Source organism: Thioclava atlantica, from assembly GCF_000737065.1.
GTDB lineage: Bacteria > Pseudomonadota > Alphaproteobacteria > Rhodobacterales > Rhodobacteraceae > Thioclava > Thioclava atlantica.
The window spans coordinates 111,664-166,451 of the sequence record NZ_AQRC01000006.1; the positions used below are offsets into that span (position 1 = coordinate 111,664).

At 65.0% G+C, this 54,788-nt stretch carries 55 protein-coding genes and 1 tRNA gene (2 of these 56 only partly in view); 23 read left to right on the top strand and 33 right to left on the bottom strand.

Going from position 1 to position 54,788, the window contains the following annotated elements; all coding sequences use genetic code 11:
• The 4 genes in view from gpmI to DW2_RS09265 are tightly spaced (at most 32 nt apart) and all read left to right on the top strand, a layout consistent with a single transcriptional unit that may run on beyond the window.
• Window positions 1-775: the 3' portion of a 2,3-bisphosphoglycerate-independent phosphoglycerate mutase gene (gene gpmI / locus DW2_RS09250; protein WP_038145671.1), read on the top strand. Its footprint begins 749 nt before the window's first position; only the last 775 of its 1,524 coding nucleotides appear in the window; its start codon lies off the left edge, out of view; the stop codon is at window positions 773-775.
• Window positions 772-1,914: a murein hydrolase activator EnvC family protein gene (locus DW2_RS09255; RefSeq protein ID WP_038145673.1), complete on the top strand. Its 1,143-nt coding sequence runs from the start codon at window positions 772-774 to the stop codon at window positions 1,912-1,914. The genes gpmI and DW2_RS09255 overlap by 4 nt, the downstream gene beginning before the upstream one ends.
• A 2-nt stretch (window positions 1,915-1,916) precedes the next feature.
• Window positions 1,917-3,326, top strand: coding sequence for a S41 family peptidase (locus DW2_RS09260; RefSeq protein ID WP_051855770.1), 1,410 nt, complete (start codon window positions 1,917-1,919; stop codon window positions 3,324-3,326).
• 32 nt (window positions 3,327-3,358) lie between these two features.
• Window positions 3,359-3,844 (top strand): RNA pyrophosphohydrolase, encoded by a 486-nt coding sequence (locus tag DW2_RS09265; RefSeq protein WP_038145675.1) that lies wholly within the window; start codon window positions 3,359-3,361, stop codon window positions 3,842-3,844.
• 4 nt (window positions 3,845-3,848) lie between these two features.
• Here DW2_RS09265 and nadC read toward each other — a convergent pair whose 3' ends face one another.
• From nadC to DW2_RS09300, 7 genes are all read right to left on the bottom strand, one after another.
• Entirely contained in the window at window positions 3,849-4,685 is an 837-nt protein-coding gene (gene nadC, locus DW2_RS09270) for a carboxylating nicotinate-nucleotide diphosphorylase (RefSeq protein WP_038145678.1), read from the bottom strand.
• A 1-nt stretch (window position 4,686) separates the two neighbouring features.
• A complete protein-coding gene (locus DW2_RS09275) occupies window positions 4,687-6,240 on the bottom strand; it encodes an L-aspartate oxidase (protein WP_038145680.1) in 1,554 nt (517 codons plus the stop codon).
• Entirely contained in the window at window positions 6,237-7,289 is a 1,053-nt protein-coding gene (nadA, locus tag DW2_RS09280; protein WP_038145682.1) for a quinolinate synthase NadA, read from the bottom strand. Before nadA ends, DW2_RS09275 begins: the two co-directional genes overlap by 4 nt.
• Window positions 7,290-7,392: 103 nt before the next feature.
• Window positions 7,393-8,091: a DNA polymerase III subunit epsilon gene (gene dnaQ / locus DW2_RS09285; RefSeq protein WP_038145684.1), complete on the bottom strand. Its 699-nt coding sequence runs from the start codon at window positions 8,089-8,091 to the stop codon at window positions 7,393-7,395.
• A complete protein-coding gene (gene coaE / locus DW2_RS09290) occupies window positions 8,084-8,683 on the bottom strand; it encodes a dephospho-CoA kinase (RefSeq protein ID WP_038145685.1) in 600 nt (199 codons plus the stop codon). Before coaE ends, dnaQ begins: the two co-directional genes overlap by 8 nt.
• A complete protein-coding gene (locus DW2_RS09295) occupies window positions 8,680-9,519 on the bottom strand; it encodes a shikimate dehydrogenase (protein ID WP_038145686.1) in 840 nt (279 codons plus the stop codon). Before DW2_RS09295 ends, coaE begins: the two co-directional genes overlap by 4 nt.
• Window positions 9,516-10,109 (bottom strand): Maf family protein, encoded by a 594-nt coding sequence (locus DW2_RS09300; RefSeq protein ID WP_038145687.1) that lies wholly within the window; start codon window positions 10,107-10,109, stop codon window positions 9,516-9,518. Before DW2_RS09300 ends, DW2_RS09295 begins: the two co-directional genes overlap by 4 nt.
• A gap of 400 nt (window positions 10,110-10,509) precedes the next feature.
• On the opposite strand from DW2_RS09300, the gene DW2_RS09305 reads away from it, so the two are divergent.
• The 7 genes from DW2_RS09305 to DW2_RS09335 all read left to right on the top strand — a co-directional run bounded on the left by DW2_RS09305 (window position 10,510) and on the right by DW2_RS09335 (window position 17,899).
• A complete protein-coding gene (locus DW2_RS09305) occupies window positions 10,510-10,974 on the top strand; it encodes a CopD family protein (RefSeq protein WP_038145688.1) in 465 nt (154 codons plus the stop codon).
• Window positions 10,975-11,111: 137 nt separating this feature from the next.
• Window positions 11,112-12,383: a transcription termination factor Rho gene (rho, locus tag DW2_RS09310; protein ID WP_038145689.1), complete on the top strand. Its 1,272-nt coding sequence runs from the start codon at window positions 11,112-11,114 to the stop codon at window positions 12,381-12,383.
• 34 nt (window positions 12,384-12,417) lie between these two features.
• The gene (mnmE, locus tag DW2_RS09315; protein WP_038145692.1) at window positions 12,418-13,701 is read left to right on the top strand and encodes a tRNA uridine-5-carboxymethylaminomethyl(34) synthesis GTPase MnmE; all 1,284 of its coding nucleotides are present in this window, start codon (window positions 12,418-12,420) and stop codon (window positions 13,699-13,701) included.
• 12 nt (window positions 13,702-13,713) lie between these two features.
• A complete protein-coding gene (gene mnmG, locus DW2_RS09320; protein WP_038145694.1) occupies window positions 13,714-15,576 on the top strand; it encodes a tRNA uridine-5-carboxymethylaminomethyl(34) synthesis enzyme MnmG in 1,863 nt (620 codons plus the stop codon).
• Window positions 15,573-16,202: a 16S rRNA (guanine(527)-N(7))-methyltransferase RsmG gene (rsmG, locus tag DW2_RS09325; RefSeq protein ID WP_038145695.1), complete on the top strand. Its 630-nt coding sequence runs from the start codon at window positions 15,573-15,575 to the stop codon at window positions 16,200-16,202. Before mnmG ends, rsmG begins: the two co-directional genes overlap by 4 nt.
• Window positions 16,195-17,025 carry a ParA family protein gene (locus DW2_RS09330; protein ID WP_038145698.1) on the top strand — a complete coding sequence of 277 codons (831 nt, stop codon included), beginning with the start codon at window positions 16,195-16,197 and terminating at the stop codon, window positions 17,023-17,025. The genes rsmG and DW2_RS09330 overlap by 8 nt, the downstream gene beginning before the upstream one ends.
• Window positions 17,015-17,899, top strand: coding sequence for a ParB/RepB/Spo0J family partition protein (locus DW2_RS09335; RefSeq protein WP_038145700.1), 885 nt, complete (start codon window positions 17,015-17,017; stop codon window positions 17,897-17,899). Before DW2_RS09330 ends, DW2_RS09335 begins: the two co-directional genes overlap by 11 nt.
• Here the strand turns inward: DW2_RS09335 and DW2_RS09340 are convergent, their stop codons facing one another.
• From DW2_RS09340 to rph, 5 genes are read right to left on the bottom strand one after another with little or no spacing between them, the layout of a single operon-like run.
• On the bottom strand, window positions 17,900-18,253 hold the full coding sequence (locus DW2_RS09340) for a YbaN family protein (protein WP_038145702.1): 354 nt from the start codon (window positions 18,251-18,253) through the stop codon (window positions 17,900-17,902). It abuts the gene before it with no gap.
• Window positions 18,253-19,410, bottom strand: coding sequence for a radical SAM family heme chaperone HemW (hemW, locus tag DW2_RS09345; protein WP_156102934.1), 1,158 nt, complete (start codon window positions 19,408-19,410; stop codon window positions 18,253-18,255). The genes DW2_RS09340 and hemW overlap by 1 nt, the downstream gene beginning before the upstream one ends.
• Entirely contained in the window at window positions 19,407-19,790 is a 384-nt protein-coding gene (locus DW2_RS09350; RefSeq protein ID WP_038145703.1) for a RidA family protein, read from the bottom strand. Before DW2_RS09350 ends, hemW begins: the two co-directional genes overlap by 4 nt.
• A gap of 1 nt (window position 19,791) precedes the next feature.
• Window positions 19,792-20,400 carry an RdgB/HAM1 family non-canonical purine NTP pyrophosphatase gene (gene rdgB, locus DW2_RS09355; RefSeq protein ID WP_038145705.1) on the bottom strand — a complete coding sequence of 203 codons (609 nt, stop codon included), beginning with the start codon at window positions 20,398-20,400 and terminating at the stop codon, window positions 19,792-19,794.
• Window positions 20,397-21,110, bottom strand: coding sequence for a ribonuclease PH (gene rph, locus DW2_RS09360; protein ID WP_038145708.1), 714 nt, complete (start codon window positions 21,108-21,110; stop codon window positions 20,397-20,399). Before rph ends, rdgB begins: the two co-directional genes overlap by 4 nt.
• Before the next feature lie 119 nt (window positions 21,111-21,229).
• On the opposite strand from rph, the gene hrcA reads away from it, so the two are divergent.
• Entirely contained in the window at window positions 21,230-22,291 is a 1,062-nt protein-coding gene (gene hrcA, locus DW2_RS09365) for a heat-inducible transcriptional repressor HrcA (protein WP_038145710.1), read from the top strand.
• On the top strand, window positions 22,288-22,845 hold the full coding sequence (locus DW2_RS09370; RefSeq protein WP_156102935.1) for a nucleotide exchange factor GrpE: 558 nt from the start codon (window positions 22,288-22,290) through the stop codon (window positions 22,843-22,845). Before hrcA ends, DW2_RS09370 begins: the two co-directional genes overlap by 4 nt.
• 62 nt (window positions 22,846-22,907) lie before the next feature.
• Here DW2_RS09370 and mutS read toward each other — a convergent pair whose 3' ends face one another.
• On the bottom strand, window positions 22,908-25,553 hold the full coding sequence (gene mutS, locus DW2_RS09375) for a DNA mismatch repair protein MutS (protein WP_038145714.1): 2,646 nt from the start codon (window positions 25,551-25,553) through the stop codon (window positions 22,908-22,910).
• A gap of 117 nt (window positions 25,554-25,670) precedes the next feature.
• On the opposite strand from mutS, the gene DW2_RS09380 reads away from it, so the two are divergent.
• Window positions 25,671-27,938: an NADP-dependent malic enzyme gene (locus DW2_RS09380; RefSeq protein WP_038145715.1), complete on the top strand. Its 2,268-nt coding sequence runs from the start codon at window positions 25,671-25,673 to the stop codon at window positions 27,936-27,938.
• Between the two features lie 80 nt (window positions 27,939-28,018).
• A complete protein-coding gene (locus DW2_RS09385) occupies window positions 28,019-28,903 on the top strand; it encodes a ribokinase (RefSeq protein ID WP_038145717.1) in 885 nt (294 codons plus the stop codon).
• Here the strand turns inward: DW2_RS09385 and phoB are convergent.
• From phoB to tsaD, 11 genes are all read right to left on the bottom strand, one after another.
• The gene (phoB, locus tag DW2_RS09390; protein WP_038145719.1) at window positions 28,888-29,580 is read right to left on the bottom strand and encodes a phosphate regulon transcriptional regulator PhoB; all 693 of its coding nucleotides are present in this window, start codon (window positions 29,578-29,580) and stop codon (window positions 28,888-28,890) included. The two genes, DW2_RS09385 and phoB, sit on opposite strands and share 16 nt — an antisense overlap.
• Window positions 29,581-29,583: 3 nt before the next feature.
• Window positions 29,584-30,285 (bottom strand): phosphate signaling complex protein PhoU, encoded by a 702-nt coding sequence (gene phoU / locus DW2_RS09395; protein WP_038145721.1) that lies wholly within the window; start codon window positions 30,283-30,285, stop codon window positions 29,584-29,586.
• Between the two features lie 11 nt (window positions 30,286-30,296).
• Complete coding sequence (gene pstB, locus DW2_RS09400; RefSeq protein WP_038145723.1) at window positions 30,297-31,094, bottom strand: phosphate ABC transporter ATP-binding protein PstB; 798 nt, start codon at window positions 31,092-31,094, stop codon at window positions 30,297-30,299.
• Between the two features lie 12 nt (window positions 31,095-31,106).
• The gene (pstA, locus tag DW2_RS09405) at window positions 31,107-32,456 is read right to left on the bottom strand and encodes a phosphate ABC transporter permease PstA (protein WP_038145725.1); all 1,350 of its coding nucleotides are present in this window, start codon (window positions 32,454-32,456) and stop codon (window positions 31,107-31,109) included.
• Window positions 32,453-33,661: a phosphate ABC transporter permease subunit PstC gene (gene pstC, locus DW2_RS09410; protein WP_038145727.1), complete on the bottom strand. Its 1,209-nt coding sequence runs from the start codon at window positions 33,659-33,661 to the stop codon at window positions 32,453-32,455. The genes pstA and pstC overlap by 4 nt, the downstream gene beginning before the upstream one ends.
• A gap of 70 nt (window positions 33,662-33,731) precedes the next feature.
• A complete protein-coding gene (locus DW2_RS09415; protein ID WP_038145728.1) occupies window positions 33,732-34,772 on the bottom strand; it encodes a substrate-binding domain-containing protein in 1,041 nt (346 codons plus the stop codon).
• 130 nt (window positions 34,773-34,902) lie between these two features.
• The gene (locus DW2_RS09420; protein WP_038145730.1) at window positions 34,903-35,589 is read right to left on the bottom strand and encodes a CbiX/SirB N-terminal domain-containing protein; all 687 of its coding nucleotides are present in this window, start codon (window positions 35,587-35,589) and stop codon (window positions 34,903-34,905) included.
• 265 nt (window positions 35,590-35,854) lie between these two features.
• Window positions 35,855-36,274: an EVE domain-containing protein gene (locus DW2_RS09425; protein ID WP_038145732.1), complete on the bottom strand. Its 420-nt coding sequence runs from the start codon at window positions 36,272-36,274 to the stop codon at window positions 35,855-35,857.
• Window positions 36,274-36,543: a YciI family protein gene (locus DW2_RS09430; protein WP_038145734.1), complete on the bottom strand. Its 270-nt coding sequence runs from the start codon at window positions 36,541-36,543 to the stop codon at window positions 36,274-36,276. The genes DW2_RS09425 and DW2_RS09430 overlap by 1 nt, the downstream gene beginning before the upstream one ends.
• Window position 36,544: 1 nt before the next feature.
• A complete protein-coding gene (locus DW2_RS09435) occupies window positions 36,545-37,501 on the bottom strand; it encodes an NAD(P)H-dependent glycerol-3-phosphate dehydrogenase (RefSeq protein ID WP_038145736.1) in 957 nt (318 codons plus the stop codon).
• Window positions 37,498-38,592 (bottom strand): tRNA (adenosine(37)-N6)-threonylcarbamoyltransferase complex transferase subunit TsaD, encoded by a 1,095-nt coding sequence (gene tsaD, locus DW2_RS09440; RefSeq protein WP_038145738.1) that lies wholly within the window; start codon window positions 38,590-38,592, stop codon window positions 37,498-37,500. Before tsaD ends, DW2_RS09435 begins: the two co-directional genes overlap by 4 nt.
• Before the next feature lie 73 nt (window positions 38,593-38,665).
• Here tsaD and DW2_RS09445 point away from each other — a divergent pair, with 73 nt between their 5' ends.
• From DW2_RS09445 to DW2_RS09460, 4 genes are all read left to right on the top strand, one after another.
• Entirely contained in the window at window positions 38,666-39,388 is a 723-nt protein-coding gene (locus tag DW2_RS09445) for a uroporphyrinogen-III synthase (RefSeq protein ID WP_038145740.1), read from the top strand.
• Between the two features lie 69 nt (window positions 39,389-39,457).
• Entirely contained in the window at window positions 39,458-40,759 is a 1,302-nt protein-coding gene (locus DW2_RS09450; RefSeq protein WP_051855772.1) for a COG4223 family protein, read from the top strand.
• A 10-nt stretch (window positions 40,760-40,769) separates the two neighbouring features.
• Window positions 40,770-42,251 carry a heme biosynthesis protein HemY gene (locus DW2_RS09455; RefSeq protein ID WP_038145742.1) on the top strand — a complete coding sequence of 494 codons (1,482 nt, stop codon included), beginning with the start codon at window positions 40,770-40,772 and terminating at the stop codon, window positions 42,249-42,251.
• A gap of 52 nt (window positions 42,252-42,303) precedes the next feature.
• Window positions 42,304-42,379 (top strand) — tRNA-Thr (locus tag DW2_RS09460).
• A gap of 70 nt (window positions 42,380-42,449) precedes the next feature.
• Here the strand turns inward: DW2_RS09460 and DW2_RS09465 are convergent.
• The 5 genes from DW2_RS09465 to DW2_RS09485 all read right to left on the bottom strand — a co-directional run bounded on the left by DW2_RS09465 (window position 42,450) and on the right by DW2_RS09485 (window position 48,312).
• Window positions 42,450-43,547 carry a flagellar basal body P-ring protein FlgI gene (locus tag DW2_RS09465; protein WP_038145743.1) on the bottom strand — a complete coding sequence of 366 codons (1,098 nt, stop codon included), beginning with the start codon at window positions 43,545-43,547 and terminating at the stop codon, window positions 42,450-42,452.
• Window positions 43,544-44,548 carry a flagellin gene (locus tag DW2_RS09470; RefSeq protein WP_038145745.1) on the bottom strand — a complete coding sequence of 335 codons (1,005 nt, stop codon included), beginning with the start codon at window positions 44,546-44,548 and terminating at the stop codon, window positions 43,544-43,546. Before DW2_RS09470 ends, DW2_RS09465 begins: the two co-directional genes overlap by 4 nt.
• Window position 44,549: 1 nt before the next feature.
• The gene (gene flgK, locus DW2_RS09475) at window positions 44,550-46,004 is read right to left on the bottom strand and encodes a flagellar hook-associated protein FlgK (RefSeq protein ID WP_038145747.1); all 1,455 of its coding nucleotides are present in this window, start codon (window positions 46,002-46,004) and stop codon (window positions 44,550-44,552) included.
• 30 nt (window positions 46,005-46,034) lie between these two features.
• A complete protein-coding gene (locus DW2_RS09480) occupies window positions 46,035-47,369 on the bottom strand; it encodes a flagellar hook protein FlgE (protein ID WP_038145749.1) in 1,335 nt (444 codons plus the stop codon).
• 94 nt (window positions 47,370-47,463) lie between these two features.
• Window positions 47,464-48,312: a flagellar motor protein MotB gene (locus DW2_RS09485; protein WP_038145751.1), complete on the bottom strand. Its 849-nt coding sequence runs from the start codon at window positions 48,310-48,312 to the stop codon at window positions 47,464-47,466.
• A 123-nt stretch (window positions 48,313-48,435) separates the two neighbouring features.
• Between DW2_RS09485 and DW2_RS09490 the strand changes: the two genes are divergently transcribed.
• From DW2_RS09490 to DW2_RS09505, 4 genes are read left to right on the top strand one after another with little or no spacing between them, the layout of a single operon-like run.
• The gene (locus DW2_RS09490; RefSeq protein ID WP_038145753.1) at window positions 48,436-49,071 is read left to right on the top strand and encodes a paraquat-inducible protein A; all 636 of its coding nucleotides are present in this window, start codon (window positions 48,436-48,438) and stop codon (window positions 49,069-49,071) included.
• On the top strand, window positions 49,068-49,685 hold the full coding sequence (locus tag DW2_RS09495; protein WP_238321301.1) for a paraquat-inducible protein A: 618 nt from the start codon (window positions 49,068-49,070) through the stop codon (window positions 49,683-49,685). The genes DW2_RS09490 and DW2_RS09495 overlap by 4 nt, the downstream gene beginning before the upstream one ends.
• Window positions 49,682-51,706 carry an MlaD family protein gene (locus DW2_RS09500; protein ID WP_038145756.1) on the top strand — a complete coding sequence of 675 codons (2,025 nt, stop codon included), beginning with the start codon at window positions 49,682-49,684 and terminating at the stop codon, window positions 51,704-51,706. The genes DW2_RS09495 and DW2_RS09500 overlap by 4 nt, the downstream gene beginning before the upstream one ends.
• Window positions 51,707-51,718: 12 nt before the next feature.
• Window positions 51,719-52,282 (top strand): PqiC family protein, encoded by a 564-nt coding sequence (locus tag DW2_RS09505; protein WP_051855776.1) that lies wholly within the window; start codon window positions 51,719-51,721, stop codon window positions 52,280-52,282.
• Here DW2_RS09505 and DW2_RS09510 read toward each other — a convergent pair.
• The 4 genes from DW2_RS09510 to bufB all read right to left on the bottom strand — a co-directional run.
• Window positions 52,270-52,806, bottom strand: coding sequence for a flavin reductase family protein (locus DW2_RS09510; RefSeq protein WP_038145911.1), 537 nt, complete (start codon window positions 52,804-52,806; stop codon window positions 52,270-52,272). The two genes, DW2_RS09505 and DW2_RS09510, sit on opposite strands and share 13 nt — an antisense overlap.
• A gap of 81 nt (window positions 52,807-52,887) precedes the next feature.
• Complete coding sequence (locus DW2_RS09515) at window positions 52,888-53,355, bottom strand: DoxX family protein (RefSeq protein WP_038145759.1); 468 nt, start codon at window positions 53,353-53,355, stop codon at window positions 52,888-52,890.
• A complete protein-coding gene (locus DW2_RS09520; RefSeq protein WP_051855779.1) occupies window positions 53,352-54,122 on the bottom strand; it encodes an HvfC/BufC N-terminal domain-containing protein in 771 nt (256 codons plus the stop codon). The genes DW2_RS09515 and DW2_RS09520 overlap by 4 nt, the downstream gene beginning before the upstream one ends.
• On the bottom strand, window positions 54,106-54,788 hold the 3' portion of the coding sequence (bufB, locus tag DW2_RS09525) for an MNIO family bufferin maturase (RefSeq protein WP_038145760.1). Its footprint extends 160 nt past the window's final position; the window shows 683 of its 843 coding nt (coding positions 161-843); the start codon falls outside the window, past its right edge; its stop codon occupies window positions 54,106-54,108. The genes DW2_RS09520 and bufB overlap by 17 nt, the downstream gene beginning before the upstream one ends.

The following is a 54,788-nucleotide window of genomic DNA, read 5'->3' on the forward strand; positions in this document are numbered from 1 at the left end:
CTGCCTGAATTTCCGCGCCGACCGCGCCCGCGAGATCCTGCGCGCCATCGGCGAACCGGATTTCGCGGAATTCGACACCGGCCCGCGCCCCGACTGGGCCGCGCTTCTGGGCATGGTCGAGTATTCCAGCAGCCACAACGCTTATATTAAAACCGCCTATCCGAAGCGCGAACTGGTCAACACGCTGGGAGAATGGGTTTCGAAACAGGGACTTACCCAGTACCACCTCGCCGAGACCGAGAAATATCCCCATGTCACCTTCTTCCTCAACGGCGGCAAGGAGGAGCCCTGGGAGGGCGAGGATCGCTACATGCCGAAATCGCCCAAGGTGGCGACCTATGACATGCAGCCTGAGATGAGCGCCCCGGAGGTGACCGAGAAATTCGTCACGGCGATCGAGAACGGCTATGATCTGATCGTGGTGAATTACGCAAACCCCGACATGGTCGGCCATACCGGCTCGCTCGAGGCGGCGATCGCTGCCTGCGAAGAGATCGACCGGGACATGGCCAAGGTGATCGCGGCGCTCGAGACGGCGGGCGGAACGATGATCGTCACCGCCGATCACGGCAATTGCGAAACCATGATCGACCCGGAAACGGGCGGGCCGCATACCGCGCATACGACGAACCTCGTGCCGGTGGCGCTGGTGGGCGGGCCGAAGGGCGTGCATCTGCGCGAAGGCCGCCTGGCCGATCTTGCGCCGACGATCCTCGACCTCATGCAGCTTCCGATCCCGGAAGAGATGACCGGAAAGAGCCTGATCGTATCGTGATCCGTGCCGCGCTTGCAGCCCTCCTGATCTCCGCCGGCCCGCTCTGGGCGGAAAAGGCCCCGCAGACGGCGATGCAGGCGGCCGACGAGTTGCGCGCGTCGATCGACGCGCTCGATGCCGCGCGCTCGGAACAGGACCGGGTGAAGGCGCTGACCCGGACGATCTCGGCCTATGAGGTCGGTCTGACTGCGCTGCGCGACGGTCTGCGCCGGGCGGCGATCCGCGAGAACGAGATCAAGAAAGGCTTCGACGCCAAGCGCGAGGAGCTCGGGGGGCTGCTCGCGGTGATGTCGACGATGCAGCAATCGGACGGGCCGCTCCTGCTGCTGCATCCTTCGGGGCCGGAGGGCTCGGCGCGGTCCGGAATGGTTCTGTCCTCGGTCGCGCCGGCGCTTCAGGACGAGGCGCAATCGCTCGGCAAGCAGCTCGAGGAGATCGCCACGCTGCGCAAATTGCAGGAGAACGCGCGCGAAGTGCTCGAACGCGGAATGGTGTCGGTCACCAAGGCGCGCACCGCGCTCTCGGAGGCGATTTCGGAGCGTGACAAGCTTCCGCGCCGCTATATCAGCGAGCCCGAAGAGTTGCGGCAACTCGTGGAAAGCGCCGACACGCTCGAGGGTTTTGCCAGCGGATTGAGCGGGCTCGAAAACGACATCGGCCCGCCGATGCTCGATTTCGCGAGCGCGAAAGGCACGCTGAAACTCCCGGTGATCGGCTCTGTCCTGCGCGGCTATGACGAGACAGACGCGGCCGGCATCAAGCGCCCCGGCCTCGTGATCGCGACCGAACCGGGAGCCCTCGTGACCACGCCCTGGCCCGCGACGGTCCGCTATCGCGGCCCTCTGCTCGACTACGGAAATGTGATGGTGCTGGAACCGGCCGAAGGATATCTTCTGGTTCTTGCGGGGCTCGGGACCGTCTATGGTGAAGTGGGAGACGTCTTGCAGAAAGGCGCGCCGATCGGGCTGATGGGCGGAATTCAGCCGGGTGCGAAGGAATTCGGCAAGGAATTCGTGCAGGCTGCGGCAGATGGCGCTGGTGCAGATCGGAGCGAGACGCTTTATTTGGAACTGAGACAGGGCGGCACGCCCATGGACCCGACACCGTGGTTCACCCAGACAAAAGACGACAAGGGTTGAGTATGAAAAAGTTCATGATGGCAGCGCTGGGCGGCACGCTTGCGGGCGCGGTGCTCTCGACGCAAGTTGCGGCCCCGCTGATGGCCCAGGAGACGAAGCAGCCCGACACCGTTTATCAGCAGCTCGACCTTTTCGGCGACATCTTCGAGAAGATCCGTCAGGACTATGTCGAGCCGGTGGACAGCAAGAAACTGATCGAAGCCGCGATCAACGGGATGCTGAGCTCGCTCGACCCGCATTCGAGCTATCTCCCGCCCAAGGATTACGCCGATATGCGCGTGCAGACGCGCGGCTCCTTCGGTGGCCTCGGTATCGAGGTCACGCAGGAAGAGGGCATGGTCAAGGTCGTCTCGCCGATGGACGGGACGCCCGCCGCCGAGGCCGGCATCAAGTCGGGCGATTACATCACTGCGGTCGATGGCGAGTCCCTGATGGGCATGTCACTCGATCAGGCGGTCGAGAAGATGCGCGGCCCGGTCGGCTCGGACATCACGATCACCATCGTGCGCGAAGGCGAGAAAGAGCCCTTCGACGTCACGCTCACCCGCGATACGATCAAGCTGACCGCGGTGCGTGGCCGGCATGACGGCGACACGGTGATCCTGCGCATCACGACCTTCAACGACCAGACCTTCCCGAACCTCGAATCCTCGATCAAGGAGCAGGTCAAGGAAGTCGGCGGGATGGACAAGGTCGATGGCTTCATCATCGACCTGCGCAACAACCCCGGCGGGCTGCTGACGCAGGCGATCAAGACCGCCGACGCCTTCCTCGACAAGGGCGAGATCGTCTCGACCCGCGGCCGCAACGCGCAAGACAGCGAACGCTTCAACGCGACGCCGGGCGATCTGGCCGATGGCAAGCCGATCGTGGTGCTGATCAATGGCGGGTCGGCCTCGGCCTCCGAGATCGTGACCGGCGCGCTCCAGGATCACCACCGCGCGATCGTCGTGGGCACCAAGAGCTTCGGCAAGGGCTCGGTCCAGACGGTCATGCCGATCCAGGGCGAGGGCGCGATGCGTCTGACCACCGCGCGCTACTACACGCCCTCGGGCCGCTCGATCCAGTCGCTGGGCATCCAGCCCAACGTCGTGGTGCCGCAGCCGGAACCGAAGCCGGCCGATCAGAACGCCGAGGACAAGAACGGCAAGACCAGCCAGATGACCTCGGAAGCCGATCTGAAAGGCGCGATCTCGAACGACTCGATGAGCGCGGACGAGAAGAAGCAGGCCGAAGACGAGCGCGCGAAAGCCGAAGAGGCCGCGAAGCGTCGCCTCGACGACTTCCAGCTGTCCTACGCGATCGACCTGATCAAGGGCCTCGCGACGCTGGCGCCGGAACTGCAGGGCGAAAAGGCGGCCGCCGCTCCCGCTGCCGCCCCGGCCGAACCCGACGCGACCAAGAAGAACTAAGGGGGAGGGGGCCTGCGGGCCCCCTTTTGCTGATGACACCCGAAGCCATCGAGAAACTTCCCTACCGCCGCAATGTCGGCGTCGTCCTGATGAACCCGGCGGGGCTCGTCTTCGCCGGCCAGCGGATCGACAATCCCGGCCCCGCCTGGCAGATGCCGCAAGGCGGGATCGACAAGGGCGAAAAGCCGAAGGAGGCCGCGCTGCGCGAGCTCGAGGAAGAGACCGGCGTGACGCCGGATCTCGTCGAATTCGTCGCGAAGACGCCCGAATGGATCAGCTACGACCTGCCGCATGACCTGGTGCCCCGGATCTGGAATGGCCGCTGGCGCGGGCAGGAGCAGAAATGGTTTCTGTACCGGTTCCTCGGCTCGGACGATCAGGTTCGGATCGAGACCGACCATCCCGAATTCTCGGTCTGGCAGTGGATGGATTTCGACGAGCTGGTCGAGAAGATCGTGCCCTTCAAGCGTAGCGTCTACGAGGCCGTTCGCACCGAATTTCGAGACTATCTCGGCTGAAACCTCAGAAATCGAGGCCCAGATCGAGGGTGCGCGCCGAATGGGTGAGCGCCCCCGACGAGATGTAATCCACGCCGGTCGCCGCCACGTCGGCGATGCGCTCAAGCACCATGTTGCCCGAGGCCTCCAGCACCACGCGGCCCGCGTTCAGCGCAACTGCCGCGCGCAATTCTGACGTATCCATGTTGTCGAGAAGGATCACATCCGCGCCGCCGATCTTGAGCGCCTCTTCCATCTGGCGCAGCGTGTCGACCTCAAGCTCGATCCGCATCATGTGGCTGCGCGCGGCTTTCGCCGCCTCGAGCACCTGACGGATGCCGCCGGCCGCCGCGATGTGGTTGTCCTTGATCAGGATCGCATCCGACAGGCCATATCGGTGGTTCGACCCGCCGCCATGCACCACCGCCGCCTTTTCCAGAAGGCGCAGCCCCGGAGTGGTCTTGCGGGTGCAGGTGATCCGCGCCTTGGTGCCGGCGGTTTTCGAGACGAATCCGGCGGTTTTCGTGGCGATCCCGCAGAGACGGCCCGCGAAGTTCAGCGCCACGCGCTCGCCCATCAGGATCGAGGCAGCCGCGCCTTCGATGGTCATCAGCGTCTCGCCCTTGCGGCAGGGCTTCCCATCCGCGACGAGAACCGAGATCCGCAAGCCCGGATCGACCAGCCGGAACGCCATCGCCGCGACCTGCATTCCCGAGACGACCCCGTCTTCGCGCGCATTGAGCCGCGCCGAATAGGTCTTGCCGGCGGGGATCACCGCTTTCGTCGTCGCATCGCCCATCGGCGAGAGGTCCTCGACCAGCGCGGCGCGGACAATCGGTTCGATCAAGAGGTCGGGCAGCATCTCACTCCTCCAGGGCTTTGGCGCGGATTTTCAGCGCATCGTCGAGCGTCATCTTGGTCCTGTGGGCCATCTTAGGGTCGAGTTCCGGGAAATCCGACCGGTAATGACCACCACGGCTTTCCTCACGAGCGAGCGCCGCGGCCGCGATCAGCGTCGCCGTCGCGGTCATGTTGCGCATCGTCTCGGTGCGCGCATGTTCCTCGATCCCGGCGATCACCCTGAGTGCCGTTTTCAGCCCCTCCGCGTCGCGCACCACACCCACGCCATCGGTCATCGCATGGCGCAGGCGCTGCACCGCATCGTCTTTCACGGGAATCTCGCCCGTTTCGGGAAACTCCGGACGAACGTCGTCGGGCGCCGGGATCTCACCCAGTTCCGCCTCGATTCCGAGCGCGCAGATCCGGGCGAAAACCAGTGCCTCCAGAAGCCCGTTCGACGCCAGCCGGTTCGCCCCGTGAAGCCCGGTCGAAGAGGCCTCGCCGCAGACCCAGAGCCGCGCGAGCGAGCTGCGCCCCTGCGCGTCCGTATCGACGCCGCCCATATGGTAATGCGCGGCCGGAGCCACCGGAATTGGGTCGGAAACAGGGTCTATTCCAGCCCGTGTGCACGCCTCGGCCACGGCGGGAAAGCGCGTCATGACCTCTTCGCCCAGAATCGCGCGGGTATCGAGCGCGGGCTCCCGCCCGGCTTTGCGCTCGAGATAGACCGCACGCGCCACGATGTCGCGCGGCGCCAGTTCCGCATCGGGATGCACCTTGAGCATGAAACGCTCGCCACGAGTGTTGACGAGGGTCGCACCTTCGCCGCGCAGCGCCTCGGTGGCGAGCGGGGCAGGGTCCTCGCCGCTCGCGATCGCGGTGGGATGGAATTGCACGAATTCCGGATCGGCGATGCGCGCGCCCGCCCGCGCCGCCATTCCGATCACCTGGCCCCGGATGCGCGGCGGGTTCGTCGTCATCGCGAAAAGCCCGCCCGATCCGCCCCCCGCGAGAAGCACCGCCGGGCAGCGGATCAGCACCGCGCCCGAGGGCTCATAGGCGCGCTCGATCCAGACCCCGGTGACGCGCTCGTCCTCGACCTCGAGCCGGGTGGCGAGTACGCCCTCAAGCACCTGGACCGACGGGGTCTGGCGCACCGCGCCGACCAGGGTCTGCATGATCTCGCGCCCAGCCTGATCGCCCTTCACCCGGACGACGCGCGCCTGGCTGTGCGCCGCTTCGCGCGACATCACGTAATCGCCCTTCTCGTCACGATCGAAGGGCGTCCCGAGATCGGTCAGGGCAAGGATGTGTCGGCGCGCCTCGTCGGTCACGAGGCGCGCGATTTCGGGCGAAACAGTGCCTGCTCCGGCATTCAGCGTGTCGCGTGCATGGGCCGCGGGCGTATCGCCCTCCGCCATCGCCGCCGCGACGCCCCCCTGCGCCCAGGCCGAGGAGGCGCCTTCGCCGAGCGTTTCCGGCGATATCACCAGAACCGGACGCGGTGCGAGGCTCAGCGCGGCATAGAGCGCGCCCAGACCGGCGCCGACGATGACGATCCGCTGCGTCTCGATCACTTCGCGATCGCCTGCGATAGCTCGATCATCCGTTCGACCGCGACACGCGCCTTCTCGGCGATGGCAGGATCGACGATCACCTCCGCGGTGCCGGTATGCAGCGACCAGAGGATCTTCTCGAGCGTGATCTTCTTCATGTAGGGGCACATGTTGCACGGCCCGACGAAATCGACCTCGGGCAGGGCATCGGCGATGTTCGAGGCCATCGAGCATTCGGTGACGAGCATCGCCTCTTTCGGCTTTTCGCGCTCGACATAGGAGATGATCCCCGAGGTCGACCCCGAGAAATCGGACGCATTGACCACATCGGGCGGGCATTCGGGATGCGCGATGATCCGCGTGTCCGGGTGCAGTGCACGGAAGTCATTGATATCCTTAGCGGTATATTGCTCGTGCACGATGCACGAACCCGCCCACCAGACCACCTTCTTCTGCGGCACCTGCGCGGCGACGTTCTGCGCGAGATACTGGTCGGGCGTCATGATGATCATGTCTTCGGGCAGCGCCGCCACGATCTGCGCCGCATTCGACGAGGTGCAGCAGATATCGGAAGCCGCCTTCACCTCGGCGGTGGTGTTCACATAGCTGACCACCGGCGCGCCGGGATATTTCGCGCGCATCTCGGCGATGCCCTCCGCGGTGATCGACTCGGCGAGCGAGCAGCCCGCCTGCATGTCGGGGATCAGAACCGTTTTCGACGGGTTCAGGATCTTCGAGGTCTCGGCCATGAAATGCACGCCGCATTGCACGATCGTCTGCGCCTCGACCTTGGTCGCCTCGATCGCGAGTTGCAGGCTGTCGCCCACAACATCTGCCACGCCGTGATAGATTTCCGGCGTCATGTAGTTATGCGCGAGGATCACCGCGTTCTTCTCGCGCTTCAGCCGGTTGATCTCGCGGATATAGGGCGCATAGCGCGCGAAATCGGGCAGGGGCACGACGCGATCCATCGTCTGATGGATGTCGCGCATGTCCTCCGCCAGCGCCATCGACGGCGCGAGATCGTAGCTCTCGGCCAGTGTGGCGCGCATTGCGGTCAGGTCCAGCATGGGTCTTCCTCTCCCTCGTGCCCCGAACAGGCCTTGGATGTAATAAGAGTTTACGCCGGGTTAAATGGAAAAATGGCCAGAAATCGTGCAATCGTGCACTGATTCAGTCGTAGCGATGCCAGATCGCGGCCTCTCCCAGCTTGCCCACGAAGGCTGAATGCGCCTCGCTCTCTTCGGCCGTTAGGCGCGGCGGCAGCGGCTCCGGGCGCGGTTTCGGCCGCCAGGCCTCATTCACGCCTGCGGCATTTTTTTGCGCGGAGTCAACGGGATGCAAGCCAAATCCGGGCTGCCTGCCGCCGATGAGCTCCAGATAGACTTCGGCCAGGATCTCGCTGTCGAGCAACGCGCCATGCAGCGTCCGCGCCGAGTTGTCGATGCTGAACCGGCGACACAGCGCATCAAGCGTGGCGGGCGAGCCCGGAAAGCGGCGCCGCGCCATCGCGAGCGTGTCGAGCGCGCGGTCATCGGGGATCAGCGGCATTCCGGCCCAACGCAGTTCGGCATTGAGAAATTTCATGTCGAACTTGGCGTTGTGGATGACCAGAACCGAATCCGTGCCGATGAATTCAAGAAAATCCAATCCGACTTCGACGAATTTCGGCTTGTCGGCGAGGAATTCGTTGCCCAGCCCGTGCACCTCGAAGGCTTCCTTCGGCATCGGGCGTTCTGGGTTGATGTATTGGTGATAGGTATTGCCGGTCGGCATGTGGTTGAAGAGTTCGACCGCGCCGATCTCGACGATCCGGTGGCCCTCCTCGGGCTCGAAACCCGTGGTTTCGGTATCCAGAACGATTTCACGCATGCCGCTCACCCCTGATCTTCGCGATCAGGTTTCGCACATCTCGGCGCGTGTCCTCAAGGTTCAGCGTGTCGATGACGTAGAGGGCGCGGGCGCGTTTCTCGGCATCGGGCATCTGACGCGCGAGGATGAAATCGAATTGCGCCTCGGTCATGCCGGGCCGTTCGAGGACCCGTGCGCGCTGGCTCTCGGGCGGGGCGGAAACGACGAGCGTCGCATCGCAGACCGCATCGGCGCCGGTCTCGAACAGGAGCGGGATGTCGAGCAGGATCAGATCCGCACCGGCATGATCCGCGATGAAGGTTTCACGTGACGCCGTGGTCAGCGGATGCACGATCGCCTCGAGGCGCGACAGCGCGCCCGGGTCTGCGGCGAGTATCTTCTTGAGCGCGCCGCGATCGACCGCCCCCTCGACGATCGCCTCGGGAAACACCGCCGCGATCGGTGCGACCGCCGCGCCGCCTTTCGCGTAGAGCTCGTGGACGGTGCGGTCTGCATCCCAGACCGGCACGCCAGCCTCGGCGAACATCGCGGCCGTCGTGGATTTTCCCATGCCGACCGACCCGGTCAGCCCGAGAAGGAAGGGGCGGCTCATGCGTTCAGGACCGCGTCACGCAGATCGTCGGTGACCTCGGGGCGCTGGCCGAACCAGCGCTCGAAGCCGGGAACCGCCTGATGCAAGAGCATCCCGAGACCGTCCACCACGGTGCAACCGGCCTCCTCGGCTTCGGCGAGGAATTTCGTCTTGAGCGGCGTATAGACGAGATCGCAGCAGGTCGCGCCGGGTTGCAGCGCGTCGAGCGGCACGCGAAATTCCTGCTTTCCGGTCATCCCCAGCGAGGTGGTGTTCACCACGGTCGTAGCCCCTTCGAGCATGTTGCCCGCCTGCACCCAGTCATAGACGACAAGGCGGGCGCCGAATTCCGCGCGCAATGCATCGGCGCGCGCCCGGGTCCGGTTCGAGATCCGGATTTCGGGGGCGCCGCCTTCGAGAAGCGAGGCGACGATGGCGCGGGCCGCCCCGCCGGATCCGAGAACGGCGGCAGGGCCCGATGCGGCATCCCAACCCGGTGCGTTCTGTTTGAGATTGGCAATGAAGCCGTACCCGTCGGTATTGTCGGCATAGATCTTGCCGTCAGCGCGGAAGATCAGCGTGTTCGCCGCCCCGATCAACGCAGCCCGATCCGAAATCACATCGGCGATCTCGAGCGCGCGCAGCTTGTGCGGAATGGTGACGTTCGCACCGACGAAACCAGCCTTGGGCAGGGCGCGCAGAACGGTTTCGAAATCCTCAGCGGCAATGTCGATCGGGATGTAGTAGCCCGCGATTTCGTATTGCTCGAACCAGTGACGGAAGAGGGCGGGCGAGCGCGAATGCGCGACCGGGGAGCCGATCACGCCTGCCAGAGGAATTCGGGGATGCTCGCTCATGTCTTCAGGTCTCCTCGGGCATGCAGCCAGTTCAGGAATTCGATCAGGGGCAGGCCCAGGACGGCGAAGTAATCGCCCTGCACACGCGAGAAAAGCCGGACGCCTTCCTCCTCGAGCTTGTAGCTGCCCACCGACCAGCGGATGCTCTCCCAGTTGCGCGCGACGTAATCGTCGAGAAACGCATCGGAGAGGTCGTGCATCGTCAGCCCGACTTCGGCGACATGGCGCCAGAGCGGTTCGCCGTCGCGGATCGCGACCAGCGCCGAGAGCAGCTTGTGGGTCTGGCCCGACAGGGCCCGCAGCTGCGCCTTGGCCTCATCCGGCGTCTCGGGCTTGGAAAAGATGCGGCCTTTCAGCTCGAGCACCTGATCCGCGCCCAGGGTGAGCACACCCGGATTCCGCGCGGCGATCTTCGCGGCTTTCATCTCGGCCAGGAGATCGGCGACGTCGCGCGGTTTCGCCTCTTCGGCCTCCAGACTCATCCGGATCGCGTCCTCGTCGATGCGCGCGGGCGCGACTTCGACGGTCAGGCCGGCGTTGCGCAGCAGCTGGGCGCGGATCTCGGAGGCGGAGGCAAGACAGATGTTCATGGAATTGTGGATAAGCGGGCGCAGAACTCTAGGGGTGTTTTTGGGCATAACCGTCTTTCGCGGGTATCTCCACAAAATCCGGCGAGCTCAAGGCACGTTCGCGGAAGTTTTCCACCTGTGAATCTCGGCTGTCCCGAGATGGGGAGAATTTTTCTTCTCCCGAAGTCTATCCCAAGAGTTATCCACAGGATGACGTCAAGGCACTAACATAATTTCATTTTTTTTATCAAATATTTAGCTTGATTTCGTTCGAGAAATCTTGGATCTCGACCACAGCTTTTCCGCCTGTGGAGAAGTTCTTGATAAAGTGTTAATCCACACCATCAACAGGCCCTACATCATCATCATCTCTTTTCTATAAAAGTTTTGATTTAGTAGAGGTCGTGGTTTCGGAGGCGAAATGACCGACTTTCTGAGCAACTGGTATCCGTGGGTCAAAGCCCTTCACGTGATGTCGATCATCGCCTGGATGGCAGGGCTGTTCTATTTGCCGCGGCTCTTCGTCTATCACGTCGAGGGCCTGCAAAAGCGGGGCGTCGAGCGCGGCTCGGAGATGGAGCTGTTGTTCCGTCACCAGGAACGCCTGCTGCTGAAGGCGATCATGAACCCGGCGATGATCGCGAGCTGGCTCTTCGGTCTGATGCTGGTCTTCACGCCCGGCATCGTCGACTGGTCGAGCGTATGGCCCTGGACGAAGGCCGTCTCCGTACTCGGGATGACCTGGTTTCACATGTGGTGCGCGAAGGAACGCAAGGCGCTCGCAGAGGGCCGGAGCGCGCGCACGGGGCGCCATTACCGGATGATGAACGAGCTTCCGACGCTGTTCATGGTGGTGATCGTCGCCTCGGTGATCGTGAAATTCTGAGCTTTCGTTGACTCAGCGCGAGTTTGCGCCTATCTCCGCCAATAAGCCCCGGCCGTCCGGCCGATCGGTTTTTCTGACCCATGATGAAATTTCGCGCCCCCGGCCGGTCCGGCGAGGCGCCCGCTGCTGGTGATCCCATGTCCGAAGAACGCCTCAATCTCTCCGATCTCAAAGCCAAGAGCCCCAAGGAATTGCTGGCTCTCGCCGAGGAATGGGAAATCGAAAACGCCTCGACGATGCGCAAGGGCGAGATGATGTTCTCGATCCTCAAGGAACATGCCGAGGACGATTGGGTGATCGGCGGCGACGGCGTTCTCGAAGTGCTCCAGGACGGCTTCGGGTTCCTGCGCTCGACCGAGGCGAACTACCTGCCGGGCCCCGATGATATCTATGTCTCGCCCGACATGATCCGCCAGTACAGCCTGCGCACCGGCGATACCGTCGAGGGCGTGATCCGCGCACCGGGCGAGAACGAGCGTTACTTCGCGCTGACGACCGTCGAGCGGATCAACTTCGAGGAACCGGAGCGGGCGCGCCACAAGGTGGCATTCGACAACCTCACTCCGCTTTATCCGGACGAGCGGCTGAAGATGGAAATCGAGGATCCGACGATCAAGGACCGCTCCGCGCGGATCATCGATCTCGTGGCACCGATAGGGAAGGGGCAGCGCTCGCTGATCGTGGCACCGCCGCGGACCGGTAAGACGGTTCTGCTGCAGAATATCGCCTCCTCGATCGAGAAGAACCACCCCGAATGCTACCTGATCGTGCTGCTGATCGACGAACGGCCCGAAGAGGTGACCGACATGCAGCGCTCGGTGAAGGGCGAGGTGATTTCCTCGACTTTCGACGAACCGGCGACGCGTCACGTCGCGGTCTCGGAGATGGTGATCGAGAAGGCCAAGCGCCTGGTCGAGCACAAGCGCGACGTGGTGATCCTGCTCGACTCGATCACCCGTCTGGGTCGCGCCTTCAACACCGTGGTGCCGAGCTCGGGCAAGGTGCTGACCGGTGGTGTCGACGCGAACGCCCTGCAACGCCCGAAGCGGTTCTTCGGCGCCGCACGGAATATCGAGGAAGGCGGCTCGCTGACCATCATCGCCACCGCGCTGGTCGATACCGGCTCGCGGATGGACGAGGTGATCTTCGAGGAATTCAAGGGGACCGGTAACTCGGAAATCGTGCTCGACCGCAAGGTCGCGGACAAGCGCGTCTTCCCGGCGATGGACATCCTCAAATCGGGCACCCGGAAAGAGGAACTTCTGGTCGATCAGAAGGATCTGCAGAAGACCTATCTGCTGCGCCGCATCCTGAACCCGATGGGCACGACCGACGCGATCGAGTTCCTGATCTCGAAGCTCAAGCAGACGAAGACGAACTCGGAATTCTTCGACTCGATGAACGGCTGAGGCCGTCCTGTCTTCCTCGCGCAAGAGGATTGCGATGGATACGATCTATGCTCTGGCCACGGCCCGCGGAAAAGCGGGCGTGGCCGTTATTCGTATTTCCGGGCCGCGCGCCTGGGCGGCGGCGCATGCGCTGGCCGGATCTCTGCCGAAACCGCGGATGGCCGGGTTGCGCAAGCTGCGCCTCGAAGGCGAGGAACTCGACGAGGCGGTGGTGCTGTGCTTCGAGGAGGGGGCGAGTTTCACCGGCGAGGACGTGGCCGAGCTGCATATCCATGGCGCGGTCGCGACCGTCTCGGCCGTATTGCGGGCCCTCGGGCAGATCGAGGGGCTGCGGCTGGCCGTGCCCGGCGAGTTCACCCGGCGCGCGCTGGAGAACGAGCGGTTGGATCTCGCGCAGGTCGAGGGGCTGTCGGACCTGATCGAGGCCGAGACCGAGGCGCAGCGCAAGCAGGCACTCAAGGTTCTGTCCGGCGCGGTCGGCAAGCTGGTGGAGGATTGGCGCTCCAAGCTGATCCGGGCCGGGGCGCTGATCGAGGCCACGATCGACTTCGCCGATGAGGAGGTTCCCGTCGATGTCTCGCCCGAAGTGCTCGAACTGATCGAGGCGGTGGCCGGGGGGATCTCGGGCGAGCTGCGACGGGTCGGGGCCGCGGAGCGGGTGCGCGAAGGGTTCGAAGTGGCCATCGTCGGCCGTCCGAACGCCGGAAAATCGACGCTTCTCAATGCTTTGGCTGGCCGCGAGGCGGCGATCACCTCAGAGATTGCCGGGACGACGCGTGACGTGATCGAAGTCCGGATGGAGATCGGCGGGCAGGCGGTGACGCTGCTCGACACGGCCGGTCTGCGCGAGACCGAAGATGTCGTCGAGGCGATCGGGGTGGAGCGTGCGCTCGATCGGGCGCGGCAGTCGGATCTGCGGGTTTTCCTCCTTGACGGGGAAGAGGTGCCGCTGATCGCGCCCGAACCCGGCGACCTGATCGTGCACGGCAAGGCGGATGTCACCCCGCACGAAGGGCTATGCGTGTCCGGCAAGACCGGCGCGGGCCTCTCGGAACTGATCGCGGCGATCGAGGAACGCCTCGCGGGGCTGAGCGCGGGGGCCGGCGTGATGACGCGCGAGCGGCACCGGGTCGCGATGCGCACGGCATTTGAGGCTTTGGAATCGGCGCGAAATGAGGTATTGCGCGGGCCTGATCGGAGCGAGCTCGCGGCGGAATCGCTGCGCCAGGCGACCTGGGCGCTCGAATCGCTCGTCGGTCGGGTAGATGTCGAGAACCTTCTGGACGAGATTTTCTCGAGCTTCTGCATCGGTAAGTAAGGAGTGTTTCACGTGAAACATTACGACGTCATCGTGATCGGCGGCGGCCATGCCGGAACCGAAGCAGCGCATGCGGCGGCCCGGATGGGGGCCGAGACCGCATTGGTGACGCTGCGTGCCGATGCGATCGGGGTGATGTCGTGCAACCCGGCGATCGGTGGCTTGGGTAAAGGCCATCTGGTGCGCGAAATCGACGCGATGGACGGCGTGATGGGGCAGCTCGCGGATGCGGCGGGGATCCAGTTTCGCCTTCTGAACCGGCGCAAGGGTCCGGCCGTGCAGGGGCCGCGCGCGCAGGCCGACCGGAAACTCTACCGCGAGGCGGCGCAGCGGGTGACTGCGGCGCAACCCAACCTTACCGTGATCGAAGGGGAGGTCACCGATCTGAAGGTGGCGGGCGGACGTGTGAGTGGGGTCGCGCTTGCGGATGGCAGCGAGATCACTTGCGGCGCGGCGATCCTGACCTCGGGAACCTTCCTAAATGGCGTGATCCATATCGGCGATCAAAAGAGTTCCGGTGGGCGCATCGGCGACAAGCCCTCGATCGCCCTCGCGGAGCGGCTGAAAGCGCTCGACCTGCCGCTGGGGCGTCTCAAGACCGGGACGCCGCCGCGGCTCGATGGCAAGACGATCGACTGGTCGCGGCTCGAAACCCAGCCGGGCGATGAAGATCCGGTGATGTTCTCCTTCCTGAACACGGCGCCGGCCGTGCGCCAGATCGCTTGCGGGATTACCCATACCAACGAAAAGACGCATGAGATCATCCGCACGAACCTTGATCGGTCGGCGATGTATGGCGGTCATATCCAGGGCGTCGGACCGCGTTACTGCCCGTCGATCGAGGACAAGATCGTGCGGTTTGCGGAGAAGGGCTCTCACCAGATCTTCCTCGAGCCCGAAGGTCTCGACGATGACACCGTCTATCCGAACGGGATCTCGACCTCGCTGCCCGCAGATGTGCAGGAAGATTACGTTCATTCGATCGTCGGGCTTGAGAAGGCTAAGATCCTGCAGCCCGGATATGCGATCGAGTATGATTTCGTCGATCCCCGAGCGCTGGATTTGTCGCTTCAGCTGCGTGCGTTTCCTGGACTATATCTTGCGGGTCAAATTAACGGAACCACAGGATATGAGGAGGCGGCTGCGCAGGGCTTGGTTGCGGGCCTCAATGCGGCCCTGTCCGTTCAGGAGCGCGAGCCTTTCCATTTCAGCCGGACGTCGAGCTATATCGGTGTGATGATCGACGATCTCGTCTCGCGCGGGGTGACGGAGCCTTACCGGATGTTCACCTCCCGGGCAGAGTTCCGGCTGTCTCTGCGTGCCGACAATGCCGATCAGCGACTCACCGGCATGGGCATCGATATCGGCTGCGTGGGCGAGGGGCGCCGCTCGGCGTTCGAGGCGAAGATGGAGGCGCTCGAGGCGGGGCGCGCCTTGATGGAGGCGACGGTTCTGACGCCCAAGGAGGCGCGCGACAAGGGCTTCCGGGTCAACCAGGATGGCACGCGGCGCTCCGTTTTCGAGCTGCTCTCCTTTCCCGATATCTCGCTCGAATCGCTCTGCTTGGCTCTGCCCGAACTGACGGCCATTCCTGGCGAGATTGCCAATCAGCTCGCTATCGATGCGCTTTATGCCAATTATGTTGAGCGCCAGCAGCAGGATGCGGCTTCGCTCAAGCGCGATGAGGGCTGGGAAATCCCCGAAGCTTTCGATTATTCCGCGCTGAACGGCTTGTCGAACGAACTCAAGGCGAAACTCGATCGGGCCCGTCCGCGGACGCTCGGGCAGGCGAGCCGAATCGACGGGGTCACGCCTGCGGCGCTGACCTTGATTCTCGCGAAATTGCGGCAAGCTCGGCGGGACAAGTCCGCATGAGCAGGGCGGAGGCCGAGCGTTTTCAAACGCTCTTTGATGTTTCACGTGAAACATTGGAGCGACTGGGGCGCTATGAAGAACTGCTGAAAAAGTGGAACCCGGCGATCAATCTCGTTTCCAAGTCGACATTGGACGAGGTCTGGTCGCGCCATTTCATCGATTCGGCCCAGCTTTTCAATCTGGCCCCAGCTGAGGCAAAGACCTGGGCCGATCTCGGGGCAGGGGGCGGGTTTCCCGGGCTCGTGATCGCGATATTAGCGAAGGAAAATGCGCCGGATCTCGAAGTTGTCCTAGTCGAATCGGATCGTCGGAAATCGGCCTTCCTTGCCTCGGTGAGTCGCGAGCTCGAACTGAAAACACGGGTTCTGGCCAAGCGAATCGAGGAAATCGCGCCGCTTCACGCGGATGTGCTCTCGGCCCGTGCGCTCGCAGCGTTGCAGGATCTACTTGGATTTGCCGAGCGGCATCTGCGGCCCGGCGGCGTCGCGCTCTTTCCGAAAGGGGCGCGGTGGCAGGAAGAGCTTGCGCTGGCGCGGCAAAGCTGGTCCTTTGACTGCGAGGCGAGCCCAAGCCTGAGCGATCCGAACAGTATTGTCCTGAAGATAAACGGAGCCCAGCGTGTCTGATCCAATTCGCGCGACAGAACCGAAAATCATTGCGGTCGCGAACCAGAAGGGCGGAGTTGGCAAGACGACGACGGCGATCAACCTGGCCGCCGCGCTCGTCGAAGAAGGTCACAAGGTTCTGCTGATCGATCTCGATCCGCAGGGGAATGCGTCCACCGGGCTGGGCGTCGAGCCCGAACATCGCGAACTGACGACCTACGATCTTCTGATCGAGGACGCCCCGGTGTCTGCGGTGCTGCAAAAGACCGATGTGGCGGGGCTTTACCTCTGTCCGGCGACGACGGACCTGTCTTCCGCGGATATGGAGCTGGTCTCGACGGAGAAGCGGATCTTTCTTCTGCATGACGCCCTTCGACATCCTGATGTCGATAGCTATGAGTTCGACTATATCTTGATCGACTGCCCCCCTTCGCTCAGCCTTCTGACGGTGAATGCGATGGTTGCGGCACATTCGGTTCTGGTGCCGTTGCAGGCGGAATTCTTCGCGCTCGAAGGCCTGTCGCAGCTTATGCTCTCGATCCGGGAGATCCGGAGCACCGCGAATCGCGACTTGCGGATCGAGGGAATCGTGCTGACGATGTATGATGTGCGCAACAATCTCTCGCAGCAGGTCGAGGCGGACGCGCGCGCGACGCTCGGAGAGCTTGTTTTTCGGACCATGATCCCGCGCAATGTCCGCATTTCCGAGGCGCCCTCTTACGCAATGCCGGTTCTCACCTATGATAGCTCGTCGCGCGGCGCGGTCGCCTATCGGTCGCTAGCGCGGGAACTGGTTGCGCGGCACACGGTCGCGAAGAAGGGGAGTTTGGTCGATGGCGGATAAGCGATTGGAGCGGCGCGGCCTGGGGCGGGGGCTTTCAGCCCTGATGGCGGATGTCGATCTCAACCCGAAGGAAACGAGCGCGGTGCCGCGTCGGGCCGAGCAATATGTCCCCGTCGAGCGTCTCGAACCCAATCCGGATCAGCCGCGGCGCGATTTCGAACCCGGAGCTCTGGAAGAGCTCGCGGCGTCGATCCGCGAAAAGGGCGTCATTCAGCCCCTGATCGTTCGGAAACACCCGGCAAAACCCGATCATTTCGAAATCGTCGCCGGCGAACGGCGCTGGCGTGCCTCGCAGATGGCGAAAGTGCACGAAGTGCCGATCATCGTGCGGGAGTTCAACGATACCGAGGTTCTCGAGGTCGCGATCATCGAAAATATCCAGCGCGCCGATCTGAACGCGTTGGAAGAAGCCTTGGCCTACAAGCAATTGATGAGCCGTTTTGGCCATACGCAGGAAAAACTGGCCGAAGCGCTTTCGAAAAGCCGAAGCCATATCGCGAACCTGATGCGTCTTTTGCAGCTGCCCGACGAGGTTCAGGGCTATCTGCGCGAGGGAAAACTCTCCGCCGGCCATGCGCGCGCGATGATCACCGCGCCCGATCCGGTCGCTTTGGCGCGTCAGACCGTGGCGAAGACGCTTTCGGTGCGCGATGTCGAGCGCCTGGCGAAGAAACAGGCCGAGCCCGAGCGCGCGCCGCGTCCGAAATCGCAAAAGGATGCGGATACCCGCGCACTCGAGGGGGATCTGTCCGCGACGATCGGGATGAAGGTCTCGATCGAGCACACGAATAGCGGGGCAGGGCGTCTGACCGTCAATTACGGCGATCTCGAACAGCTCGACAAGATCTGCCAGCTTCTCAGCGGTATCGAGTGATCAGCCGCTCGGCCGCGACCAGATGAAGATCGCCACAGCCACCAGCGTGATCGCCTGAACCGCGAGAATGATCGGCTTCAGCCCGAGTATCAGCGAAATTCCGAAAGCCGCAGCCATCGAGACGGAGGCCGCGACCTTTCCGCGCTTCGAAATCGCGCCGCGAGTCTGCCAATCCTCGATCGCCGGTCCGAAGCGTGGGTGGCTGATGAGCCAGTTATGGAGCCGCTCGGACGACCTTGCGAAGAAAAACGCGGCGAGCAGCATCAGGGGGACGGTCGGGACGAGGGGGAGAAAGACCCCGATCACGCCGATCGCGACCGAAATCAGCCCGAGAATGAGCCAGAGCACGCGCATCAGGGGATCAGCTCGCGCAGAATGGCGTTGAGAACCGGGCGGCCCGATTTGGTCGCGAAGATTCGACCCTGTTCCTGCGTAATCATGCCGATTTCCTCGAGATAGGCCACGCGCTGCGGATCGAGCGGCGTACCGGAAATCGCGTTGAACCTCTGCATGTCGAGCCCTTCCGAAAGCCGCATCGCGAAAAGAAGATACTCGATCGCCTGTTCCGCGTCATCCAGCGGCGCGCGCGAGGCCTCCCCGTTCCCTCTGGTTTCCACCTGCTCAAGCCAGGCACCGGGTTGCTTCGGAGTATCGGTCGCGTGGCGCCGTCCTTCCAGCGTCAGGCGTCCATGAGCCCCGGGACCGATGCCGACATAGTCGCCATAGCGCCAGTAGATGAGGTTGTGACGGCTTTCCGCGCCGGGACGCGCGTGGTTCGAGACCTCATAGGCCGGAAATCCGAATTCTTCGCAAATTTCCTGCGTTATCAGATACATATCGGCGGAGCTGTCGTCCTCGGGCAGGCCTTTCAGCTTTCCCGCGTCGTGGCGGGCGCCGAAAACCGTGCCCGGCTCGATCGTGAGCTGATAGAGCGACAGGTGATCGATCGCCATGCCGAGCGCCTCGCGCAGCTCGGCCTGCCAGGCTTCGGGCGTCTGGTGCTGACGCGCATAGATCAGATCGAAACTGACGCGCTCGAAATGGGTCCGCGCGATCTCGAAGGCGCGACGTCCCTCCGCCACGCTGTGCATACGGCCGAGGCGGCGCAGGTCGTCATCGTTGAGCGCCTGCATCCCCATCGAAATCCGGTTGATCCCGGCCTCCGAAAAGGCTCTGAACCGGCCTGAATCGATGCTTGTGGGGTTTGCCTCGAGGGTGATTTCCGGATCGTTCGCCTGCGGCCACGAGGCGCGGATCTTGTCGATGATCGCGGCAACCAGTTCAGGATCCATCAGCGAGGGCGTGCCGCCCCCGAAAAAGACCGTGTTTAGGACGCGGTCCTTGGTTTCGCGGGCGGCGCGCTCGATTTCGGAGAGATAGGCGGCTTGCCACCGTTTCTGGTCGATGACCCCCGCGACATGGGAGTTGAAATCGCAATAGGGGCATTTGGCGGCGCAAAAGGGCCAGTGGATATAGAGCCCGAAGCCGCCGTGGCGCCAGTCCTCGATCATCCCCGGAAGGCCGTGACTTCGATCTCGATCTTCATCGCCGGGTTGACCAGGCCGGCGACGATCATCGTTGCCGCGGGCCGGATCTCGCCGAAGACCTCGCCGAGGGCAGGGGCGACTTCCTCCATCAGTGCGGCATCGGTCAGGATGTAATTGGCGCGCACGACATCGCCCATCGAGAAACCTGCTTTCTCAAGCACCGAACCGATCGTTATCAGCGTATTTCGAGCCTGTTCCAGCGCAGAATCCGGGAAAACGCCGGTATCCGGATCGACGCCCGTGGTGCCCGCGACAAAACACCAGTCGCCCTGCACGACGGCGCGGGAATAGCCGAGTTTCGGTTCGTAGGGCGATCCGCCCGAGATCAGTTGGCGCTTGGACATGTCAGGCCTCGAAAATCTTGACGAATTCGCGGAAAGCCGCGGCGCGATGCGAGATCTCGTTCTTCCGGGCAGGGTCCATCTCCGCAAAGGTGAGATCGAACCCTTCTGGCTGGAACATCGGATCGTAGCCGTGCCCCAGTTCGCCGCGCACCGGCCAGACCAGCTGACCTTCGACCCGGCCCTCGAAAACCTCGTCATGACCGTCGGGCCAGGCGAGGACGAGGGTCGCACGGAAGCGCGCAGTGCGCGGCATCGGCGCCTCGATCTCGTCGCAGGCCTTCCAGGTCTTTTCCATCGCCATCGCGAAATCGCGCCCCGTCGGGGTGGTCGCCCAGTCGGCGGTGTAGACGCCCGGCGCGCCATCCAGACAATCGACCTCGATCCCGGAGTCGTCAGCGAGCGCGGGCAGCCCCGTCGCCGTCGCGGCGGCATGGGCCTTGATCCGGGCATTTCCGACGAAGGTGCTCTCGGTTTCCTCGGGCTCGGGAAGGTTCATCTCCTTCGCGCCGACGACCTCGATCCCGTAAGGATCGAGAATCGCACGGATTTCCGCGAGCTTCCCGGCATTATGGGTCGCGACGAGCAACTTGCTGTCGGTGAAGGGTCTCATGCGGTGGCGTCCTTTTGCGCCTCGACCAGACGGGCGACACCCGCCTCGGCGAGATCGAGAAGCCGGGTCATCTGATCGCGCGAGAACGTCGCGCCCTCGGCCGACATCTGCACCTCGATCAGCTTGCCCGACCCGGTCATGATGAAATTGCCGTCGGTGCCCGCTTCGCTATCCTCGGCATAATCGAGATCGGCGACCGGCTGGCCCGCATAGATCCCGCAGGAGATCGCCGCGACATGGTCCATCAGCGGATCGGAGACACAGGCGCCGGCTTTCAACAGCTTGTTCACCGCGAGGCGCAGCGCCACCCAGCCACCGGTGATCGAGGCGCAACGGGTGCCGCCATCGGCTTGGATGACATCGCAATCGACGACGATCTGACGTTCGCCAAGGGCGGACCGATCGACGCCGGCGCGCAGCGCGCGGCCGATCAAGCGCTGGATCTCGACGGTGCGCCCGCCCTGCTTACCGGCGGCGGCCTCGCGGCGATTGCGGGTATTCGTCGCGCGCGGCAGCATCCCGTATTCCGCGGTCACCCAGCCAAGCCCGGTACCCTTGAGAAAGGAGGGTGCACGATCCTCGATCGTGGCGGTGCAGAGCACATGGGTATCACCCATCTTGATCAGGCAAGATCCTTCGGCATGTTTGGTGATGCCGGTCTCGATTGAAATCGGACGAAGTTCGCTTAACTCTCTTCCGGATGGGCGCATTTTATGGTCCTCTTCGTGACTTTGCCCTCATTTGATCCTGACGGACCAGCGATGCAACCCCTAGCGCCGAGATTGACCTTCGGCGTCACGCAGCTTTAATTCACGGCAGATGAAGCGCGATGACTGACCGTAACGATATCCTTTCCGAACTGAATGACCGCTCGCGGGAGGTTTTCCGCCGGGTGGTCGAAAGCTTTCTGGAGACCGGCGATCCGGTGGGGTCGCGCACGCTCACCCGTCAGATGAGCGAGAAGCTCTCGGCGGCGACGATCCGCAACGTGATGCAGGATCTCGAATTCCTCGGACTTCTCGACAGCCCGCATATCTCGGCCGGCCGGATCCCGACGCAGATGGGGCTGCGGCTTTTCGTCGACGGGGTGATGGAAGTCAGCCGGATCGACGAGGAGGACCGCGCCGCGCTCGACGCGACGATGGGGGCGAATTCGGGCGATGTCGGGTCGCTGCTCGACCGGGTGTCGAGCGCGCTTTCGGGAATGACGCACGGCGCGAGCCTCGTCCTGACCCCGAAACACGAGGCGCCGATCCGCCATATCGAGTTTGTCTCGCTCGCGCCGGACCGGGCGCTTGTCGTTCTGGTCTTCGCGGATGGACGGGTGGAGAACCGCGTCTTCACCCCGCCCCTGGGCCAGACGCCCTCCTCGATGCGCGAAGCGGCGAATTTCCTGAACGCGATCGCGGAGGGGCGGACGCTTTCCGAATTGCGCAGCCAGATTCAGCGCGAAATCGCCAAGCGCCGCAGCGAAATCGATTCGCTGGCCGCCGAGATGATCGGGAGCGGCCTGGCGGCGTGGGAGAACAAGGGCGAGCGCTCGGAACGGCTGATCGTGCGGGGGCGGTCGAATCTGATCGGCTCGGAAGAGGATCTCGACCGGATCCGCTCGCTCTTCGACGATCTGGAGCGCAAGCGGGACATCGCCGAATTCCTCAACCTGACCGAAGAGGGCGAGGGTGTTCGCATTTTTATCGGCTCCGAGAACAAACTTTTCTCTCTTTCGGGTTCCTCTTTGGTCGTCTCTCCATATATGAACGCTGACCGAAAGATCATCGGCGCGGTGGGCGTGATTGGGCCGACCCGGCTCAATTACGGACGGATCGTGCCGATCGTGGATTACACAGCGCAACTGGTCGGGCGGATGATTTCCGGCCAGGGCAGAGGATGACAGGCATGAGCGAGAAGAAAGACGAGATCGCCGAAGACCAGGCCCATATCGACGAGAGCTTCGAAGACGTGATGGCCGAGGAGGCCGATGAACTCGAAGCGCTGCGCGCCGAGCGTGACGAGATGCGCGACAGGTTCATGCGCGCGCTGGCCGATGCCGAGAACGCGCGCAAGCGGGCCGACAAGGAACGCCAGGAAGCATCGAATTACGGTGGCACGCGACTCGCGCGCGACATGCTGCCGGTGTTCGACGCGTTGTCGCGTGCGCTCGAGGCCGCGAATGAGGACGTGCGCGCCCAGGCGGGCGCCTTCCTCGAGGGTGTCGAGCTGACCCAACGGGAATTGCTCAACGTCTTCGCGCGTCACGGCATTACCGCGGTCGCTCCCGAGTTGGGCGAGAAATTCGACCCCAAGATGCATGAGGCGATGTTCGAGGCGCCCGCGCCCGGCACGCAGGCAGGCGACATCATTCAGGTCATGGAGCAGGGCTTCATGATCCACGACAGGCTCTTGCGGCCGGCCAAGGTGGGCGTCAGCTCCACCCCGAAATCCTGATCGGAGAGGCTGGGGGTTTCACACCCCCAGACCCCCGTGGGATATTTCCACAGAACCGAAGATCAATCCGTCAGAAGCCCGCGCAGCTCGTAGAGTGCGTTGAGGGCTTCTTTCGGTGTCATCTCGTCGGGAATGAGCGCCTTGAGGCGCTCTTCGAGCGCGGAGTCGCCCTGGGGTTTTGGTGCGGATTGAGGCGTGTTAGAGACTGAAAACAGCGGAAGATCGTCGATCACCGCCTGTTTCTGGGTCCCGCCTTCACGCTCGCCCTTCTCGAGCGCGTCGAGAACGATGCGCGCGCGTTCCACCACCGAATGGGGAAGGCCCGCGAGCCGGGCGACCTGAACGCCGTAGGAACGGTCGGCGGCGCCCTTGCGCACCTCGTGCAGGAAGATCACCTCGCCTTCCCATTCCTTCACCGCGACGGTGGCGTTCTCGACCCCGTCGAGCTTCGCCGAAAGCGCGGTCATCTCGTGGTAATGGGTGGCAAACAGCGCGCGACAGCGGTTTCCCGCATGCAGATGTTCCATCACCGCCCAGGCGATCGAGAGACCGTCATAGGTCGCGGTGCCGCGGCCGATCTCGTCGAGGATGACAAGGGCGCGGTCATCGGCCTGGTTGAGGATCGCCGCGGTTTCGACCATCTCCACCATGAAGGTCGAGCGGCCACGCGCGAGATCGTCTGCCGCGCCGACGCGGGAGAACAGCTGCGAGACGAGGCCGATATGGGCGCGCGCGGCGGGCACGAAACTGCCGGCCTGCGCGAGCAGCGCGATCAGGGCGTTCTGGCGCAGGAAGGTCGATTTACCCGCCATGTTCGGGCCCGTGAGCAGCCAGATCGCAGGCGTCTCGCCCTCGGTCAGGTCGCAATCATTGGCGATGAAGGGCTCGCCGGTCTTCTTCAGCGCGGCCTCGACCACGGGATGCCGTCCGCCTTCGATGATGAAGGCGTGGCTGTCATCGACCTTGGGCTCGCACCAGCTCTCGGAACGCGCGAGGGTGGCGAAGGCGGCGGCGAGGTCGATCTCGGCCAATGCGCGCGCGGCCTCGTTGATTTCACCCGCCCGATCCAGAATGGCCTGTCTGAGGCTGGAATAGAGCCTTTTCTCGATCTCGAGCGCATGGTTTCCGGCGTTCAGGATCCGGGTTTCCAGCTCGCTCAGCTCTACTGTCGTGAATCGGACCTGGTTCGCGGTCGTCTGGCGGTGAATGAAGCGCTCCGAAAGTGGCGGCGCCATCATCTTCTCGGCATGGGTCGCGGTGGTCTCGATGAAATAGCCGAGCACATTGTTATGCTTGATCTTGAGGCTCGAGATGCCGGTGGCCTCGATATATTCCGCCTGCATTTTCGCGATCACGCCCCGGCCTTCGTCGCGCAACTGACGCGTCTGGTCGAGCTCGTCGTCATACCCGGCGGCGATGAAGCCACCATCGCGGGCGAGAAGCGGCGGATCGGCCACGAGGGCGGCATCGAGCAGGGCGGTGAGTTCGTCATGGCCGACCAATGCGCGGCCCGCCTCGCGCAGGAGCGCGGGGGCCTCGCTCTCGGAAAGGGTCTCCGCGATGCGGCCCGCCTGGGCGAGACCGTTGCGGATCGCCGCCATGTCGCGCGGCCCGCCCCGTTCGAGCGCGAGACGCGAGAGCGCCCGGTCCATATCGGGGCATCGGCTCAATTCCGCGCGCAGATCTTCGGTGAATCGACCCTGTTCCAGCAGGAACCGCACAGAATCGTGGCGCGCGTGGATCTCGGAAAGGCTGCGGGAGGGGGCGGAGAGGCGGCGTTCGAGAAGCCGTGCGCCGCCCGCGGTCACGGTGCGGTCGATCGCGTGCAGCAGCGAGCCGTCGCGCCCGCCCGACAGCGCCTGGGTCAGTTCCAGGTTGCGCCGCGTCGCCGCGTCGATCTGCATCGCCGAGCCGCTTTCCTCGTGGATCGGGCGGCGCAGGAGCGGCAATTTCCCTTTCTGGGTAATCTCGAGATAATCGACGATCGCGCCCATCGCCGCCATTTCGGCGCGGGTGAAGCTGCCGAAGGCATCCAGCGAGCCCACCGAGTAAAGCGCAAGAAGACGATTTTCGGCCGCCTGGCTGTCGAAGCTCGCGCGGGCGAGCGGCGTGAGCGAGGCACGCATATCAGAGACGATTTCGGCGCAATCTCCCTCTTTCGTCTCGCTCACGAGCACTTCGCGCGGGGCGAGGCGCGCCAGTTCCGGCCCGAGCCGCGTCAGCGGGCAGGGAGTGACGCGAAACTCGCCGGTCGAGATATCGACCCAGGCCAGCGCCGCCTCGTCGCGCACCTCGGCCCAGGCGGCGAGGAAATTGTGTCGCCGCGCCTCGAGCAGGCTTTCCTCGGTGAGCGTGCCGGGCGTGACCAGCCGCACCACGTCGCGTTTCACCACCGATTTCGAGCCGCGCTTCTTCGCCTCGGCGGGATCTTCCATCTGCTCGGCGATCGCGACGCGGAATCCCTTGCGGATCAGCGTCAGCAGGTAGCCCTCGGCGGCATGAACGGGCACGCCGCACATCGGGATATCCTCGCCCATATGCTGGCCGCGCTTGGTGAGCGCGATGTCGAGCGCCGCCGCCGCCGCGACGGCGTCGTCGAAGAACATCTCGTAGAAATCGCCCATCCGGTAGAACAGGAGCGCCCCCGGATTGGCCTCCTTGATCCCCAGAAACTGTTCCATCATCGGTGTGACGGTCGGCTTGCCCATAGGTCCCCCAAATCGCTGTCGGGCGACCCTACAAAACCCGGGATTCGGGCGCAATTCCGTTGAGCGACGAGACGCGGGCCGTTAAGACGGACCGACCGAGAGGAGGAGTATCGGCCCATGTCCAGCAAGAACCGTATCACGCCCGAAGAGGCGCTGGCCTATCACCTCGATCCGCGACCGGGGAAATATGACATCGTCGCATCGAAACCGATGACCTCGCAGCGCGATCTGTCGCTGGCCTACAGCCCCGGCGTGGCGGTTCCGGTCGAGGCGATCGCGGAGAATCCCGAGACCGCCTATGATTACACGGTGAAGGGCAACATGGTGGCCGTGATCTCGAACGGGTCGGCGATCCTCGGGCTCGGCAATCTGGGTGCGCTGGCCTCGAAGCCGGTGATGGAAGGCAAGGCGGTGCTCTTCAAGCGGTTCGCCGATGTGAACGCGATCGATATCGAGCTCGATACCGAGGATGCCGACGAGATCATCAACGCGGTCAAGCTGATGGGGCCCACCTTCGGCGGGATCAATCTGGAGGATATCAAGGCGCCCGAATGCTTCATCATCGAGCAGCGCCTGAAGGAGCTGATGGATATCCCGGTGTTCCACGACGATCAGCACGGCACGGCGGTGATCTGCGCCGCGGGCCTGATCAACGCGCTCGAACTCTCGGGCAAGAAGATCGAGGACTGCAAGATCGTGCTCAACGGCGCGGGGGCTGCGGGCATCGCCTGTCTGGAACTCGTGAAGGCGATGGGCGCCAAGCACGACAATTGCATCATGTGCGACACCAAGGGCGTGATCTACCAGGGTCGCACCGAGGGCATGAACCAGTGGAAATCGGCCCATGCCGCGGTGACCGAGGCGCGCACGCTCGAGGAGGCGATGGCCGGGGCGGACGTGTTCCTCGGCGTGTCGGCTAAGGGCGCGGTGACGCAGGAGATGGTGCAGTCGATGGCCGACAATCCGGTCATCTTCGCGATGGCCAATCCCGATCCGGAAATCACGCCCGAAGAGGCCCATGCCGTGCGGCCCGATGCGATCGTGGCGACGGGGCGGTCGGACTACCCCAACCAGGTGAACAACGTCCTCGGGTTTCCCTACCTTTTCCGCGGCGCGCTCGACATCCATGCGCGCGCGATCAATGACGAGATGAAGATCGCCTGCGCCCGCGCGCTGGCCGAGCTTGCCCGCGAGGACGTGCCCGACGAGGTGGCGATGGCCTATGGGCGCAAGCTGACCTTCGGGCGCGACTACATCATCCCGACGCCGTTCGACCCGCGGCTGATCCACGTGATCCCCCCGGCGGTCGCGAAGGCGGGGATGGATACCGGCGTCGCGCGGCGCCCGATCATCGACATGGACGGCTATGCGCAGAGCCTCAAGGCGCGGATGGACCCGACCGCCTCGATCCTGCAGGGCATCCATGCCCGGGCGCGTCAGGCGCAGGCGGCGATGATCTTCGCGGAAGGCGACGACCCGCGCGTGCTGCGTGCCGCGGTGGCCTATCAGCGCTCCGGCATGGGCCGGGCGCTGGTGGTCGGTCGCGAGACGGATGTGCGCGAGAAGCTCGAAGCTGCGGGGCTCGGCGACGCCTATCGCGAATTGCAGATCGTGAACTCGGCGAATTCCAAGCATATCGAGGCCTACAAGGAGTTCCTCTATACCCGGCTGCAGCGCAAGGGGGTGGACCGGGTCGATGCTCACAAGCTCGCCACGCGCGACCGGCATGTCTTCGCCGCGCTGATGCTGGTGCATGGGCACGGCGACGGGATGATCACGGGGGCGACGCGGAAATCGGCCCATGTGCTCGAACTGGTCAACAAGGTGATCGACGCGAACCCGTCAGACGGTGCGGTGGGCATCACGGCGGTGCTCAACAACGGGCGCGTCGTCCTGATCGGCGATACGCTGGTGCATGAATGGCCCGACGAGAACGACCTGGCCGATATCGCGACCTCCGGAGCGCAGGTGGCGCGGGGGCTGGGGCTCGAGCCGCGCGTGGCGTTCTGCTCCTTCTCGACCTTCGGCTATCCGGTCTCGGAGCGCGCGACGAAGATGCATATCGCGCCGAAAGTGCTCGACGCGCGCGGGGTCGATTTCGAGTATGATGGCGAGATGACCGTCGATGTGGCGCTGAACATGGACCAGATGAAGAACTACCCGTTCTGCCGTCTCAGCGGTCCGGCGAATATCCTCGTCGTTCCCGCGCGTCACTCGGCCTCGATCTCGGTGAAGCTGATGCAGGAGACGGCAGGGGCGACGGTGATCGGCCCGATCCTGACCGGAACGCCGCATGCGGTGCAGCTCTGCTCGACCTCCTCGACGGTCAACGACATTCTCAACATGGCGGCGATTGCGGCGTGCAAGCTCGGGCACGCGAAATGAGGCGAAGCGGGGAGGGGCTCTGCCCCGCTGCGCCTGCGCGCAGCCCCCGGGATATTTGAGATCAAGAGGAAGCAGGGGCGATGATCTACAATCTCGGTTCGATCAATGCCGATCACGTCTATCGCCTGGCGCGCCTGCCCGCGCCGGGCGAGACGGTTGCCGCCGAGAGCTATTCCCTGGGACTGGGGGGCAAGGGCGCGAACCAGTCGGTCGCCATCGCGAAATCGGGCGGCAAGGTGCGTCATATCGGAGCGGTGGGGGGCGACGGCCGCTGGATGGTCGAGCGGCTGGAGGAGGCGGGCGTGGATTGCACCCCGGTTCTTCAGCTCGAGGCAGCTTCGGGGCATGCGATCATCACGGTCGATGCGGCGGGCGAGAATGCGATCGTCATCCATGCGGGTGCAAATCGTGCGATTGCCGAGGATCACGTGAAGCAGGCTCTGGCCGAGGCCGGGCCTGGCGATGCGCTGATCTTGCAGAACGAGACCGGGTTGCAGGTCGAAACGGCCCGTCTTGCGCAGGAACAGGGTCTGTTCGTGGTCTATTCCGCCGCGCCCTTCGAGGCCGAGGCCGCGCGCGCGGTGCTGCCCTATCTGTCGCTTCTGATCGTCAACGAACTGGAGGCGGCGCAGCTCTGCGCGGCGCTCGGGATCACGCTTGACGCGCTGGAGGTGGAGAACGTGCTGGTCACGCTCGGGGCGCGGGGCGCGGTCTGGCACGATCTGGCGCGCGGCCACGAGATCCGGGTTCCGGGATTTGCCGTCGAGGCGGTGGACACGACCGGCGCGGGCGACACCTATGCGGGGTACCTGCTTGCGGGCCTGTCCGAGGGGCTCGCCGTCGACGAGGCGATGCGGGTGGCCGCGGCCGCGGCGGCGCTGCAGGTGACGCGGCCGGGGGCGGCGGAGGCGATCCCGACCGGGGCCGAGGTCGCCGAGTTTCTCGCGGCTCAGCCGAGCGCGTAACCGGTGCCGCGCACCGTGCGCACCGGATCCGAGCCGCCATGCACCATCAGCGCCTTGCGCAGGCGGCCGACATGGACGTCGATCGTGCGGGTATCGACATAGATGTCGCGTCCCCAGACCCGGTCGAGAAGCTGGTCGCGGGTCCAGACCCGGCCCGGTTTCTCCATCAGTGTCGAGAGCAGCCGGAACTCGGTCGGGCCGAGCTTGAGCGGCTTGCCGTCGCGGAAGACGCGGTGCTCCTCGGCATCGAGGACGATATCCTCGAAGGAGAGCCGCTCGCCCATCGTCGAGGGGCGGGTGCGGCGCAATTGCGTGCGCACCCGCGCCATCAGTTCCACGACCGAATAGGGTTTCACGACATAGTCGTCGGCCCCGGTTTCGAGCCCGCGGACCCGGTCCACCTCTTCGGAGCGGGCCGAGAGCATGATGATCGGGATGCCGCGGGTCTCGGTATTGGATTTCACCCGGCGGCAGATCTCGATCCCCGAGACATTGGGCAGCATCCAGTCGAGGACGATGAGATCGGGCTTTTCCTCTTTCACGAGGAGCAGCCCCTCATCGCCATTCTCTGCCATCACGACGCGGAAGCCCTCGGCTTCGAGATTGTAGCTGAGGACCTCGCGCTGCGCGGATTCGTCCTCGACGACAAGCACACAAGGCTGTTGGGCAGGCGACATCTATCAGGCCTCCGTCTTCACCACGCTCGAACTCTTGGGCCGCGATTCCTCGGGCATCTCGCCGGTGACGAGATAGATCACCTGCTCGGCGATCGAGGTCGCGTGGTCGCCCATCCGTTCGATGTTCTTGGCGATGAAATGCAGATGCATGCAGGGGGTGATGTTGCGCGGGTCTTCCATCATGTAGGTCAGGAATTCGCGGAACAGCGCGTTGTACATCTGATCGACTTCGATATCGCGGCCGCGCACGTCGTGGGCGAGATCCGCGTCACGCTGGATATAGGCGTCGAGCGCGTCCTTGAGCATCGACTCGACCGCGGAGGCCATGCGGCGGATCGCGGCGGCGGTGCCGTTGATCTGCGGACCGTCCGACAGCACCTGCGAGCGCTTGGCGATATTCTTCGCGTAATCGCCGACGCGTTCGAGGCTGGCGGAGATCTTGATCACCGAGAGCGTCATGCGCAGGTCGCGCGCGGCGGGGGCGCGCAGGGCGATGAGTCGGGCGGCCTCGTCGTTGATCCGCTCCTCGAGCGCATCGACCGTCTTGTCCTGATCGCGGACCTGTTGCGCGAGATCGGGGTCACGCTCCTCGAGTGCGCGGGCGCTTTCGAGGATCTGTTCCTCGACCAGCCCGCCCATCTTCACCACCAGCGCCTGCACGGCCTCGAGGTCGCGGTCGAATGCCGAAAGAATATGCTCGCTCATTTTTTGTCTCCTCAGCCGATCCGGCCGGTAATGTAGCTTTCCGTCCGCGGATCGGACGGATTGGTGAAAATCTTGTCCGTGTCGTCGTATTCCACCAGGTGTCCGAGGTGGAAGAACGCGGTCTTCTGGGAAACACGCGCGGCCTGTTGCATCGAGTGGGTCACGATGACCACCGAGAAATTGGCGCGCAACTCGTCAATCAACTCCTCCACCTGCGCCGTCGCGATTGGATCGAGCGCAGAGCAGGGTTCGTCCATCAGCAGCACTTCGGGCGAGGTCGCGATCGCGCGTGCAATGCACAGGCGCTGCTGCTGGCCACCCGAGAGGCCGGTGCCGGGCGCATGAAGGCGGTCCTTCACCTCGTTCCACAGCGCGGCCTTGCGCAGCGCGCTTTCGACGACCTCTTCGAGCTCGGCGCGCGAACGCGTCAGGCCGTGGATCTTGGGCCCGTAGGCGACATTGTCATAGATCGATTTCGGGAAGGGGTTGGGTTTCTGGAACACCATGCCCACCTTCGCGCGCAGCTGCACCGGATCGACGCGCTTGTCGTAGATATCCTCGCCATCGAGCAGGATCTCGCCCTCGATCCGGGCGATGTCGATGGTGTCGTTCATCCGGTTGAGGCAGCGCAGGAAGGTCGATTTCCCGCAGCCCGACGGGCCGATGAAGGCCGTGACCGTCTTGTCGAGGATGTCGACATCGACATCCTTGATCGCATGATTTTCGCCGTAATAGACCTGCACGCCGCGCGCGGTGATCTTCGTTTCGGTGTTGGCCACGGCTCTCTCCGTAAAACTCATATCGTTCATGATCCCGCTTCCTTACCAGCGGCGCTCGAATTTGCGGCGCAGCACCACAGCGATGATGTTCATCCCCAGCAGGAACACCAGCAGGATGATGATACCGCCCCAGGCGCGTTCGTAGAAGGCCGGGTCGGCGCGCTTCGCCCATTCGTAGATCTGTGCCGGCATCGCCGAGTTGGGCGAGACGAACCCGTCCCAGAACCCGTCCGGGGTGTTGGTCGCGATGAAGCCCACCATGCCGATCAGCAGCAGCGGCGCGGTCTCGCCAAGCGCCTGCGCGAGCCCGATGATCGTGCCGGTCAGGATGCCCGGCATCGCCAGCGGCAGGACGTGGTGGAACACCGCCTGCATTTTCGAGGCACCCACCCCGAGCGCGGCGTCGCGGATCGAGGGCGGCACGGCCTTCAGGGCCGCGCGGGTCGAGATGATGATCGTCGGCAGCGTCATCAGCGTCAGCACGAGCCCGCCGACCAGCGGCGCCGATTGCGGCAGATGCGCGAACTGGATGAAGATCGCGAGGCCGAGGATACCGAAGACGATCGAGGGCACGGCGGCGAGGTTCGAGATGTTCACCTCGATCAGGTCGGTGAACCGGTTCTTCGGCGCGAATTCCTCGAGATAGATCGAGGCGGCGACGCCGATCGGGAGCGACAGCACCAGCACGACCAGCATCATGTAGAACGAGCCCAGCATCGCGATGCCGATCCCGGCCTGTTCGGCGCGGCTGTCCGAGGCGTCGGCACCGAAGATGAAGTCCCAGTTGAAGCTCTTGTGCAGAATGCCCGCCTTGAGCAGCGCATCGGCAAGGTCGAGCTGCTCGACCGAGATGTTCTTGTCCTGGGCGACCTGATCGCGTTTCACGCGACCCTTGAGATAGCCGTCGACGCGCGAGGAGGCGAGGATCTCGGCGGTGACCGTCTGGCCGACCAGATCGGGATTGGCCAGCACGCGGTCGCGCAGCTGCGCCGCCGCGGAGGACGAGATCAGGTTCTTCATGTCCCCCGATTTCGTCAGCGGCGTCTCGATACCGGCCTTTTGCACCGCGTCGAGAAGACCTTGCTGGATCAGCGGGGCATAGGTGAAGGTTGTCGCCTTCTTCAGATCGGCCGGGTCACGGTTGCCTTTCTTGTCGAGCTTCGCGGCGTCGAGATGGACCGGAACGCGCAGGAAGCTCTGTTCGAAGGCGGAGGCGCCGTTCATGAAGATCGTCGAGAGAAGGATCACCAGGAAGGTGATACCGACAGCGATCGCGCCGATGCCGAGCGCCTTGAACCGGGTCTCGGCGGCGTTGCGGCGCTTGGTGCGCGCGTCGACATGGTGCAGCGACCGGCTGACCGGGCGCGCCGTGTTCGGGCTCGCGTCGCTCATTCGTATTGCTCCCGGTATTTGCGCACGATGTAGAGCGCGAAGATATTGAGCCCGAGCGTGACGACGAACAGCGTCATGCCGAGAGAGAAGGCGACGAGCGCCTCGGGCGAGGCGAAATCGGCGTCGCCGGTCAGCTGGCTGACGATCTTGGCCGTCACCGTGGTCATCGCGTCGAACGGGTTGAGCGAGAGCCGTGCGGCGGCGCCGGCGCCCAGCACCACGATCATCGTCTCGCCGATCGCGCGCGAGGCCGCGAGCAGGATCGCACCGACGATGCCGGGCAGGGCGGCGGGCATGACGACCTGGCGGATCGTCTCGGATTTGGTCGCGCCGAGCCCGTAGGAGCCGTCGCGCAGGGCCTGCGGAACGGCGTTGATGATGTCATCGGAGAGCGAGCTGACGAAGGGGATGAGCATGATCCCCATCACGAGGCCGGCGGTCATCACCGCGGTTCCCGCATGCATCCAGCCGCCATCGGCAAATGCCGCGGTCGGGCCCTTGGGGCCGAAGATCGAGAGCAGGAACGGACCCACGGTCAGCAGCGCGAAAAGGCCGTAGACGATGGTGGGGATGCCGGCGAGCACCTCGAGCAGCGGCTTGACCGCGCCGCGCACTGTCCTGCTCGCGTATTCCGAGAGATAGATCGCGGCGAAGAGGCCGATCGGCACCGCCACCGCGAGGGCGACGAAGGAGATGTAGAGCGTGCCCCACAGCAGCGGCAGGATCCCGAGCTCGGAGCCGCCGCCGAAGCTGGGCGTCCATTCGGTGCCGAAGAAGAATTTGGTGAGCGGGTAGAGACGGAAGAATTCGATGGTGTTGAAGACGAGCGAGAGCACGATCCCGAGCGTGGTCAGGATCGCAAGGCTCGCCGCCGCGATCAGAAGCCCCTTGATCACCGCCTCGACCGCGTTGCGGGCACGGAAATCACGTCCGATCAGGCGCAGGCTGAGCGCGAAGCCGATCACCCCCGCCAGGATCGTCGCGCCCCAGAGCACCGCCGGGGCGACGCCGAAAGCTGCGAGAAGGATCGAAAGCGCGAACGCGGGCAGCGCGGCGGACAGCGCGACCAGCGTGCCCGAATAGTTCGGCACGGAGTGCAATACGCGCGTGTCGCCACCCGCGGCCTTCAGAGCGCGAAATCGCCCGGCGAGGAAACCGCCGAGCGCCAGCGCCGCAAGAAGCGCACCGATCCACAAGACTTCCATGAATAACCCGTAAGTTCGAAAAGGTCCTAAAAGGTCGGGACGGCGGCGTACCGCCGTCCCGGGGCATGAATTACATGCCGCTGTTCATCGTGACTTCGTTGGCCACGGCTTCCTGGGTCTTCGCCAGTTCCGGGTCCGACACGAGGCCGTAGGCGGCCAGCGGGCCTTCCGCGCCAGCCATGTCGTCGGAGACGAAGAACTCGGCATATTCCTTCAGGCCGGGGACCTGACCGATATGGGCTTTCTTGACATAGAAGAAGAGCGGACGCGAGACCGGGTAGTCGCCCGAAGCGATGGTGTCGGTCGACGGGGTGACGCCCGACATGGTCGCCACTTTCAGCTTGTCGGTGTTGTTCTCGTAGAAGGCGAGACCGAAGACGCCGATGCCGTTCGGGTTCGAACCGATGCGGGCGAGGGTCTCGGTGTAGTCACCGTCGATATCCACGGCCTTGCCGTCGGTGCGGACCTTCATGCACTCTTTCGAGGCGGCTTTCTCGTCCATGCCCGAAGCGACATAGGCTTCCTTGGCGCCGGTCGCTTCACAGCCAGCTTCCAGAACCTTCTCTTCGAAGACTTCGCGGGTGCCGTGCTTGGTGCCCGGGATGAAGGCGACGATGTCGGCTTCCGGCAGGTCGGCGTTGAATTCGTTCCACTTGGCGTAGGTGTTGTCGACCAGCTTGCCGTCCTTCAGCACCTTCGCGCCGAGCGCGTTGTAGATGTCGGCGGGTTCGAACGCGGTGAAGGCCGGGCCGTCCTTCTGGCTGGCGAAGACGATGCCGTCATAGCCGATGCGGACTTCCATGATGTCCTTCACGCCGTTCTCGGCGCAGGTCGCGATTTCGCTGTCCTTGATCTTGCGCGACGCGTTCGCGACGTCGATCGTGTTCTCGCCCACGCCTTCGCAGAAACGCTTCAGGCCGGCCGAGGAACCGCCGGACTCGACCACCGGGGTCGGGAAGTCGAAGTTCTCGCCGAAAGCTTCGGCGACGATCGAGGCGTAGGGCAGCACGGTGGACGAGCCGGCGACCTGGAGGTTGTCGCGCGCGAAGGCGGCGGTGCCGGAAGCGGCAGCAAGCGCGATCGCGGAGGCGGCGATGGTGACGAATTTCATAGATCACTCCCAGTGTTCTGATACACGGGCCCAGCAGGGCCTCGGGGGCGTCGTAGGACGGTTTCGTGACGCTTATGCAAACCTTATGTAACCGGTTTATGACATTCCACGTTTTCGTGAGGTCACGTGATTACCCGCGGGCAATGGCCTTTGCCACAAGGGCGGGGACCTCACGATGGGCGCCGATCTCCGCAAGACGCAGGCCCCGGTAGCCAGCCTGTTGCAATGCCTCGGGAATATCGCCCTGAACATGCCCGGCGCGAAGGGCGAAGAAGGGCAGGCAGATCCCGTCCCCCAGCTCTTTCGCGACGTCTTCGAGGTAAGGCGGTTCTTCGATCAGGGCGACGTGGATCGGCGGCATGTCGCGCCTTTGGGCAAGGGATTCGGCCATGTCATAGACCGAATCGCGCGACCGGCGGGCGACCTTCGACCCGTGCGCGACAAGGATCAGCGGCAAGTCGGAGATCGGGCGATCGCTCTCGGTTGCGGCAGAGATCACCACGCGGGCGATCAGATCGGACAGCTCAGGATCGACGCCGAACGGCCGCAAGACGCGCGCCTTAACCCCCATATCCGCGATGCGCCGCGGCAATTCGGTCTTGGTGAACCAGCCTTCGGCCATGAAGAACGGGTAGATCCAGGGGTCGTCGAGCCCGTCGAGGGCGGCCTCGAGCGCGCCCCGGGATGCGAGCGTCGCACTCCGCACCGTGCGGCCGGGCAGCAAGTCGCCCACTGAGCTGGCCAGCGATTTCAGCGCGGCTTCCTGCGTTTCGGGATCGGAAGGAGATCCGTGGGCGACGATCACGACCGGGTTCATGGTTTCAGCCTATCGCTTTTTCCGCCCCGTGCAAATGAGCGCCTCGTCGGCCGCGATGTTCGTTAACATACTGTAAACGTGTTGAATTTTCGAGACTTCGTGATTGCATGGAGAGCCTGCAGGCTGTATCACGAACATACCGGCCAGGATGGCCAGACCCGAGATATCAGTTTCACGTGTGGTGCGAAGGGGAGCACGTGGGTGAGGGAGGGTTCTGGTAGGGGTGCCGGAACCCTCCTGTCTTTTCAGCACGAAGATATCGCGATCAGGGGTCGATACCGCCCATCTCGCAGACGATCTTCCATTCCTCCTCGGTCACCGGCTGGACCGAGAGCCGCATCGAGGTGACCAGCGCCATCTCTGACAGGCGCGGCTCGCCCTTCACATCGGCCAGCGTCACCGGCGTCTTCAGCGGCTTCACCGCCTTGATGTCCACGCAATCCCAGCGGGGATCGTCGGTGGTGCTGTCGGGATGCGATTGCGCAACCACCTCGGCGATGCCCACGACTTCCTTTCCGATATTCGAATGGTAGAAGAAGCCGCGATCGCCGATCTTCATCTCGCGCATGTTGTTGCGCGCGAGATAGTTGCGCACGCCGTCCCATTCCTCGCCCTGCTCGCCCTTGGCGACCAGATCGTCCCAGGAAAACTTGTTGGGCTCCGATTTGAACAGCCAGTAGCGCATCAGCCGATCACCTTCTTCCATTCCTGAACGCTCACGGTCTCGAAGAGGCCTGCCTTGGCATAGGGATCATTCGCGGCCCAGTCCTGCGCGGCCTGAAGGCTGTCGGTCTCGAGGATCACGAGGGAGCCCGCCATCTGACCGTTCTCGATGAAGGGCCCCGCCATGAAGACGATGCCGGTCTCCTCGATATAGGCGAGGTGTTTCTCGCGATTGTCGAGACGGGTCTGAAGCGCGCCGGACTTGTCGCGGCAAATGACGGCAAAATACATCTCATTCCTCCTTCAGGGGGCGCGCGAGAAGGCTCTGCATCGCCTCGCTCACGCCGATTTTCTCTTCGGTCAGGGCTCTCACCATGGCGGCGATCGGAGTCTCGATTCCGCGCTCGCGGGCCAGCCGGTCGAGTGCTTTCGCGGTGGCGACGCCCTCGACGGTGATCGACGGGTCGAAGCCCTCGCCCGAACCGATCGCCCGGCCCAGCCGGAAATTGCGCGACTGCGCCGAGGTGCAGGTCAGGACGAGATCGCCGAAACCGGACAGCCCCGAGAGCGTTTCGGGCCGGGCGCCGAGCGCGAGCGCGATCCGCTGCATCTCGGCGAAACTGCGGGTCATCAGGGCCGCGCGCGCGGACTCGCCGAGGCCGGCCCCGATCACGGTTCCGGCGGCGATTGCGTAGACATTCTTGAGCGCACCGCCAAGCTCCGCCCCCGTCGTGTCGGTGGTGCGATAGAGCCGCAGCGTCGGGGTCGAGAGTTCGGCCTGCAGCTCTTCCGAATGATCGGTGCAGGCCAGGGTGAGCGCGGTCGGAAGCCCCCGCGCGATATCGGCGGCAAAGCTCGGCCCGGTCAGGACGGCGGCGCGCGCTCCGGCGACATGGGCGCGGATGAGCCCGGTCGGACCCTGTCCCGTGGCCAGGTCGATGCCCTTCGCGCAGGAAACGAGGGTCTTTCCCGCCAGCGCCTCTGCATGGGCCTGAAGAAAGCCCGCCATCTGCTGCATCGGCATCGCCAGAAGAAGGGTCTCGGCGCTCAGGGCGGTTTCGATATCCGATGTCACCGTAAGCGTCTCGGGCAGTTTCACCCCCGGCAGGCGGCGCGCGTTTTCCCGGCTCTCGGCCATCTCGTGCACCTGCTCCGCGCCGCGGGCCCACAGCGTGACAGGGCCCTTCCGGGCGAGGCTGACCGCAAGCGCGGTGCCGAAAGCGCCCGCTCCGAGAACCGCGATGCTCATGCCTTCGCCCCCTTCTTGCCCGAGCCCAGAAGCGGCGCCGCGCTTTGGTCGAGCGGCCAGCGGGGGCGCGCCATCAGATTCATCCCGTCGCGCGCCCCGAGCCGGAATCGCTCGATTCCGGCCCAGGCGATCATCGCCGCGTTATCGGTGCAAAGCCGCAGGGGCGGGGCGCGGAATTCGACGCCCATTTCCCGTGAAACAGTCTCTAATCCGGCCCGGATGGCGCTATTTGCCGCGACGCCGCCCGCCACAGCGAAAGCAGGATGAGCGGGCGCATGGGTCAGATAGTCCGTCAGCGCCCGGCGCGATTTCTCGACGAGGACATCGGCCACCGCCTGCTGGAACGAAGCGCAGAGATCGGCCCGGACCGCGCGCGGCAGCCCGCCATGCTCGGCCACGACCTGATCGCGGGCGCGCAGAAGCGCCGTCTTGAGACCGGAAAAGGACATGTCGCATCCGGGCCGGTCCAGCAGCGGGCGCGGAAAGGCGAACGCCTTGGGATCGCCGGACCTCGCCTCGGCCTCGACGGCGGGGCCGCCCGGTTGCGGCAATGCCATCAGTTTCGCGGCCTTGTCGAAGGCCTCGCCCGGCGCGTCGTCAATCGTTCCGCCCAGCCGGGTGAACTCCTCGGGCCCATGCGCGATCAGAAACTGGCAATGCCCACCCGAGACCAGCAGCATCAGATAGGGATAGGCCAGCGCGTCGGTCAGCCGCGGGGTCAGCGCGTGTCCGGCCAGATGGTTCACGCCGACAAGCGGCAGACCGGCGCCCGCGGCAATTCCCTTTGCGCACATCACGCCCGACATCACCCCGCCGATCAGGCCCGGCCCCGCAGTCACCGCGATCCCGTCGAGATCCTCGATGCCGATCCCCGCCTGGCTCAGCGCCTCTTCGACGCAAAGATCGAGCTTCTCCGCATGGGCGCGCGCGGCGATCTCGGGCACGACGCCGCCATAGGGCGCGTGCAGTTCGGTCTGGCCGGCCACCACCGAGGACAGGATCTCGGGAGTGTCGTCGCGCAGGCGCACGATCGCCGCCGCGGTATCGTCGCAGCTCGATTCCAGTCCCAGGAAGGTGAGCGATCTCGTCATCGGGCGCCATGTTGCGTGGCTGTTGCATCGCAGGTAACACCGGGGAGAGGTTCACACAATCCCGGGGCGGCGCATGGTCGGCAGCGAAGAACGACCGATTCTTCTGGTGACGCGGCCCGGAGAGGGGGCGACACGCTTTGCCGAGGCCTTCCGGGCGCGCTTCGGAGCGGATTGGCCGGTGATCCTCTCGCCCCTGATGCAGATGTGTCCCCTCGCGGGAGATCTGCCGGGGGCGGGTGTCCTGATCTTTACCTCGCAACATGCGGTGTCGGCCTTTGCCGCGCGCGAAGAGGGGCGGGGTCGGCGCGCCTATTGCGTGGGGCGGCGCACGGCCGAGGCCGCCCGCGCGGCGGGCTTCGACCCGATCACGGGGGCGGGGGATGCGCGCGCGCTCGCGAGCAGGATTATCGGCGATCGTCCGGCGGGCCTGCTTTTGCATGCACGCGGCGAGGAGGTGGCCTTCGATCTCGCAAAAGCGCTCAATTCCGCTGGAATAGAGACGAAAAAGGCGATCCTCTACCGCCAGGAAGCGATCCCCCCGAGCCCGGAAGCGCAGGCGGCCCTTGCGGGAGTCCGGCCCTGCCTCGTGCCGCTCTTTTCTCCCAACGCGGCGCGGCGCATGTGCGACATCTTGCCGAGCGCGCCCGCTCCGCTTCTGGTCGCCGTGATGAGCGAGGCGGTGGCGGCGGCCTGTCGCGGCGTTGAATTCAAGGCTCTCGAATGCGCCGCACGCCCCGATGAGGAGGCCATGCTCGACGCGCTCGCCACTTTGCTGCAGCGGCAAAACGCGGGTTGAGCCGGACGGGGCGCGCTTCTAGATTGATGCATGCGCGTAATTTTGGCGTGGTAGTGGAGGGCGCAGGTCATGGCGAAACGGACAACCCGGAAATCTCAGACCGAGGGGCAGCCGGAAGACGCGCCGGAAAAGGACGAGACGACCGCCGCTGCGAGCGAGGTCGACAACGCGCCCGCTGAGAGCGACGAGACCGCGGCAGGCGAAACTCCTCCGCAAAGCGATGCAGCGCCGAGCGCCGATCGCGTGACGTCCGAGGAGCCGGAAGCCCCCTCCGGGCAGGCGCCGGAGACGACCGCAGCAGAGGCTGAAACCACGGCCGAGCCCAGCGAAGAGACCGCAGCCGTCCCCGCGGGCGAAAGCGCCGCTGCCGAAGAGCAAGCGCGGAGCGAAACGGAAACCGGCCCGGCACCCGCACCGCCGCCCCCCGTCATCGTGAAGCGCGGCGGATTCGTTCCGGTCGTGCTCGGCGGTGTCGTCGCTGCGGCGATCGGCGCGGGGGCTGTCATCTACGCGCTGCCGCATCTTCCCCCGCAGCTTTCCGGCCTGCTGCCCCAGCCACCGCAACAGACTGACCTTCAGGCGGCGCTGGATGCGAAGCTCGCCGCCCAGACCAAGAAGATCGACGCGCTGGGCGAAGAACTCGCGAGCCTGAAATCCGCAACTCCGCCCGCGCCCGATCTGTCGGGTGTGAAATCGGTGCTCGACCAGATCACCGCGGATGTGGAGGCGAACAAGTCGGCGATCGCGGATCTGGGCCAGCAGATCAAGGCCCTGCCGCAGCAAGGTGACGGCTCCTCGCAGGCGCAGATCGAAGCGGCCGCGAAGGCGGCCGAGGATCGGATCAAGCAGGCCGAGGCGCAGGCCGAGCAGCTCAAGGCGCAATCCGAGGCGGCGGCGAAGGCGGCGATGGTTCAAGCGGCCGCCGCACGGGCCAAAGCCGCGCTCGAGATGGGCGCGCCGCTCGGTCCCGCTCTGGCGGATCTGAGCGCAGCCGGGGCATCGGTTCCCGCCGCGCTCAGCGCCGAGATCCCCAGCCAGCAATCGTTGCAGCAAAGCTTCCCGGATGCGGCGCGGGCCGCACTGGCCGCCGCGCGTCGTACCAAGGCGGGCACCACGCTGAGCGACCGGATCGGCGCTTTCCTTCTGGCGCAGACGGGCGCGCGTTCGGTTGCGCCGCGCGAAGGCAACAGCCCGGACGCGGTTCTGTCGCGGGCACAGGCCGATGTCGATGCGGGTCGTCTGGGGGCGGCTCTCGACGAGATCTCCAAGCTTCCCGATGTCGCGCAGGCTCCGCTTTCCGACTGGGTCGCCAAGGCGAAGACGCGGCTTGCCGCGATCGACGCGGTCACCCAACTCGGCGCGACGCAGTAAGGAGGCGGGAATGGTCTGGTCTTTCATCAAAATCGCGCTGTTCATCGTGGTCGTAGCGGCGGCGACGCTCGGCTTCGCGCATCTGGCCGACATGTCGGGCGGGCTGCGGGTCACCACGATGGGAATGGAATTCAGCCTCGGGCCGCTGCAAACGGTGATCGTCGCGATCCTCGCCTTCGTGCTGGTCTGGTTCACGATCAAGCTGGTGGGGCTCGTCGTGGCCTTCCTGCGCTTCCTCACCGGCGACGAGACGGCGCTCACCCGCTATTTCGACCGCAATCGCGAGCGCAAGGGTTACAAGGCGCTCTCTGAGGGGATGATGGCGGCCGCGGCGGGCGAGGGGCGTCTGGCGCTTTCGAAGGCCGCCAAGGCGGAGCGCTTTCTTCAGAAGCCGGAACTGACCAATCTGCTCACCGCGCAGGCGGCGGAGATCACCGGCGACCGGAGCAAGGCCACCGAGGTCTACAAGCGGCTTCTTCAGGACGAGCGGACGCGGTTCGTCGGGATCCGAGGATTGCTGCGGCAGCGCCTCGACGAGGGCGATACCGACACGGCGCTCAAACTCGCGCAGAAAGCCTATGCGCTCAAGCCCGGCCATCGCGAGGTGCAGGACACGCTGCTCGACCTTCAGACCCGCAAGGGCGACTGGAAAGGCGCGCGCGAGGTTCTCAAGACCAAGCTGCGCCAGGGCGAGTTGCCGCGCGACGTTCACAAGCGCCGCGATGCCGTTCTTGCCCTGCAGGAAGCCAAGGGCGTGATGGAGGAAGGCGCGAGCCTCGAGGCCCGCGAAGCCGCGATCTCGGCGGCGAAATCCTCGCCCGACCTGATCCCGGCGGTGGTGATGGCCGCGCGCGCCTATCTCGACAAGGACAAGCCGAAGGCAGCGGACCGAATCCTGCGCAAGGCCTGGGAGGTCCAGCCGCATCCCGATCTTGCCGCGGCCTATGCCGAGATCGCGCCGAACGAGACTGCCGAGGCACGTCTCAAGCGGTTCGGCAAGCTGCTTGCGCTGCGGCCGGATCACGAGGAAACCCGGCTCCTGAAAGCCGAGCTCTCGATTGCGGCGGAAGATTTCCCCGCGGCGCGCCGTGCGCTCGGCGATCTGGTGGAAACCCATCCGACGGCGCGGGTGCTGACCATCATGGCGGCGGTCGAGCGCGGCGAGGGCGCCGATGACATGGTCGTACGCGGCTGGCTCGCCCGAGCCCTGACGGCCCCGCGGGGCCCGCAATGGTGCTGTGACAAATGCCACAACATCCAGGCGGAGTGGGCGCCGGTTTGCGACAATTGCGGCGGCTTCGACACGCTGAGCTGGCGCGAGCCGCAACAGGCCCAAGCGCCGCTCCCGCATGGGGCCGAGATGCTGCCCCTGATCGTCGGGAAACCCGACAAGCCGAAGGCCAGCGAGACGGAGAAAGCCGAAATCGCCGAGGCCGAGATCGTCGAAAGCGAGGAGCAGTCGGCAGGAGAGGCGGAAACCGCGCCGAAGTGAGCATTTTGGGGCTACACATCCCCGATCGGTCATGCTAATCGCCCGCCACGGCGCCGGTGTAGCTCAGCTGGTAGAGCACGTCATTCGTAATGATGGGGTCGGGGGTTCGAGTCCCTTCACCGGCACCAGTTTTCCCGCTCCGAGCGGGCGCACGGCGGGGCCTCTGGCCCCGTTTCGTGTTTTCCGGGCCTGCGTTCTTCAGTTCACGAGAAATTCCGCATGGAGCGCGCCCGCGGCATTGATGCTTTTCAGGATATCGATCATGTCGCGCGGGCTGACGCCGAGCGCGTTGAGCCCGGCCACGACCTGGGACAGCGAGCTGCCCTCGGCCATTTCGGCCATGCGGATCCCCGGCTCCTCCGTGAGCGTCGCCTGCGAGCGCGGGACCACCACGGTTTCGCCGCGGGCGAAGGGGTTGGGTTGTACGACGAGCGGGCTTTCCTCGATCTTGAGGGTCAGGTTGCCCTGGCTGACCGCGACGCGGGAGATCCGCACATCCTCGCCCATCACGATCGTCCCCGAGCGCTGATCGACGACGACCCGCGCGCGCTGTTCGGGTTCGACCCCCAGCGTTTCGATGCGGCCGATCGCATGGGCCACGGAACGCGCGCCCGTCGCCTTGATCGACACGGCGACCGTTCCGCCATCGAGCATCTCGGCAACGCGCTGGCCGAAGGCGCGGTTGATCGCGGTCTCGATCCGGCCTGCAGTGGTGAAATCGGGGCTGCGCAGAGCGAGCCGAATCATCGACAGATCGTTGATGGCGAAGTCGATCTCGCGCTCGACACGGCCGCCCGAGGGGATGTTTCCCGAGGTCGGAACGCCCTGCGTGACCGAAGCGCCTTCGCCCTGGGCCGAGACCCCGCCGGCGATGATCGTGCCCTGGGCCACCGCGTAGATCTCTCCGTCGGCGGCCTTGAGGGGCGTCATCACCAATGTGCCGCCAAGCAGGCTCTTGGCGTCGCCGATGGCCGAGACCGTGACGTCGATCCGGCTTCCGGCGCGGGCGAAGGGCGGAAGGGCGGCAGTGATCATCACCGCGGCGACGTTCTTGGGGCGGAATTGCTCTCCGGTAACGTTAACGCCGAGGCGCTCGAGCATGTTCGACATGATTTCTTCGGTGAACGGGGCGTTGCGCAGCCCGTCCCCCGTGCCATTGAGGCCGACGACGAGGCCGTAACCGATCAGGTCATTGCCGCGCACCCCATCGAATTCCACGAGGTCCTTGATCCGGATCGGAGCGGCTGCGGCGAATGATGGGAGCAGGAGGGCCAGGATCAGCAGGAGCCGTGTCATCGCATGTACTCCGTCATCGAGAGGGCCGAGAGTCGCGAGGTGAGCGTGTAGAGCGTCTCGATCTGGCTCCGCACGGCCTCGAGCGCAGTGGCGCTCTCGTATGGATCGGCGCCTATCAGGCTTGCCCGCGCGAGATCGAGCGCGGCGCTTTCGGCGCCGTTGCGGGTGGTCGTGGCTGCAATGCGGGCCTCGATCGTGCCGATCTCCGCGGCGAGATCGGTCAGCGCGAAATCGGCCGCGGCAATCTGCTCTCCGGCTGCGGCAGTCATCGTGCTGCGGGCCGGCAGGTCACCGGCGAAGAGCCCGCCATCGAGGAGAGCCGCGGTCGCGAAGCCTTGCATAGCACTCAGAAGGCGCGGGTCGGTAGCGGTGACATCGAGGCGCAGACTGTCTCCCTCTCCGAGGCGGAAGACGGTTTGCGACGCGCTGCCCTGGTAGACGGTGGCGGCAAAGCCGGTCGGTTGCGCGAACCAGTCCGCGATCCGCGCGAGCGCATCTGCAGGATCGGTTGCCCCGGCGAGTTCCGTGGAAAGCGCCGAGAGGATCGCTTGCGGATCGGGCAGGGGCGCGGTGTCGATCGCGGCACCGGAAAACGCATAGCGGCCGGCCGCATTGGTGTTGAGCGTGGCGACGAGGGTGGAAAATTTCGTCGCGGCATCGGCGACGCTCGCGTCGATCATCGTTGCCGTGCCCGTCGCGGCCGCCGAAAGCAGCGGCACGCTCGATCCGCTCGCGAGCGAACGGATCGTTTCGACGGCGCGCTGCATCGTTCCGGCGTGGAGATCGGCCTCGACCGCGGCGGTCCGATAAGCGGCAAGCGTGGAGCGGCTCTGATCGATCTTCGCCAGGGCGGTGAAATCGCCTGACACGGCGGCTCCGAGATCGGAGCGGATGCCGGTCATCACCTCTTTGGTAAGCGAAGTCATCGCCGTCTTGAGCTGCTGATCGTGGCGGCGGAGCTGGAAGGCCTGGGCCATATCCCCGAAGGAAACGTAATTCATCCTACAACTCCAGAAGTTGTTTGATCAACGTGTCGACGGTCTGGATCACCCGGGCATTCGCGGCATAGGCCTCTTCGATCTGAAGGAGTTTCTGCAACTCGCGATCGGTGTCGACGCCATCGGCGAGCGCCATTTCCTTGAGCGCGCCATGGCGCGTCGCCGTGAAGCTTTCCCGGGCATCGGCCGAGAGACGGGCGCTGGCGCTCGCGGAGAGAAGATCGGCCGCGAGGCCGGCGCTGGAACGCGCTCGCGGACCGAAACCGCCCGAGGAGGGCGTCACTTCGCGCGCGAAGGCATCGGCCAGGCGCGAGAGTTGCTCGGAATTGCCGGGCGCGCCGGGCAGTGCGGCGCCAAGCCCGTCGCGCAGCCGCCAGAGTGCGCCGCCGCGCTCGGGATCGGCCAGGGCAGTGACCTCGATCCGGCCGCCAAGCCCGATCTCGTCGGCAGGGTCGACGGGGTTTCCACTATCGGTGAAAAGACCCGGCGCACCAGGCAGGAGGCTCGGGTCGGTCGCCGGATCGGAGAAACGCTCGATCAGGTTGCGGGCATAGCCGTCGATCCTGCTCTGGGCCTGCGGCGCCAGCTCGTCGCGGATCGCGAAGAGGGCGCCGAGCGAGCCCCCGCCCAGGGTACGATCATCCGCGCTTGAAACGGGCATGTCGTTGAGCGTGAGACCCGAGAGCGCGCCGCTCGCCTGAGTCATGTCCGCGGTAATCACGCCGACGGGTTCGAACCCGATTTTCGCGGGGCTGCCCTCGAGAAGGATTGCACCGCCGGAGGTGAAAAGCGCGATCCGGCCGTTCTCGCGGGCAACCTGCCGGACCGGGACGATCCGTGAAATGTCGTCGACAAGGGCCTGACGCTGATCGAGCAGCGCGTTCGCATCATGGCCCGAGGCCCGCTCCGCCACAATTTTTGCATTGAGATCGTCGATCCGGACGAGGGACTCGTTGAGGTGGCCCACCTCCTGGGCGATCCGCCGATCCGCTAGGGCCCGGCTGTCCTGAACATGATCGGTGAGCCTGTTGAGATGATCGGAGATGGAGGTGGCCGCGTCGAGAACCGCGGCAAGGCGCGCATCGCTTTCGGGCCGGCTTGTCGCCTCGATCAGGCGGGACTCGAAAGTGGCGAGCTTTTGCGAGAGGGAGGCTGGATCTTCCGGATCTCCGATCCTGCTTTCGAGATCGGCATGGAAGCCTTGGCGCAAAGAAGCGTTCTGCATCTCCGCATCGGCGAGTCTCAGGTCGCTGCGCAGGCTTTCGTTCACGATCCGGTCGACCGAGAGCACGGCCACGCCCGCGCCCTGACGGCCGAGCATCTGTGCGCCCAGACGCACCTCTCGGCGGGCATAGCCCTCGGTCATCACATTGGCCGTGTTCGAGGCCACGGCCTCGGCCATGCGCGAGGCGGCAGTGAGCCCGGATACAGCGTTCGATAGGGTCTGCGAAATGCTCATCGTGCTCTCCTGGTGCCGCCCCGTTCAGGGTCAGCGTTTGATATTCGTCGTCTCCTGCAACATCTCGTCCACCGTCTGGATCACCTTCGCGTTCGAGGTATAGGCGCGCTGGGTCTGGATCAGGTTCGTCAGTTCCCGCGCGACATCAACCGTCGATCCTTCGCGCGCATAGCCCTCGATCGAGCCGGTCGGTCCGTCGCCGGCATCCCACAGGAAGAAGGAGCCCGAGGTGGGCGAGACCTGGAATGTCTGGTTGTCGAGGGCGATCAGACCGTTCTGATTGGGCACGTCGACGAGCGGGATCTGGTAGACGGTTCGGATGAAGCCGGTGTCGTAGGTCGCCTTGAGATACCCGTTCTCGTCGATCTCGACCGCCGTGAGGTTGCCCACGGGCGATCCGTCCTTCGTGATCGAGGTCGGCGCGAAACTGTCGGAGAGTTGGGTCAGGCCGTTGGTGTCGCCGATCGTGCCGATCGTCATCTCGAGCGGGCCGCCCGCGACGGTGAGGTCCAGCAGCCCGGACGCGGGATCGTAAGCGCCGCCCGAAACGACCGTCACCGAGGCCAGGGTGCCGCCATTGCCGCGGCTGGCGTCGAAGGTGAGAGTGTATTCGCCGATGATGCTTTCGTCGACGGCGGGGGTCGCGGGATCGTCCACCGAGGCGGAATCTCGGATCACCATCGTCCATTCATTCGAGGAGCCGGTTGCCGGAACGCTGGGCGTGAAGGTGATGTCGAGCGTCTCCGAGGTGCCGAGATTGCCGAAATATTCGACCGAGAGCGGCAGCGCCTCCCCCGTCGAGCCGGCCTCGGTGTCGACGGCGGGCAGGTTGACGCCGAGATTCATCCGCGTCGTCGGGTCGCCGGCGGTCTGGTTCGCGTTGATCATGACCGGGGCGAGCCCGGAGGTGGTGTCGCGCGGCAGGACCGGGATCGAGCCATCGGCATTGGCGGGCCAGCCGAGCAGAACGAGGCCCGACTCGGTCCGCAAGGTGCCGTTCGCATCGGTCCGGAACGCGCCCGTCGTCGTCATCATCAGGGGTTGTTCGCCGGTCGTGTTGTCGACCGAGACCGAGGGAACGACCGGCAGCATCCCGCGACCCGCAACGGCGATATCGAGGGCGTTGGCCGTGCCGATAAGGGCGCCCCTCTCCTCGATCAGGCGGGTCGTGTCGGCGCGCACGCCGCCCGCGGAATAGGCCCCCGCGCCACGTGCCTGATTGATCACCATGCTTTCGAATTCGGCGATGGCGCGCTTGTAGCCATAGGTGCCCGAATTCGCGATATTGTCCGAGATCGTGGCGAGCCGGGTGGCATTCGCGGCCAACCCGGCGACGCCCGCGTTCAGCGAGGAGGAAATCGACATGTTGCGCCTTTCTGCTGCGTGCCTACTCTTGCGGGCAGAGTGGCGCACGGAGGCTTAAGATCCTCCTAAGCTCCAGGATCTTTCGCCGACATGGTTAGCGCAGGCCGCGCAGGAGAACGATCTCCAGCCGGTTGTTGCGCGGGTCCATGGGCCGCGGGACGCTTGGCTTGCGGTCGGCAAATCCGGTGACGCGTTCGATCCGCGAAGGCTCGAACCCGGCCCCTTCGAGCAATTCGCGGGCTTGCTGGGCCCGGGCGGAGGAGAGCTGCCAGACCGGGTCGCGTACGAGCATCTTGGGATAGGCGCGGACATGGCCGTTGAGCGCGATATCGTTGCGCACCAGCGCGAAGACCCGCGCCAGCATTCCGGCAAGCTCGCGCAGGACGGGCCTGGGCGTGGCGCTGTCCGCCTCGAAGAGCGGCGCTCCGGGAAGGTCGTAGAACTCGACGATCAGACCCTCGTCGGTGACCCGTGTGACAATATGCCGGGCGAGCTGACGGCTGACCATCGATTCACCGCCGCCCCCCTTCAGGGCCTGTTCGATCGCGCGCGCGGTCTTTTCGAATTCGGCATGGTCGGTGTCGCGCTTGTCCTCCGCCGAGCCTTGCCCGCGGGCCTGCCTCTCTTCGGTAGGACGCTGCGCGCTGGCGCCGGTCCCGGTCTGCGCGATCTGATCCTCGGAGAAGACCGAGTCGCCGCCGAAGGCACCCTCGCCCCCGCCGGAAATGCGATTGATCGGGATCGTCGGATTGAAATAATCCGCAATCCCCTTGCGTTGTTTCTCGGTCGTCGCGTTCAGCAACCACATCAGCATGAAGAAGGCCATCATCGCGGTGACGAAATCGGCATAGGCCACTTTCCACGCCCCACCGTGGTGCCCGTCGCCGCCGGAAACCTTCTTGCGCTTGATGATGATTGGCGCCGCATTGTCGCGGTTGCTCATCCCACCACCTCATTTCACCCGCCCCCGGTCTAACAAGGCTCGCTTAAGGCATCGTTGACAGCTAAAATGCTTCGATTTCTCGCGACGGCTTGTCGCGCCCAAGGCATTCGCTAGGTTTGTTCAATGGCCGAAACTTCCGCCCCCGCGAAACTGGACCCGGCAGAGCTGATCGCCTGTCCGCAATGCGACGCGCTGCACCGCGCTGAGCATCTCCCCGAGGGTACCCGTGCGCGCTGCGTCCGGTGCAAGACGCTGCTCATCGTGCCGAGGGAGCGCTCGTTCCTGCATGTGATCGCGCTTTCCTTCACCGGGATGATCCTGATGATCGGGGCGATCTTCTTTCCCTTCCTCGAGATCTCGGCGCGCGGGCTGACCCATGAAAGCTCGATCTTCGGCGTCGCGATGGCCTTTTCCGACGGGTGGCTCGCGCCGCTGGCCTTCGCGGTGCTATCGATGATCGTCGCGATCCCGGTCTTTCGGTTCCTGGCGCTGATCTACACGCTCTGGCCGCTGGCCAATGGCCAGCCCGCCTGGCCCCATGCGGCGCTGATCTTCCGGCTCGCCGAAGAGGCGCAGCCCTGGGCGATGGCCGAGATCTTCATCATCGGCACCGCGGTCGCGCTGGTGAAGATCGCCGGGCTCGCGCAAGTGTCGCTCGGGCCCGCCTTCTGGGCCTTCTGCGTGCTGATCATTGTCACCACGCTCAAGAATTCCTTTGTCAGCAAATGGGTCATATGGGACGAGATCGAGCAGAAATGAACGTGCTGACCGCCACCGATGCCGGCTTCACCGGCTGCACGCGCTGCGGCCGGGTCTGGCCTCGTGAGGACAGCCATTGCGGGCGTTGCGGGGCCAAGCTGCATACCGTGGACCGGCACGGTCTGCAGGCGGTCTGGGCGTGGTGGCTCGCCGGCCTGATCTTCTACATCCCGGCCAATTTCTATCCGATGCTGCTGACCCAGACGCTGACCGGGGAACAGAAGAACACCATCGTCGGCGGGGCGATCGAACTCTGGCGCCATCACAATTACGGGGTGGCGCTGATCGTTTTCGGCGCGTCGGTGCTGATCCCGATCGGCAAGTTCATCGCGATCGCCTATCTCGCCCTCGCGGTGGGCAACGAGCGTCGCCGCGGCGGCCATCCGCATCTGCACCTCTACGAGGTGGTCGAGTTCATCGGGCGCTGGTCGATGATCGACGTCTTCGTGGTCGCGATCCTCTCGGCGCTGGTGCAGCTTGGCTTCGTGGCATCGATTCATCCCGGGCCTGCCGCGGCGTCTTTCGCCCTTTCTGTTGCATTCACCATGCTCTCGGCCCAAAGCTTCGACCCGCGCCTGATCTGGCGCGGCCCTGAAAGAGTGACTTCTGCATGAACGACACGCCCGAGCCCGGCCCCGCGAAACTCGAGACCTCGCAAGCGCCGCGTCCGATCTGGACGCGGCTCTCGGTGGTCTGGATCGTGCCGCTTCTGGCGCTCGTGGTGACGCTCGGCGTCGCCTGGAAGACATTCGCGGACCGGGGCGCGCTGATCGAGATCGACTTCAAGGATGCCACGGGGGTCGAGATCGGCACCCCGCTGAAGTTCCGCGAGGTTCAGGTCGGCAAGGTCGAGACGATCGGCTTCACCGCGGACCTCACGCAGGTGCGGCTCGGCGTCCGGGTCGACAAGGACGTCGTGCCCTATATCGACACCGAGGCGAAGTTCTGGCTGGTGCGTCCTGAGGTTTCGGCGCGCGGCATCCAGAATCTCGGGACGGTGCTTTCGGGCACCTATATCGAGGGCTACTGGAACGACAAGCCGAAGGGCCAGAAGGCCCTGTTCGAGGGGCTCGACCAGCCGCCGATTTCCCCGGATTCGACGAAGGGCACCCTGATCGAACTGCGCGCGAAGGAGGCGGGCGGCATCGCCGATGGCGCACCGGTTCTCTATCACGGGCTCACTGCCGGGCATCTGCAGAACCTGCGGCTCGACAAGGACGGCTCGGGCGTCGTCGTCGATGCCTTCATCGACGCCCCCTACAACAAGCTCCTCTCGACCCAGACGCGGTTCTGGGACACGTCCGGCTTCTCGGTGAAGTTCGACGCCTCCGGCCTGAGCCTCGACGTGCAGTCCCTGGCGACGCTCGTGCAGGGCGGCGTGGAGTTCGAGACCTTCACCAGCGGCGGCGACATCGTCGATAGCGGTCACGCGTTCCGGCTCTTCACCAGCCGCGATACGGCGGAGAATTCGGTGTTCCAGTCCGATGTCGTCGATCCGCCGCGCTACACGCTTCTCTTCGACGATCCGGTGCAGGGGCTCGAGGTCGGGTCGAAGGTTCAGTTCCGCGGGGTCGAGGCGGGCGAGGTGACAGCCCTCGCGATCAAGATCCGCACCGATTCCTCCGGGCAGCGCTACGCGCAGCAGCAGGTGACGATCGCGCTCTCGCCCGACCGTCTGGGGCTTGCGCGCGATTCCAAATCGGATGCCGTCACGCAATTCCTGCAAGGCGAGGTCGAGAACGGCCTGCGCGCACGGATCGCGGCGATCGGGCTGCTGGGCGGGACGATGGTGATCGAACTGAGCGACGTGCCGGACCAGCCCAAGGCCGAGATGAACCTGAACGCGGACCCCTTCCCGACCATTCCGACCGCGCCCGCGGCCGAGAACGATCTGGCGAAATCCGCCGAGGGCGTCTTCAAGCGCATCGAGGGGCTGCCGATCGAGGAAGTCCTCAGCTCCGCGATCCGCGCGCTCGACTCGATCTCGGCTGTGGCCGAGAGCGAGGACACGCGCAAAGTGCCGGGAGAACTGGCGGGGCTGCTGGAGCAGCTGCGCACCTTCGCGGGCGATCTCAACAAGAAGGATGCGGCGGAAAAGACGGTGAAGGCGCTCGACCGGGTGACCGAGGCGGCCTCCTCGGTGCTCGAGGAAATCGACGGTCTGCACGAGACGCTGGCCTCGGCCGACCGGGCGGCGACCGCGATCGCGGACATGCCGCTCAACGATATCGGGCAGAAGATCGACCTGATTCTCGCGGATATCAACGGTCTCCTGAACAAGCCGGGCACGCAGGACCTGCCGCAATCGCTCAACGCGACGCTGGAACAGACCGCGAGCCTGCTCAAGGAGCTGCGCGACGCCGGCGCCGCCGAGAAGCTGAACCAGACGCTCGATGCGACGCAGCAGGCGGCCGGGTCGATCTCGCAGGCGGCCGACCGCCTTCCCGACCTGACCGAGAAGCTCCAGGCCCTGATCGACCAGGCCCGCGCGCTGGTCTCGACCTATGGGCAGGGCTCGAACTTCTCGAGCGAAACCCTCACCACCCTGCGCGAGCTGCGCCGGTCGATCGCGGATATCGGCTCGCTCGCGCGGATGATCGAACGTAACCCCCGCGCCTTCCTGCTGGGCCGCTGACAGGAGATGACGATGTCCGGACTGCGCCTGCTCCCGCTCTGCCTATTGGCTCTGGCGGCCTGTTCCGACCCGGAGAAGGTCGCACGCTACCCGATCGACCCTCCCACCGCGCAAAAGGTTCTGCCCGACCGCCTGGGCCGGGCTGAGCTGCGCGAGGTGACGATGCCGCAATACGCGACCGCGCAGGAGATCCCTTACCAGACGGCGGACGGGGCGCTGCGCTCCAATCCCGACAACCTCTGGGCCAACGATCCGGCGCAGGCGGTGACGCAGGCTCTGGCGCGGCAGATCTCGGGGCTCACCGGGGCGACGGTTCTGGCAGAACCCTGGCCGCTCTCGTCGCCGCCCGCGCGCCGCATCGAGGTGCGGATCGAGCAGATGCTGCCCGGTTCCGACGGATTGCTGCATGTGGCCGGGGTCTATTTCGTCACGCCGGCCGGCGGCGAGATCGGACGCGACATCGTGCGGCGGTTCGATTTCACCGTGCCGATTGCGGATCAGGAACCGGGAACGATCGCGAAGGCGCAAAGTCTCGCTGTGACCGAGCTCGCCCGGCGGATCGCTCAGCTCGGCTGAGCGTCGGGGACGAAGCCGCCGAACTGGCCGCCCGAGAAGATGAGCGGCGTGCCGTCCGGGTCGGCGGTGAAACGGGTGACGCGGCCGATGATGATGGTGTGATCGCCGCCGTCATGGCGCGCCTCGGTCACGCATTCGAACCGCGCCAGCGTATCGGCCAGCAGCGGCACGCCATCCTCGTTCATCGTGTAATCGAGCCCGTCGAAACGATCCCCGCTGCGCGTGAAGCGGCGCGCGAGACCGGATTGATCGTGGCGCAGCACATGCACCGCGAAGGCGGGGGCTTCGGTGTAATGCGCGTGGCGCATCGAGGAGCGCGCGGCCGACCACAGGATCAAAGCGGGCGACAGCGAGACCGAGGCGAAGCTGTTCACCGTGATTCCGATCGGGTTGCCCTCTCCGCCGCATTCGCAGGCGGTGACCACCGTCACGCCGGTCGCGAACCGTCCGAGCGCGTCACGCAACAGGCGCGGTTCGGCCGGATCCGGCACATGGCCCCGCCCCGAAGCTTCGGCCCGGTCCATCGCGGCTTCGATATCGTCGCTCTCGCGCATGCGCTCTCCCTTCGGACCCACAGATAAGGGCCCGGGCCGGGAGGGCAAGCCTCAACGTTCCAAACCGAGCGCCCGGTCGAGGGAAAACCGTCCCGGTCCCTTCGTGATCACGACGAGAAAGGCAGTGGCCCAGAGCCCATGCGTGACCCAGGCGCCCGGATAGACGAAGATCTGGATCACCAGCGTCATTCCCAGAAGGGCGAGCGCGGCGGCGCGGCTGGCAAACCCGAGAATGAGCAGCACGGGAAAGAGATGCTCGGCCGTCGTTGCCATCACCGCCGCCCATTCATGCGGAAGGAAAGGCAGGTCGTATTCGTATTCGAAGAGCGTGTAGGTCGCGTCGCGGATCGAGAACCCCTCGACCTTGGTGCGGCCCGACATCCAGAACACCACCGCGGGAAACACCCGTGCGGCGATCAACAGGATATCCTCGGGGAGCGCCGATAGCGCGGAGGCGAACGTCCGGTAGAGGCGAAACAGAGGCTGTTTCGGCGCCGAAGCGCGGGGTGTGCCCATCATGTCTGATCCTCCCTGTGGCCCGCGCCGACGATCAGCGCGTTCTCCAATAGCAGCGCGAAGGCGGCGTTGAGATCGAAGCCGTCCCCGGCATGCGAATGCGCTTCCGCGACGTTCGCGCCCTCCATCAGATGGGCGAGAAACCGTCCGGTCGCGGGCGTGATCACCACCGTGATCACATGGGCGATCCCCCTGCGCGCCACCAGCACGGTTTCGGCGCACCATTGATCGGGCGCGGGCGGCCGCGGCCCGTCAGGCTGCTGCGAGGCCCAGATCGACCCTGCCGGCGTGGCGAGCTGCAGGATCTGGGTGGACGGGTGCAGGTAGAGCTGAAGACCCTCACCGATACGTTCCGCGAACCGGCGCAGATCCTCGGGGCGCAGGGGAGCGGCATCCTGCGCATGATAGGCGCGGCTGCGCGCCCATTCGATCCGGGCGATGTCCGGAAGATAGGGAAGATCGGAAAGCGTCTCTGTTTCCGCCAGAAACAGCGCGAACCGACCGCCCCATTCGGTCAGGATCGGGGTGCGGGGCGGATGGCGCTCGATATAGAGCGCGGCGAGGCCTGCGAAACATTCGGGGCCGACCAGTCGCTCCACAACCGGGTAATGCCGGGCGAGCGCCCGCGATAGCCCGTGCGCGACGTTGTTGCGGTAGACGCGGAAGCGGTGTTCCGTCTCCGAAGGCGCAGTGCTCGTCGCGCCTTCGGGTACCGGCCCACCGGAAATCCCGCCAAGGAAATTCCGCGCGAATTTACGATGCGAGCGCATGGGACGCCCCCGCCAATATGCCTCCGGCGCGCTCGGCCTCCGCCATCAGCGTCGCGAAATCGGGCAGGTCGTTATCCCATTCGATCAGGCTTGCGACAGGCCCGGTTTTCGACACTGTTTCGGCGAAAAGTGCCCAAACCGGTTCGGCGACGGAGCGCCCGTGACTGTCGATCAGAAGCGGACCCGAGGGAAGCTCCTCCTCCTCGTGGCCCGCCAGATGGATCTCGCCCACCTTCTCCAGCGGGAACCGGGCCAGGTAGCCCCGCGGATCGCTCCGGTGGTTCACGCAGGAGACGAAGACATTGTTCACATCAAGCAGCAGACCGTAGCCGGTGCGCGCCGAGATCTCCGCCAGAAACGCGGTCTCGGGAATGTCGGATTCCTCGAACAGCAGATAGGTCGCGGGATTTTCGAGCAGGACCTGCCGACCCAGATGGGTCTGAAGCTGGTCGATGTGATCGCAGATGAGGTTCAGCGTCTCCCGGGTGTAGGGCAGGGGCAGCAGATCGTGCATCCAGATCCCGTTATGGCTGGCCCAGGCGAGATGTTCGGAGAAGCTTTCGGGTTCGTAGCGGGCGCAAAGTGCGCTGAGCCGGTCGAGATGGTCCGTATCGAGAGGGTCCGGGCCGCCGATCGACAGGCCGACGCCGTGGATCGAGATCGCAT

What these genes read in the sequence shown, in the direction of transcription:
- DW2_RS09260 (WP_051855770.1), top strand. Translation starts at nt 1,917, where the DNA reads ATGAAAAAGTTCATGATGGCAGCGCTGGGCGGCACGCTTGCGGGCGCG.
- DW2_RS09265 (WP_038145675.1), top strand. Translation starts at nt 3,359, where the DNA reads ATGACACCCGAAGCCATCGAGAAACTTCCCTACCGCCGCAATGTCGGC.
- nadC (WP_038145678.1), bottom strand. Translation starts at nt 4,685, where the DNA reads ATGCTGCCCGACCTCTTGATCGAACCGATTGTCCGCGCCGCGCTGGTC.
- nadA (WP_038145682.1), bottom strand. Translation starts at nt 7,289, where the DNA reads ATGCTGGACCTGACCGCAATGCGCGCCACACTGGCCGAGAGCTACGAT.
- dnaQ (WP_038145684.1), bottom strand. Translation starts at nt 8,091, where the DNA reads ATGCGTGAAATCGTTCTGGATACCGAAACCACGGGTTTCGAGCCCGAG.
- coaE (WP_038145685.1), bottom strand. Translation starts at nt 8,683, where the DNA reads ATGAGCCGCCCCTTCCTTCTCGGGCTGACCGGGTCGGTCGGCATGGGA.
- DW2_RS09295 (WP_038145686.1), bottom strand. Translation starts at nt 9,519, where the DNA reads ATGAGCGAGCATCCCCGAATTCCTCTGGCAGGCGTGATCGGCTCCCCG.
- DW2_RS09300 (WP_038145687.1), bottom strand. Translation starts at nt 10,109, where the DNA reads ATGAACATCTGTCTTGCCTCCGCCTCCGAGATCCGCGCCCAGCTGCTG.
- DW2_RS09305 (WP_038145688.1), top strand. Translation starts at nt 10,510, where the DNA reads ATGACCGACTTTCTGAGCAACTGGTATCCGTGGGTCAAAGCCCTTCAC.
- rho (WP_038145689.1), top strand. Translation starts at nt 11,112, where the DNA reads ATGTCCGAAGAACGCCTCAATCTCTCCGATCTCAAAGCCAAGAGCCCC.
- mnmE (WP_038145692.1), top strand. Translation starts at nt 12,418, where the DNA reads ATGGATACGATCTATGCTCTGGCCACGGCCCGCGGAAAAGCGGGCGTG.
- rsmG (WP_038145695.1), top strand. Translation starts at nt 15,573, where the DNA reads ATGAGCAGGGCGGAGGCCGAGCGTTTTCAAACGCTCTTTGATGTTTCA.
- DW2_RS09335 (WP_038145700.1), top strand. Translation starts at nt 17,015, where the DNA reads ATGGCGGATAAGCGATTGGAGCGGCGCGGCCTGGGGCGGGGGCTTTCA.
- DW2_RS09340 (WP_038145702.1), bottom strand. Translation starts at nt 18,253, where the DNA reads ATGCGCGTGCTCTGGCTCATTCTCGGGCTGATTTCGGTCGCGATCGGC.
- hemW (WP_156102934.1), bottom strand. Translation starts at nt 19,410, where the DNA reads ATGATCGAGGACTGGCGCCACGGCGGCTTCGGGCTCTATATCCACTGG.
- DW2_RS09350 (WP_038145703.1), bottom strand. Translation starts at nt 19,790, where the DNA reads ATGTCCAAGCGCCAACTGATCTCGGGCGGATCGCCCTACGAACCGAAA.
- rdgB (WP_038145705.1), bottom strand. Translation starts at nt 20,400, where the DNA reads ATGAGACCCTTCACCGACAGCAAGTTGCTCGTCGCGACCCATAATGCC.
- rph (WP_038145708.1), bottom strand. Translation starts at nt 21,110, where the DNA reads ATGCGCCCATCCGGAAGAGAGTTAAGCGAACTTCGTCCGATTTCAATC.
- hrcA (WP_038145710.1), top strand. Translation starts at nt 21,230, where the DNA reads ATGACTGACCGTAACGATATCCTTTCCGAACTGAATGACCGCTCGCGG.
- DW2_RS09370 (WP_156102935.1), top strand. Translation starts at nt 22,288, where the DNA reads ATGACAGGCATGAGCGAGAAGAAAGACGAGATCGCCGAAGACCAGGCC.
- mutS (WP_038145714.1), bottom strand. Translation starts at nt 25,553, where the DNA reads ATGGGCAAGCCGACCGTCACACCGATGATGGAACAGTTTCTGGGGATC.
- DW2_RS09380 (WP_038145715.1), top strand. Translation starts at nt 25,671, where the DNA reads ATGTCCAGCAAGAACCGTATCACGCCCGAAGAGGCGCTGGCCTATCAC.
- DW2_RS09385 (WP_038145717.1), top strand. Translation starts at nt 28,019, where the DNA reads ATGATCTACAATCTCGGTTCGATCAATGCCGATCACGTCTATCGCCTG.
- phoB (WP_038145719.1), bottom strand. Translation starts at nt 29,580, where the DNA reads ATGTCGCCTGCCCAACAGCCTTGTGTGCTTGTCGTCGAGGACGAATCC.
- phoU (WP_038145721.1), bottom strand. Translation starts at nt 30,285, where the DNA reads ATGAGCGAGCATATTCTTTCGGCATTCGACCGCGACCTCGAGGCCGTG.
- pstB (WP_038145723.1), bottom strand. Translation starts at nt 31,094, where the DNA reads ATGAACGATATGAGTTTTACGGAGAGAGCCGTGGCCAACACCGAAACG.
- pstA (WP_038145725.1), bottom strand. Translation starts at nt 32,456, where the DNA reads ATGAGCGACGCGAGCCCGAACACGGCGCGCCCGGTCAGCCGGTCGCTG.
- pstC (WP_038145727.1), bottom strand. Translation starts at nt 33,661, where the DNA reads ATGGAAGTCTTGTGGATCGGTGCGCTTCTTGCGGCGCTGGCGCTCGGC.
- DW2_RS09415 (WP_038145728.1), bottom strand. Translation starts at nt 34,772, where the DNA reads ATGAAATTCGTCACCATCGCCGCCTCCGCGATCGCGCTTGCTGCCGCT.
- DW2_RS09420 (WP_038145730.1), bottom strand. Translation starts at nt 35,589, where the DNA reads ATGAACCCGGTCGTGATCGTCGCCCACGGATCTCCTTCCGATCCCGAA.
- DW2_RS09425 (WP_038145732.1), bottom strand. Translation starts at nt 36,274, where the DNA reads ATGCGCTACTGGCTGTTCAAATCGGAGCCCAACAAGTTTTCCTGGGAC.
- DW2_RS09430 (WP_038145734.1), bottom strand. Translation starts at nt 36,543, where the DNA reads ATGTATTTTGCCGTCATTTGCCGCGACAAGTCCGGCGCGCTTCAGACC.
- DW2_RS09435 (WP_038145736.1), bottom strand. Translation starts at nt 37,501, where the DNA reads ATGAGCATCGCGGTTCTCGGAGCGGGCGCTTTCGGCACCGCGCTTGCG.
- tsaD (WP_038145738.1), bottom strand. Translation starts at nt 38,592, where the DNA reads ATGACGAGATCGCTCACCTTCCTGGGACTGGAATCGAGCTGCGACGAT.
- DW2_RS09445 (WP_038145740.1), top strand. Translation starts at nt 38,666, where the DNA reads ATGGTCGGCAGCGAAGAACGACCGATTCTTCTGGTGACGCGGCCCGGA.
- DW2_RS09450 (WP_051855772.1), top strand. Translation starts at nt 39,458, where the DNA reads ATGGCGAAACGGACAACCCGGAAATCTCAGACCGAGGGGCAGCCGGAA.
- DW2_RS09455 (WP_038145742.1), top strand. Translation starts at nt 40,770, where the DNA reads ATGGTCTGGTCTTTCATCAAAATCGCGCTGTTCATCGTGGTCGTAGCG.
- DW2_RS09465 (WP_038145743.1), bottom strand. Translation starts at nt 43,547, where the DNA reads ATGACACGGCTCCTGCTGATCCTGGCCCTCCTGCTCCCATCATTCGCC.
- DW2_RS09470 (WP_038145745.1), bottom strand. Translation starts at nt 44,548, where the DNA reads ATGAATTACGTTTCCTTCGGGGATATGGCCCAGGCCTTCCAGCTCCGC.
- flgK (WP_038145747.1), bottom strand. Translation starts at nt 46,004, where the DNA reads ATGAGCATTTCGCAGACCCTATCGAACGCTGTATCCGGGCTCACTGCC.
- DW2_RS09480 (WP_038145749.1), bottom strand. Translation starts at nt 47,369, where the DNA reads ATGTCGATTTCCTCCTCGCTGAACGCGGGCGTCGCCGGGTTGGCCGCG.
- DW2_RS09485 (WP_038145751.1), bottom strand. Translation starts at nt 48,312, where the DNA reads ATGAGCAACCGCGACAATGCGGCGCCAATCATCATCAAGCGCAAGAAG.
- DW2_RS09490 (WP_038145753.1), top strand. Translation starts at nt 48,436, where the DNA reads ATGGCCGAAACTTCCGCCCCCGCGAAACTGGACCCGGCAGAGCTGATC.
- DW2_RS09495 (WP_238321301.1), top strand. Translation starts at nt 49,068, where the DNA reads ATGAACGTGCTGACCGCCACCGATGCCGGCTTCACCGGCTGCACGCGC.
- DW2_RS09500 (WP_038145756.1), top strand. Translation starts at nt 49,682, where the DNA reads ATGAACGACACGCCCGAGCCCGGCCCCGCGAAACTCGAGACCTCGCAA.
- DW2_RS09505 (WP_051855776.1), top strand. Translation starts at nt 51,719, where the DNA reads ATGTCCGGACTGCGCCTGCTCCCGCTCTGCCTATTGGCTCTGGCGGCC.
- DW2_RS09510 (WP_038145911.1), bottom strand. Translation starts at nt 52,806, where the DNA reads ATGGACCGGGCCGAAGCTTCGGGGCGGGGCCATGTGCCGGATCCGGCC.
- DW2_RS09515 (WP_038145759.1), bottom strand. Translation starts at nt 53,355, where the DNA reads ATGATGGGCACACCCCGCGCTTCGGCGCCGAAACAGCCTCTGTTTCGC.
- DW2_RS09520 (WP_051855779.1), bottom strand. Translation starts at nt 54,122, where the DNA reads ATGCGCTCGCATCGTAAATTCGCGCGGAATTTCCTTGGCGGGATTTCC.